Genomic DNA, 57671 nt, shown 5'->3' with positions numbered 1-57671 from the left:
GGCCTGCGTGAGTGGTTCTTTGGCGACTTTGAGGCCGAGCGCGTGATGCTCATGCCCGAGCGCCCGTGGCGCGACTTCTATTGCCAGTTTGGCGGCGAGGGCCAGATGCAAGTGCGCGAGCGCATGGTGGCGACGTTGACCGAGCTTATGCAGCATCCGGACCATACGTGCGTGCTCGCGGTGAGCCACGGCTCGGCTATCAAGGAGTTTATGGATCACGTGAAGGGCGCGGCGGCAGACGAGCGCGACCGCGTGCCGGGCAACTGCTCGGTGCTGCACTTCGTGTTTGATGATGCGACCGATACGTTTGACCTGGTTGAGATCTTTACGCAGGAAGACTACGCGCGCGAGTTGGGGCTAGAGCCGCTCGTGGCGGCAGCGGGTCCGCAGCGTGGATAATGCTGGTGTTGCGGCGCGGTTTGCCGGCGTAATTGTTTGATGCGAAAGGGGCGGAGATGCATGCATTTGCTGCATCTCCGCCCCTTGTTTGTTTGGATGCCGGGTTTTTCAGCTTCGCGTTTGAGTCCGCTAGAACCGCGAGATCTGGTGAGTGAGCAGGCCCGTCGGGACCTGCGGTGCGCCGCCGGCGACCTGCGCGGCGGGGAATAACGCAGCCACGGTAAAGTTGAACGGCTCCTTGCCGGTGTACGTTCCGGCAGCACGGGCCTCATCGGTTAGCAGCTGCGACGCCCCGGTCAGAGCGGCGGCGTAGGCGGGGTCGTCGGCCAGTGCCGGCTCCGGTGCTTGGTCGAGCATAGCGCGGATGGCCCCGACGGCGTCCTCGCGCTTGACCTCCCACACACGGTGCGTAATGCCGGCGGGGTCGGTGACGGCATAGAGCGAAGCGCCCTCTTTGGCGGCGCCGAGGATGATATCCATGACGGGCGAGGCTTCGTAGGCGAGCGACACGGGGCGCGGCTGCACCTTGAGCTCGGCGATCGCGTGCGCAGCGGCGAGTGCGTCGACGTTCTCGGCGACAGCCGCGTCGCTGCCCGTCAGCACGTTAACCGGGCAAATCGCCACGACACCCGTCACGTGACCCGGCTCGCCCGAGCATTCGTACACGTAATACGCCGCGCCTGGATCCTTGAGCATCAGGCCGTCGGCGATGGCGCCGCGTAGGGCGTCGTTGCCGCTCAGGATACCGCCCATCTGCGGCAGCGCATCGAGCACGCGGTCCTGAGCCGGTCGGATGCAGGGAAACGGAAGTGCTTTCATGGACGGTCCTAACGCGCGAATCGGTTTGTTCGCGGCTTATTATGCCTCAACTTGGCCGTTTACGTCCCAGAGCGTGTTGTCGGCAAGCGCGATGAGCACGTTTTGGCAGCGAACGATATCGGCGTGGAGCACATATTCGTTGGGCTTGTGCGCGAGCGCGAGCGACCCGGGGCCGTAGCTCATACAGTTGCGGTTACCCGTCTTGCCGGCAATGACGGCGGTGTCGGTGTAGCCGGTAAAGAAGCCGACGGTCGTGTCCACGTCCGTCACGCTGTCGGCGGCATGTTTGAGTGCCGCCAGAAGGGGAGAGCCCGGGTCGCGCTCGATGGCGGGGCGGTCGCCTGTCACGACGTAGCTGCCGCGGCAACCGGGAACGGCGGCTTCGGCGACGGCGATGGCCTGCTCTACCATGCGCGTCGCGGCGGCCGTTTCGGTTGGCGGGGTCAGGCGCATGTCGACCCAGACCTTGGCGTGGTCGGGCACGACATAGGGACGGTAGCCACCCTCGATCTGTCCAAACGTGATGGTCGATGGCCCCAACTCATCATGCACGGGCAGCGCGGCAAACGCGCGGCGAAGCGAACACACGACCTCTGCCATGGCGGCGACGGCATCCGCGCCCTTCCAAGGCTGGCTCGCGTGTGCCGTGACGCCGGTCATCTCAATCTCGAACCATGCGCGTCCCTTGTGCGCCACCTGAATTTGTCCATCGGTGGGCTCGGTGTCCAGCACCCATTCGCGCGAGCCGATCCAGCCGGCATCGATGGCCGCCTCGGAGCCGCGCATAAAGTCCTCCTCGTCGACCGAGCAGATGAGCGAAAAGCCGCGGCGGGGCAGCGCGCCATCCGCCGCTACGCGCTCGAGCGTGTGGACCAGTGCGGCAATGGCGCAGGCCAGGCCACCCTTCATATCGCAAGCACCGCGGCCATAGAGTTTATCGTCATGCACGATTGCTCCGAGCGGCGGAATGCCTGCGTCCCAGCCGTCGCCCAAGGTGACGGTATCCATGTGGCAGATGTAGACGAGCCGTGGCTCGTCGCTCAAACCGGGCACGGTGACCATAAGGTTGCGGCGTCCGGGGAGTACTTCGAGCTCCTCAATCTGCACGGCATGGAGCGCCGGATGACTCAACCGCTCCAGCTGAGCCTCAACCAGCGTTTTGATATACCGCTCAATTTCATCCTCATACGCGCCCGGGTCTGAGCTGTCGATCCGCACAAGCTCCTGCGCAAGCCGCCAGGCAAAGTCCTCATCAACCATATGCAACCTCACAATCAGTCTGCTTTCCAAACCGATTGTAAGCCTCCCGAGAGATCCGTGACGTGCGCGCAGCAGCATTTGCCGTTCGCAGGCCGAGCCGGTGCGTTTGCCGTCCGAGCAGGTTCACAAACGGCGCAGTGGGTACGTTGCCGTTATGGACGACATGCTGTGCGACATATCTGCCTTTCGGTATCACCGTATACCTCCACAGGTCTTGGCGATAATGCCGGACCTGCCCGATTCTGCGGACGATCCGCGCAGGGAGCGCCTTTGCGAGCATCCACTCGTCACGCATTTCCTGGGCGCTCCGTTGCATGTTTTGGCACAGGGCAGCTGCGGACGTAAGGGCGATCGCATTGTCAGGCATGTTTGGAACGGGGAGAGGCCGTTTGGCTCCGTGCAGCAGACAGAGTTTGGCCTCGATGTCGCGTCTCCGCTCTTTACTCTGCTGACCCTGGCTTCCTCGGTCTCAAACGAGCGCCTAATCATGTGCATGTATGAGATGTGCGGCACCTTTGCCGTGTGCAAGATTGCGCCTCAGGTAAAGTCGGCACTTGTGCAGGCATATGGGGGCCAGTGGGGCGATGCACGGTTGGGCTGGGAAAACGTAAAGGATGTCTCGGGGAATCCAACGGACTTGTGGAAACGACCGCCCTTGATCGAGCTCTCTGAGCTTACAGAGTACGTCGATAAGATCCGGGGGCTCCGCGGCGCTAAATCGTTCATACGAGCCGCGAAGTGCATTACGGGGGTGGCGGCATCGCCGCTCGAGGTCCAGGCTTCGATGCTGTTTGGTCTTTCGAGGTTGCGCGGCGGCGAAGGGCTGCGCCTTACCAATAACGTTGAGATTCGTATGACGCGCAGCGCCCGCCTGATTTCGGGACTTGATAGGCGCTATGCCGATATCCTGCTGGCAAATAAGGACGGCAGCCGAGAGTGCCTTGTTGAATGCCAAGGTAAAGCTATTCACGGATCCATAGAATCCAAGATCGCGGACTCCGATCGAACGACTGCCCTGCAAGCGATGGGATATCCCGTCGTTCTGATGACTTATGGTCAGCTGGCCGACTCCGATGCCTTCCGCGTGGTGATGGAGCTCATCATGTCCTATCTAGATGTGCCGTTGAAAGACAAGACGCCGCGGCAGCAGGAGCTCGCACGGCGGCTTCGTGAGGAGATTTTTATCGATTGGGCGGGAATGTAGTCGTGCGGGTGGAAAACGGTCGCGCGAGCTAGAGTTTTGGGCGCGAAAAAAGCTTCAGTTTCGCCTTGGAAGGGCATTAAAAATGCTATCCGGAACAAGTTGTTTCGGAAAATAGACAGTCAACTCGGATGTGGTATATAGAGATCGATTTTTACTTACTAAAACCCCTGATAAAGCTGTTTATCAAAGCAGGTGCGCTCAGTGATTTGGGCATGACTGTCGATTATCCGAAAAAACTTGTTCTTGGTAGCATTTACAAAACCAGCCGGAGCAACGAATTCGGCCCCCGTTTCGTGAAAACGGGGGCCGAATGGGCTTCGTGGCCTGTCTGGCAGGCTTGGCGCCGGCGCTATTTAATCACGCGCACGCGATACATCGACGGAATCTGCTTGAGCGCCTCGATGGTGCTGCTGTTCAGGTGCTCGTCGGTGTCGAACATGGTGTAAGCGTTCTCGCCAGCGGACTCGTTGGTCATACGCTGCACGTTGGCGTTGTCCTTGGCCAGGATTGCCGTGATCTGGCCGATCATGTTGGGCACGTTGGCGTGCAGGCAGGCGATGCGGCTCGCGGCGCGCGCCTTGCCCATGCTGCAGGCGGGGTAGTTGACGCTGTGCGCGATGTTGCCGTTCTCCAGGTAATCCTTGAGCTCGCTGATGGCCATATCGGCGCAGTTGGCCTCGGCCTCGCCGGTGCCGGCGCCCGAGTGTGTGGTGATAAACGTATTGGGCATCTTGACGGTCTTGGGCGTGGCAAAGTCGCAGCTAAACCAGCTCAGCTTACCCTCGCGCAGGGCGGCGTCAACGGCGTCCTCGTCAATGATGGTCTCGCGTGCGTAGTTGATCAGCACGGCGTCCGGGGCCAGCAGGTTGATCTGCTCGGTGCTGATCATGCCGATGGTGTCGGCCTTGCTGGGCACGTGTACGGTGAGGTAGTCGCAGCCGCGGCAGAGATCCTCGAGCGTGCCCACGCGCTGCACCTCGCGGCTCAGCACCCACGCGTGTTCAACGGAAATGAACGGGTCGTAGCCGTAGACATCCATGCCCAGGTCGACGCAGGCGTTGGCGACCTTGGAGCCCACGTTGCCCAGGCCGATGACGCCGATGCGCTTGCCCTTGAGCTCGCGGCCCACAAAGGCCTTCTTGGCTTTCTCGGCATCGACCTGGATCTCGGGGTCGTCGGCGTTGTCGCGCACCCAGTTCATCGATTGCACCACGCCGCGGCTCGAGAGCACCAGCATGCCTAGGACGAGCTCCTTGACGGCGTTGCTGTTGGCGCCGGGGGAGTTAAAGACGACGACGCCCTTCTTGGCGTACTCCTCGACGGGGATGTTGTTGACGCCGGCGCCGCAGCGGGCGATGGCGCGGATGCCCTCGGGCAGCTCGTAGCCGTGCAGGTCGGTCGAGCGCATCAGAATGGCGTCGGCCTCTTCGGCGGTGCTCACAAACTCGTAGCCCTCACCAAACTCGACCTTGCCGTCCTTGGTAATGTCATCGATGGTTTTAATCTTGCGCATGGAAAACTCCTTAGCAGGTTTTGATCTATACAGGGTGGTCTGAGATGGCTGATCGGCCCGCGCGTTGCGGGCTAGTTAGATCGCGGGCTCTAACTAAGCTGCGCTTCGAAGTCCTTCATGTACGTGGCCAGCGCCTGTACGTCCTCCATGGTGACTGCGTTGTACACGCTGGCGCGCATGCCGCCGACGAGGCGATGGCCCTTGACGTTTTGGATCTGGTGCTCTGCCGCGCCCGCAACAAAGGCGGCGTCGAGGTCGGCGTCGCCGGTGCGGAACGTGACGTTGGCGATGGAGCGACTGTCTGTCTGCGCGGTGCCGTGGAATAGTTTGCTGTTCTCGAGCAAGTCGTAGAGCAGGTTGGCCTTGGCCCAGTTGCGCTCGGCCATGGCGGCAAGTCCGCCGGTCTGCTCCACCCAACGGAACACCTTGCCGCACACGTAGATGCCAAAGGTGTTGGGCGTGTTGAGCATGGAACCCTTGGCGGCCTGGGTCTTAAGGTCCAGGTACTGCGGCGTCTGCGCAAAGGCGGGGCCATCTGCGATGAGGTCGTCGCGCACGATGACCACGGTCACACCCGCGGCGCCGGCGTTTTTCTGCGCGCCGGCGTAGATGAGGCCGTAGCGCTCGACGTCGAGCGGCTGCGACAGAAAACAGCTCGAGACATCGGCGACCAGCGGCACGTCGCCGCAAGCGGGCAGCTCGTGGTACATGGTGCCAAAGATGGTGTTGTTCTGGCAGATGTAGACGTAGTCGAGCCCGTCGCCTGCGGCCTCGGCGGCAATGCGCGCGTTGATGTCGGCCATGGTGGGTATGCGGTCGAAATTGGTGCCCTCGGAGCTCGCGAGCAGCACGGCCTCGCCGTACTTGGCGGCCTCCTTGTACGCCTTGTTGGCGAAGTTGCCGGTCACGATGTAGCCGGCGCGGCCGCGGCGCATGAGGTTCATGGGGATGCCCGCAAACTGCAGCGTGGCGCCGCCCTGCAAAAACAGGACACGGTAGTTGTCGGGGATACTTAGCAGGCGGCGCAGGGTTGCCTCAGCGTCGTCGATGATCTGCTGGTACATGCTCGATCGATGGCTCATCTCGAGCACGGACATGCCGCAACCGCGGTAGTCCATCATCTCGTCGGCGATCTCGGCGAGCACGCTTGTAGGCAGTGCGGCCGGGCCAGCTGAGAAGTTGTGCACACGTGCCATCTTCTAGTCTCCCTCGTAGTCGTTTGAACGTTCGGGATACTTTAGCACAGTGGAGCGCCAGGCGCGACCGCATCACGGTAAAACTCGACTGCGCCGCTATGATTTACAAGATGGTTACATGGGGGAGGGGTGACCTTACCTGATGGCTCGCATCCGATTTGCCTCTGCCTTCGCTTGTTTCCAGGGGCGCACACGACCGTTGGTGAGGTCATCGTAACCATGAGCGATGGTACGTTGAATGTGATCTTCGCGTTCCTGAATGGTGGTTAGTGCGCGCGTCTGATCAGAAATAGGCTTTACGACAGGCATATGAAACTCCTTACATAGAATCATATGTATAACTCTATGTTGAGTGTAGCGGAGGGTGGCGTTGGGCGTGTGCGTGCCTGCATTCGTAAGCGCGGTTGTCTGGCAAGTGTGATTTGGGGCGACCTCGTTAAAGTTTCTAAGCTGCGAAAATGACCGTTAACCGGATTAAATTTTGTTGCTCAACATTTGACACTCTGGGCGTGGTAACTTTTTTACCAACAGGTATGATTATTGTCATGTGCGCCGCGCCTGCCTGCCGGGTTGCGGCGCACTTATGACAGCCTTTGACACCCTTGGAGCGTGTACTGTGGATGTAACCACAAAAAGCGTTCGGGGGGGGGGGGGTGCTCACCCGCGAGCAATTCCTCCCGCATGAGATGCACATCGTCGCTGCCCTTCGTATGCAGGGCGCAAGCGACGAGCAGGTCATTGTACGCGTAAAGAGCGAGAACCTCTTTCAATATCCCACGGAGCGCATGGTCGCCAACCGCGCAACCGTGTGCCTTCGCCGCCTCGACGCCATGGTGCCCACGGACGCCGTATGCGCCGCGCGCGGCATCGACGCCAATACCGCCGTCGAGGCTGCGTCATCCCTAACCAGCCTCATGGCATCCGGCGCCCCCACGCAGGCGGACCAGGCCATCTTCTACAGTATGATCTGTCGCTACGACATTGTGCGCGAGCTCGTGCTCGTCGAGGTGGGGGAGCGCCTTCAAAACTTTGATTATGCCTTTACGGCGGTTGACCTCAACGCCTTTATGACACGCTTTACCACGGAGTATCCGGACGCGGCCCGCTGGACTGAGGCCACGGTCAAGCGCATCAAGGGCTCGCTCCGCCAGACGCTCCGCCATGCCGGCCTTATCGGCGAGGGCCAGGGCCCGGAGTCCGAGCGCCTGTCACCACTCTTCCTCGATTCCGATGTCGAGCGAGCCTTGGTTCAGCTGGGCGAGCAGTCGCTTATCGCGGCCCTTACCGGCAGGGCGATGATGTAACGTGGCTCCCGTCAAAAGCGCCGTCGACCTTGTTATCACCCCGGCGACCGATCTCACCACCAATATCGGCATCCATTCCCGCAAGAGCGTCGTGGCGGCGCATGCCCGCTCCGAGCGCGCCTGTCAGGAATTTGAGCGCCGTGCGCAGCTTCTGCGCGAGTGCCTGTGCAGCGAGGACTTCTTGGCCAACAAGGGCATAGGCAATGAGATCGGCTTCCATACTTTTTGCTATGACCCCGCGCTGGAGTTTGAGGCGCGTGCATTATTTGACACTCTTTCACGCGATGCCGAGGCCGACAAGCTTCCGTGCACGCTCAAGGTCGTGAACCTTTACGACGCCGTGCTGGCAATTCTCGAAAAGCGCCGTGTCCTCAATGCTATCCCGCACCAAGAGGAGCGCCGCGGCACCCAGCGCGTACTCGAGGACGTGGCCAAGTTCGCCTCGCCCGAGAAAGTCGCCGCGTACATCCTTGAGCAGACCGAGCCGCACGCGCCTGGAGACGTCGTTCTCCTCACCGGCGCGGGCGAGGTTTTCCCGTTCTTTCGCATGCACACGCTTCTCCATTGCATGCTTGCGGATTTTGATGAGGTGCCTGTGGTCGCCGCCTACCCGGGCAGTTTCAACGGCTCTTCTTTCCATCTCTTTAACCGTCTGCCGGCCGACAACTACTACCGCGCCATCGATATCTCGTAAGCACGGCTCCCCGCAGGCAAGTCCCTGCCGCCGGTAACAACCCTTTGCCATAACGTTCCCAAACCCAAAGGAGCACCCATGGACAACACGATCATTCGCGACCTCTTTGCAAAAGACATCAACCGCTCCATCAACGGCGTGGTCAAGGTCCAGGATTCAAAAGATGGGTCCATCCGCCAGGAGCTTGACGAGTACGTGGTGACGCGCGAGTTGCAGAGGCACTTTGCCACGTTCTTCAAGGCCTACGGCGATGCCATCGATGCGCGCACCGACAAGATCGGCGTGTGGATCAGTGGTTTCTTCGGTTCCGGTAAATCGCACTTCCTCAAGATGCTGAGCTACCTGCTCGAGAATCGCCAGATCGGCGGCAAGAGCGCCATCCGCTACTTTGACGGCAAGATCGTCGACCCCATGGTCGCGGCTGCCATGGAGCGCGCCTGCTCGGTGCCCACGCAGGCCATCCTCTTTAACATCGATAGCAAGGCGGGCCAGTGGAAGCAGGGCGATACGGCTCCCACGGCGCTGCTTCGCGGCTTTGAGCGCATGTTCTACGAGGCGCGCGGCTTCTACGGCGAGGACCTCAAGCTTGCAAAGCTCGAGGACTACATCGATTCTCTGGGCAAGACCCAGGAGTTCCGCGAGGCCTTTGAGCGCGTCAACGGCGAGTCCTGGCTCCAGGCCCGCGACACCTACAGCTACTTTGAGGACGACGTCGTCGAGGTGCTGCAGAGCGTGCTCGGCATGAGCGAAAAGGCCGCATGGAACTGGCTCGAGGGTTCTGAGGACGAGGTTTTGGCCCCCGATGTCTTTGCCAAAAAGGTCAAGGATTACGTGGACGCTCAGGCAGCGGTCCACGGTGGCAACTTCCGTTTGCTCTTTATGGTCGACGAGGTGGGTCAGTTTATTACAAACGACCAGGACCCAAGCCTTATGCTGAGCCTTCAGACCATCGTCGAGGAGCTGGGTGCCGCCTGCGGTGGCCGTGTGTGGGTGATGGTTACGAGCCAGGAGGCCATCGACAACCTGAGCCTGCCCGTGGGCAACGACTTTTCAAAGATCCAGGGCCGTTTCAATACCCGCCTTTCGCTCTCCAGCTCCAGCGTGGACGAGGTCATCCAGCGCCGTGTGCTCGAGAAGACCGCGCCGGCGGCCGATATGCTTGCACAGGTCTACGAGCAAGACGCCGCCGTCCTCAAAAACAACTTTACCTTTGATGGTGGCTCGCGCTCCGACCTTACCGGCTTCGCCAGCTCCAAGGATTTTGTGGCCAGCTACCCGTTTGTGGGCTACCAGTTTAAGCTTCTGCCCGACGTGATGACCGAGGTACGCAAGCACGGTGTTAAGGCCAAGCACATGTCCACGGGCGAGCGCTCCATGCTGAGCGCGTTTCAGGAGAGCGCTCAGGCCATCCAGCATGACCAGACTGGTGCACTCGTGCCGTTCTGGCGCTTCTTCGACACAATCTCCAAGGATTTGGAGCACGGCATCATTCAGGTCGTCGTCTGTGCGGAGCGCGCGGCTGAAAACGCAGAGGGTCTTGAGAGCTACGATGTCCGGGTGCTTAAGCTCCTGTACTTGATCCGCTACATCGGCTACGTCAAGGCCACGGTCGAGAACATCTCCATCCTTATGATCGATAGCCTGGACGTGGACAAGCGCGCCCTTAAGGACCGCGTCAAGGAATCTCTCGCCCGCTTGGAACGCGAGAGCTACGTGGCACGCCAGGGCGATACCTATAGCTTCCTCACCGACGAGGAGCAGGAGATAGCGCAGGAGATCGCACGCACCCCGATCGACAACGCGAAGGTGATTGAGTACATCAAGAAGCGCCTGTTCGAAAGCATCTACACTGCGCGCAAACTCAACCGCGGGGCCAACGACTTTCCGTTTGACCGCTATGTGGACGGCTCAATCCACGGTACCAGCATGGGCGGCATGGAACTTTCCGTGGTGACCATGGCCAGCGATCTGGGCCGTTCGGACGATACCGAGCTGGCGTTGAAATCCGTGGATAAGGCCATCGTGGCCTTGAGCGACGAGGTGGATTATTGGGCCCCACTCGTCAACGCCGCTAAGATTCGCATGTACGCCCAGACGCGCAATCTGCAGGAGCTACCGCCGAGTACCCGCCAGATTGTCGAGGCCAAAATGCGCGAGAAGGACTTTAACGAGAAAGAGGCTGACGCCCTTTTGGCTGAGGCAGTGCTCCATGCACGATGCGCCGTCAACGGGCGCATGATTGAGATCCGTGCTGCCAAACCCGCTCAGGTCTTTGAGCAGGTGCTGGCGCAGCTGTGCGATGTGGTCTTTGAAAAGGCCGACTATATCGGCGCGCCGGTCACGAGCGATTCCGATATTCGCTCTACTCTGGTGGGCAACGTTCAAGTGGGGCTCGCTGGCATGGATGCAGGTAACACGCGTGCGCTCAAAGAGGTCGAGGACTACCTCAAAGTGCAGCACCAGCGCCACCTGGATACCGCTATGGGCGATATCCAGCGCCAGTACCAGCAAAGGCCCTTTGGCTGGCGCGAGGTCGACATCGCAAATGTGGTGGCGCAGCTTGTGGTGGAGCAGCGCGCGCAGGTGCTGTTTGGCGGTCAGACGGTTCAAGCTAACGACAGCCGCATGGTGGCGCTCCTGCGCAAGGATGCTGATAAGGCCCAGGTGCGCTTGCGCATGCGCATGAGCGACCGGTTGCTGCGCGCCACGGACGAACTCATGTGTGACCTGTTTGATCTCAAGACCGTGCCCTCCAACGAGGATAGGCTCGTGGTCGAGCTCAAGGAGCGCCTTGAGGACTTGCGCGAGTCGTGCCTCGCCATAGCACGCGACTACTATACGGGCATCAAACCGCTCTATCCGTATCCCGGTGAGGACGAGTGCGAGAAGATGCGCTCGGAGGTGGCCGACGTCCTTAAGGACCAGAACGAGGCCGAGGCGTTCTTGACCACGTTCACCAAGCATGAGGAGCGTTTGCTCGATGCCAAGGAAGACTTTGACAAGGTGGTTGAGTTTTTCGAGTCCAATCAACGAACAGCGTTTGACCACGCCAGGGATTTCTTGAACCGCACCGAGGGTATCGAGTATGCCTCCGATGACATTCCCGGTGCGGTGGAGAACGTGGCAACGGTTCGTGAGATCCTCAAAGATCCCAAGCCCTACGGCCGTATTAAAGACTTGCAGCCGCTTATGGATCCCGTCGAGGATGACATGAAAAAGCTGTTGGGCATCCGCCGCAATGAGTTTTTGTGTCGCATCGAGAGCGATCTGCAAGACCTGCGGGCGCAGGCCGAGAGTCAAAAGGGCTTTGTCAATCAGGCCAAGGATGCCATAGCAGACGCCGGCACCAAATACGAGTCGTTCAAAAACCGTGCCCACAGCGCTCAAAGTCTCAACGAACTGAGCGTTGTTGCAACTAACTGGGGCGACTGGCTCAGTGCGGCGGCCAACGAGATGTACGACGCTGTGGATGAGGCCCGCGTGCGTATGGACAACGAGCGCCGCACCACCGAGGTCATGAGTACGGGCGAAGTGGTCAAGAAGGTCTCCAACAAGGGCGCCGCATCGTCTGCTCCCGTGCCCGCGCCCAAGCCCCAGCGCAAGATCAAGACTGTGCGCCGCGCCGATCTGGCCAAGCCGAGTCGTCTCTTGTCTGCAGAGGACGTGGAGCGCTACGTGGACGACCTGCGCTCCCGCCTTATGCAGGCGCTCGCTGCAAACGACGAGATCCGTATCAACTAACCCGCGGAGCCACCGGTGCCAAAGCGCGCACCGGTGGCTTATGGCGTTTAGAAAGGCTCATCAACCATGAACGATTCTGCTCTTAAGAGCTTCTGCACCTGGGCCCGTACGGAGCTCATCAAAGGCGTGGAGGCGCAGATGGTGCGCTACGGCATCACCGAACCTGCACCCACGCCCGTTGGGTCCGAGACCGTCAACGGCCTGCCCCTAAGTCCTGCTGAGGTTGAGCAGCGCGATGAACTGCTGCGCATGCAGGCAGAGGTGGGTCACGAGGCACTGCGCGACCGTGCGGCCTACACCTGGTTCAACCGCATCGTGGCCATTCGCTTCATGGATGCATGCGGATGGCTTCCCAGCCGTATGCGCATGCTAAGTCGTGCGGACGGCAGCCATGGCAGCGAGGCCGTGGAGAACGCACTGGACGTGGAAATAACGATGGCCGATACCGATCGCATAGCCGAGCTCAAGATGGCGGGCTTGGATGAACCGTTGTGGCGCTACTTGTTTGTTGCTCAGTGCGAGGAGCTTGCCGATTGCCTGCCGGGCGTCTTTGAACGCGTGGGCGGAGCCATGGAGCTGCTGTTGCCCCAGGGCCTCATGATGGCTGACAGTGTGGTGGGCAAACTCAATGCCGTCCTCGCTGACGAGGACTGGCGCGAGGGCGTGACCGTTCTGGGCTGGATGTATCAGTACTACAATGCCGACGTTAAAGACGAGTTCTTCAAGTCCAAGCGCAAGGCAGCGGCGGCGGACATCGCGCCCGCTACGCAGCTCTTCACCCCCGAGTGGATCGTGCGCTATATGGTCGAGAACTCGCTCGGCCGTCTGTGGATGCTCAACAATCCGGGGAGTTCGCTACGCGAGCGCATGGAGTATTACATCGAGCCCGATGCTGAGCACGAGGACTTCATTCGCATTTCGAGTCCCGAGGAGATAACCCTCTGCGACCCCGCATGCGGCTCGGGCCATATCTTGGTCTATGCGTTTGAGCTGCTCTTCCATATGTACGAGGAGCGCGGCTATCGTGAGCGCGAGATTCCCGAGCTCATTCTTACTAAAAACCTTGCAGGTATGGAAATCGATTCCCGCGCGGCACAGATCGCGGAGCTGGCGCTTGCCATGTGCGCCCGCGAGCACGACCGTCGCTTCTTTAGGCGTGGCGTTCGCGCCGACGTTACCGTGCTCTCGAGCATCCCGCTAGGGGAGGACGAGCTGCCGGGTAACAAGAAGCTCGCCGAGGAGCTGAGTCATTTGGGCGAGATCGGTTCGCTGCTCAATCCCTCAGAGGACGAGATCGACGAGCTCAAGGCTGCCGCCGCGAGTTGTTCCGATGACCTTTTTGCCGCTACGGCCAAAACTAAGCTCGAAAGCGCTGCCGCCATCTGCGAGAAGCTGTCCCGTCGTTTTACCTGCACTGTGGCGAATCCTCCGTATATGGGCAGCAGCAGCTTTAATCCATTCATGAGCAAGTGGATCAAGAAGAACTACCCCGACGTGAAGAGCGACCTGTTCTCTTCGTTCATCGTGCGTATTATGGACTTTGCCGGCGAGCACGGCGAAGTTGGAATGATGACCCCGTTCGTTTGGATGTTTATCGGTAGCTACGAGAAGCTTCGAAATAGGCTTATCGATGACAAGACTCTAACCACGCTCATTCAGCTCGAGTATTCTGGCTTTGCAGGGGCAACTGTGCCTATCTGCACATTTACCTATCACAATTCGCATATCGATGACTATAAGGGCGGATACGTTCGTCTTGCCGATTTTACTGGTCCCGCGGTTCAGGCTCCCAAGGCGCTGGAGGCCATCCATAATCCTAACTGCGGCTGGTTCTACCGTCGCGACGCCGACACCTTCAAGAAGATCCCCGGCACTCCCATAGCCTACTGGGCCAGCGATGCCCTTCTGGATGCGTTTACGAATAAGGAAAAGCTTGGCTTGTTTGCCAAGCCGCAGGTCGGTTTGCAGACAAGTGATAACGATCGTTTTTTGCGCTATTGGTTTGAATGCTCTCTTGGGGACATGAGCGTCGCTTGTAACTCTGCCGAATCCAGCTTGAGCCTAGATGCAAAATGGTATCCGCACAATAAGGGTGGCTCCTTTAGGAAATGGTATGGCAACAGGGATCACGTTATTGAATATGCCAAGAATGGCCGCTCTCTTTCCGCGGCACCTGGCGCATCCAGGATAAAGGATTCAATTGCCTTCTTATCGTGCATCACGTATTCAAGAATTACGTCTGGGCAGATTGCATTTAGAATGCAGCCTTCCGGGTCTTTGTTTGACTCTGCGGCCGTGGCTATGTTTCCTCCTGTCTGCGATATGAAGTACTTGCTTGGGTTGCTTAACTCATCCGTTGTTGCAACGGCAACGTCCTTCCTTGTTCCCACGCTAAACGCCCAACCCGGTGATATTGCCAAGCTTCCCATCGCTATTGAGCCTGCTGAGCATGGGGCGGTTGATGGTTTGGTGGATTATTGTCTGGGCATTTCAAGGCTAGATTGCGACTCGTTTGAAACCTCTTGGGATTTCAAACGTCATCCGCTGTTGTAGGTGAGCGTTGTGGCTAAATCCTACAAACTTGTCGAAGAGACGAAACGAACTACAGCGGAGTGTGCTGAAAAGTGGAACGCCGATAAACGAGATGTTTCTGCCTGGTGTAGGGCTGATTTGATTTCTGGTGCGGTAAAAGAAACCTCTTTCCCATTCAGGTGGATCATCCCCTGCGGTGCGAAGCGTCCTATAGATGCATGCATCATTAGGGAGCTGCTGTGGCAGATTATCGAGCTTGAAAACGAGCGCATTTCCGAAATCGACGTTTCTGCTTGGGGTATTCCGACAGTTGATGTTGCTGGGTGCATAAAGTCGTTGAAAGATGCCGATTATTTGGCGCTTTCACAAGAAGGCGTTGGCTTGCAAATAACGAAAAAGGGCCTTGCTTTGATTGGCCGCGGTCAGCATGGCAAGCCTCTAGAAGAAACGCCTACGGCACTGAAGTGGACGGCCGATGCCGTGGGTATTATTGCCGGAAGCGCAATAGATCAAATTATCCAAAGATAAGTGCTTCCGCAAGGACGTTGTAGTTTCGAAAGGTAATAACCATGTCTGATTGTTGTATTTATGAACCTCAAAATTACGACCGACAGGAGGTTGATCGTTTTCTCCGTGGTGAGACTAGAGAAATATGCATTGAGCTGAAGTGCGTTGAGCAGGAAAAGTCAGGGGACTTTGCGATAACGGATGCGGTTTTGCAGCTCGATTTAATAATGTGCGGGGAGCCGCACATGTGCAACGTTTCCGCTCATGGTACCCCTTATTTTGATCCGTCTGGTTTAGCAACGCTTCCATTTTTGATTACCGAGAAGACAGTCGGTTCGCAAGATTACCATGCGATTTGTCGCTGTGGGAACGCTCGCGATCTATTGGGGGGATCTCGATTGCTCCTTGTAATTTCGGAAAGGAGCGAATCTCGAGAATGCGCATTTGAGTTTAGTCCAGCATCGGGAGTGTTTGGCAGATACGTGTGGCATGAAGTCGATTTGAAAGCTTCCATTGGATAGGAGAGCGATTTCATATCGCGCAATTAAGACGAATCAGCTGCTTTCGAGCAAGAGATACGCGGGTGTCGCGCGGCGCATAGGGCTGAGCTCCGAGCCTGATTCCTTTACGGTGACCGATTAATTGCAAGACCATGGAAACGGAAGGCAGCACAATGGCAACGCTTTTGGCCGATAAATATGAGGCTCGCAAGGCCGAGGTCAATGCTCGCTTCGAGCAGCTTCGCACTAACGAGGAAGAGCTCAACCGAATCTTTGCCAAGATCTACAACATGGAGGGTGAGGTGCCCATTGAGGTCGAGGATAAGTACGTTTCGGTGGCGCGCATTTTCAATACCGCCGACGAGATTCCCGAGAGCTACAAGGGCAACAAATACGTGCGCACCAAGCGAGACGAGATCACCTCGCTCATAAGCTATGCCGTGGGCTGCATGTTTGGCCGCTATTCGCTGGATGTGGACGGGCTGGTCCTGGCCGATCAGGGCACCACAGTCGATGACTATCTGGCCAAGATGCCCAACTCTGATCATGTGACCTTTATGCCCGATAGCGATAACGTGCTGCCCATTACCGATGACGAGTACTTTGACGACGACATCGTGCGCTACTTTATCGACTTTGTGCGCACCGTGTATGGCGAGGAGACGCTTGAGCAGAATCTGGCCTTTATTTCCGAGGCACTCGGCGGCAAGGGTACCTCGCGCGAGGTCATCCGCACCTACTTTTTGAAGGACTTCTTTAAGGACCACTGCCAGACCTATAAGAAGCGCCCCATCTACTGGCTGTTCGACAGCGGCAAGAAGAACGGCTTCAAGTGCCTTGTTTACATGCATCGCTACCAGCCTGACCTGTTGGCTCGCATCCGCACCGACTATGTGCATGAGCAGCAGGAGCGCTACCGTGCCCAGATCGGGTATGCCAACGATGCCCTTGTCAGTGCCGAGCGCGGCGAGCGCGTGCGCTTGGATAAGCGCATCAAAAAGCTCAACGACCAGCTCAAAGAGACCATTGCCTACGAGGAGAAACTGCACCACTTGGCAGACCAGATGATTAAGGTCGACCTGGACGACGGCGTCAAGGTCAACTACGCCAAGTTTCAGGATGTGCTGGCGAAGATTAAGTAACTGCAGATACGGTAAGGATATTCATGCCCAAGATCGATGTAGAAGAACAGCTCAAGCTGCGATTTTTGCAGCCGTTGTCCTCATGCGCGCCGCGCCGTGTGGTGGTTTGGCACGATGCGGACGGCGAGTTTGCTCCTGAGTTTGAGCGATTGGCTGCCGAGGGTTTCGACGGCGCAGGGGCCGATGCCGGCGTAATGCCTGCTCACGGTGACTTTGAGCGCCCGGTGCGCTTTGTTGAGGCCTGCGAGGGCCGTATGTTTGCCGTCAAGAAGCTCATCAACCGCGATGACCTTGCGAGCGATATCTTGCTGTATCGCCGTTGCCCGCGCGGCAGGCTTGAGGGTGATTGGCTTGCCGATGTTGAGCTGTATGCCGATCAGTTCCAGGCTGACTATCTTTCGCTTTTGGCCGATCAGCTGGGCATCGAGAATATCGACGCCGTGCGCGAGAGTCTGCGCGAGCACAAGACGTTCTTTGATGCCAAGACCCGCTGCGCTAAGTTTGCCGCGTGTGTTCCGCATGCCTCGGGCGCATCCGATATCGAACTCGGCATCCTTACGGTGATTTTTGGCGGTAAAGAGCTTGGTGACGCGCGCCCCGCATTTGTGCTGCGTGGCTGTATGACCATGCTGCTGCACGAGGGTCCCGAGGCGCTGGCCGAGTTGATGGACAAGTACTGCGTGCGCGATGTGCTCTCTGCCTTTATGCTTCGCTGCTATGGGTTTGAGGGACCGCTGTATGAGCGCGACTCATTGCTTATGCTTTCATCCCATGTGCTCCTTACAGCGGCGTCTACCGCGCTTCCCGAGGGAGCGCTCAAGGGACTCGAAAGCTATGTGGCTCCCGCCTACGGCCCCTATTGCCTTGAGGCGGTGCGTACGTGGGACCAGACCGCCGATACCCAGGCATCGAGCGAGGACCTATTTGAGATTTGCCGTTTGGTTGAGGACGCCCGCGGACTCTTTGCACGGTTCGAGACCTTGCCGATCGATGTGCTGACCTCGCTTGATGTGTTTCCGTGCGTCAATGAGGCCGTGCTCTCGCAGCTGTTTTGCTCGTTTGCCCAGGGCGCGGACCGTGTTGAGGATGCGCGCGCCTTTGCGGCGCGTCGCTGCGACCTAAGCTGGTACCGTCGTGTCGAGAGCTACTTTGACCTGCTTGCCGCTGTGGCCGATATGTGCGCGTTTAGGCAGGCGCACGCGGGCGGCTTCCATCTGGCGCAGCCCCAGCAGGTGTGGGATGCCTACACGACCGATTGGTATTCCATGGATACTGCCTATCGCCATATGTGCACCGCTTATCTGCGGGCGCGCTCCGTCGAGTGCGATGCGCTCGAGGAGCCTGCCCGCGCTGTGGCGGACTGGGCGGAGAATCTCTACAGTAACTGGTTCTTGGCCGATGCCAATGCCTGCTGGACATCCGCTGCGCAAGGGGAGTGGGCCGATTGCGGCTACATCGAGGGTCCCGAACGGCAGGATGAGTTCTACTGGCATGTGCTGCCCACCTTTGTGGGCTCTGCTAAAACGACGGTTGTTATCGTGAGCGACGCGCTGCGCTATGAGGTGGCCTGCGACGTCGCGGCGCTGCTCGAGCGCGAGCGCGGCGGCAACGTCAAGGTTTCTAGCATGCAGGCGGTCTTTCCCTCCATTACAGAGGTGGGCATGCCCGCGCTGCTGCCGCATCAGGCGCTTGGGCTTGCAGCGGATGGTTCGTTTGTGCTGGCTGACGGCAAGCCCACCGCAACGACTCCGCAACGCGAGGCCGTGCTTACCCATGTTGAGCCTACGGCCCGCGCTTTACGCTCGAGCGCATACCTCAACATGGCGGGAACCGAGCGTAAGGCGCTGCTCAAGGACTCAAGACTTGTTTACCTCTACCACAACAAGATCGATGCCACGGGCGAGAAGGCCGCTACGCAGGATGACGTCTTCGGTGCCTGTGCGGACACCGTGGAGGAACTTGCTGCGTTGGCGCGTCGCGTGTGCACCGACGCCCCGGGCGCGCGTGTTGTTATAACGGCGGACCACGGCTTTATCTACACGCGTCGGGAGCTCAGCGAGTGCCAGATGCTTGGCAAACCGGACCTTCCCGTCCTTGACGCTCCCGTCATGCACGGCAAGCGTCATCTGGTGGTGCCCAATGAGGCCGTGGCCAAACTATCGGACGAGGCACGCGGGGTGTTTGTTACTGTTGACATGGGACGTTTGGGTGCCGGCTTTGAGGGGTTTGCCCTGCGCGAGAACGTGCACTTTAGGCGTCCCGGCGGTACTAACAACTATGTCCACGGCGGCATGAGCTTGCAGGAGCTGTGCGTGCCCGTTGTCGGATTTTGGCGTGCGCGCTCGGGTTCCAAGGATTTTGTCGACACGCGCGTGGCGACGCTGCGCGTGCTAAGTGAGGGGCGCCGAGTGACCAACTCGCTTTTCTCGGTTAACTTGATTCAGGAGGAACCCGCCCAAGGCAAGGTCTTGCCGTGCGAGTACGAGCTGGTGTTTACCGACGCAAGCGGCAACGAGGTGAGCGATACGGTCAAGGCGCATGCCAACAAGACTTCTGCTAACTCGCAGGAGCGCGTAGTGCATGTCAAGTTTGCGCTGCATGCGGCGGATGGATTCTCGGCCAAGGGTCCGTACTATCTGGTCTGCCGCGAGCGCGAGACGGGCAAGATCGTTTGGCGCGAGACGTATACCATCGCTGTTTCGTTTGCCCCTGTTGCTGACTTTGGTTTTTAGGAGTGTGCCCTATGTTTGATAGCAATGACGACAATCTGTGGGAAGTTCCCTCGATTGATGTGAATGCGCCGGTGCGGGCTGCGGTGTCTGCAGAGGAGGCCGTGACTGCCACGTCCGCTCTGGAGCCGGTGGAGACTACTGCTCCTGTTGAGGTTGCGGTGCCCGTCGAGGACGAATCCTCGACTGATGGCTATGGTCAGGCCGCAGCCGAGGCTCCCGAGGATGAGGGCTACGACATGGACGGGCTGGACGGTAAGCTGCTCGAGCACTTTGGCGGCAAGATCGTACGCAAGGACCTGACGGCCTTTATGAAGCGCGGCGCCAACGTGCCCACCTTTGTGTTGGAGTATCTGCTGGGCATGTACTGCTCAACCGATGACGAGGAAGCCGTGGCAGAGGGCCTGGATCGCATCCGCAGGATCCTCACCGACAACTACGTGCGTCCCGACGAGTCCGAGCGCATTAAGTCCAAGATTCGTGAGCTGGGCCGCTTTACCATCATCGATAAGGTGACGGCCAAGCTCGACGAGTACAAAGACATCTACGTGGCATCGTTTGCCAATCTGACCATCGAGCCGTTTGTAATGCCGGCCGAGTACGTGCGCGACTATTCCAAGATTCTGCAGGGCGGCATTTGGTGCATTATGAGCATCGAGTATCGTCACCCCTTGGATGAGGAAGACGAGTTTGGCATGGAGGTCTTTGGCGACGATGCGCCGCGCCGCGCCAAGGCCAAGCGCAAAAAGCGCGGGCCCGAGGACTCTCCGTTTAGCGTGGCGTCGCTCACGCCCATCCAGATGCCCAACCTGGACCTGGACGCCATGATCGAGGAGCGTCAGTATTTCTCGCGCGACGAATGGCTCAACATGCTGCTGCGCTCTGCCGGCTATGAGCCCAGCGAGCTTTCGGAGAAGGAGCGCCTGCACTTTATCGAGCGCATGGTGCCGCTGATCGAGCGCAACTACAATCTGTGCGAGCTTGGTCCCCGCGGCACCGGCAAGAGCCATATCTACAAAGAGGTCTCGCCTTACGCCATCTTGCTTTCGGGCGGCCAGACCACCACGGCCAACCTGTTCGGCCGCATGAACTCCATGCGCGCCGATCGCGTGGGCTTGGTGGGCCATTGGGATTGCGTGACGTTCGACGAGGTCGCCGGCATGCGCTTTAAGGACACCAACGCCGTGCAGATCATGAAGGACTATATGGCGAGCGGCAGCTACGCGCGCGGCCGCGACCAGATTAACGCCGATGCCTCCATGGTCTTTGAGGGCAACATCAACGACACCGTGCAAAACGTTCTTAAGACCACGCACCTGTTTGACCCGTTCCCGCCGGAGTTCAACAACGATTCGGCCTTCTTCGACCGTATCCACTATTACCTGCCGGGCTGGGAGATTCCCAAGATGCGGTCGAGCCTGCTGACCGGGCATTATGGCCTGATCACCGACTGCCTGTCGGAGTTTTGCAAGGAGATGCGCCGCAAGGACTTTACGCACCATATCGACCGGTATTTCCGCTTTAACAGTGACTTTAACAAGCGTGACGAGATCGCCGTGCGCAAGACCTTTAGCGGCCTTGCCAAGCTGCTGTTCCCCGACGAGGCCATGGACAAGGACGACGTGCGCTGGCTGTTGGATTACGCCATCGAGGGCCGTCGCCGCGTAAAGGAGCAGCTCAAGATTATGGCGGGCGTCGAGTTTATCGACGTTAACCTGGGCTATATGGACGCCGACAACCCGCAGGATGTGCATGTGGTGCGCGTGCCCGAGCAGAGCGAGGACACGCTGATTCCCGACGGGCCGCTGCTGTCCGGCCACGTGTTTGGCGTGGGCAGGTCGCAGGGCGGCGAGGTTGCCGTGTACAAGCTGGAGAATAAGGCCGTTGCCGGCGAGTGCAAGTTTAAGCACGAGGGCGTGGCCTTTAACAAACCGGTGCGCGATACGCTGGAAGCCGCGTTCGACAACTTTGTGAACCTGGCGAACCGCGTGGCGCCGGGCATGCACATTGGCTCCAAGGATTATCTGCTGTTCTACAACGACCTGCAGAGCAAGGGTCTGTCCGAGGAAGTTTCGCTCGCCGAGTTTGTAGGCCTTTGCTCTGCGGCGTGTAACCGCCCGGTGATGCCCGCGCTGGCGATTCCGGGTATCTTGCGCATGTCGGGTTCTATGGACGAGATCTGCGGGCTCGAGGACATTATGCGCGTGGCCAAAAACGCCGGCGCCAAGCGCGTGATTTTGCCGCTGAGTGCCATCGCGGGCCTGCAGAGTGTTTCGTCCGAGATTATCTCGGGCCTGAGCCCGGTGTTCTACATGGATGGCGACCCGGTCGACGCCGCGAAGAAGGCACTAGATTTGTAGGAGTGCGGGCGTGCGGGGCGTCCGGTGTTCGGGCACCCCGCGGGCATGTTGGTGCGTAGTGCGTGAGGAGGCCTGCCGTGGCAGACGAGCGTTCTGTTGGTGAGCTGCTCGACGAGCTGTTTGGCTTTGAGTCGGTGGCCAAGCGTCAGACGGCGCTTGAGCAGTACGATCGCGGGGAGTTGGTGCGCAAGGCGCGCTCCCGCGAGCTGCTGGGCGTGCTTAGGGGCGTCGAGGCTGCTGAGCACACTGCGCGCGACTCTGCCGTGCGGGCTGTTGACGGGTATGTTCGCCGTGTTGAGGGCGCTGCGCTTGCACGCGCTCGCAAGCAGGCGGGCATTGTTGGTCCGCTGCGGATGGAGCGTCGCTATGCTGCCTTTTTGCGCATGGAGGACAAGGCCGAGCTGCTGGCCCGTTTGGAGCAGACGCTTGCGTTTATCGAGGTAAGGCTACGTGCGAATACGGCGGACAAGGTGCGCGCGGCGTACGATGCTGCGGGGGCTATGGTGCTGCAGGACGTGGCGCGCCTGAGTGACGTGCGCGTTGTGGATGCCGCGCCCCTGGATGCCGACCTGCTGTGCACGCAGCTGGAGCAGTTGCGTTGTGCCGCCGACGCGACGGACCTTGCGGGTATGATCACGGCGACGTTCGAGTCCGAGCTGAGCGCGACGGGGCCGCAGCACGCTGACGGGCTTGTGAACGACGTGGCCGGTGATGCTGCTGGCGACGTGGCGCTGGAGCGTGAACTTACCAACGTGCGCGGTGCTGCGCAGCGGGCACGCTTGGCGGCGCAGGCGTATCGGGCCGAGCGCGCCGCCCGCGTTGCGGGGAGCACGGTGGAGCCGGTATCGTTGCCTGAGTCTGCGTGCGTTGCGTGCGAGACGGCGTGCGATGCCGAGGAGCTTTCCGAGTTGCTCGCTCAGGTTAAGAAGTCGTTTGAGACCTACCGTCGAGTTGTTGCCGACGGCGGGTTATTCTGCGCGTTTGGCTCTGGCTCGCCGCATGGGGTTTGTAGGGGCTCGAGCTATTTCGACTATGATTCTCGACTTGACGAAGACGTGTTGGTGGGCGAGTACGATGGCGCTACCAGACACGATGTTCGACGTGAGGTTCCGATTCCCGAGCTTGTTGATGAGGCTTTGGCCGAGGGCGGCGACTCGCTCGAGGTTGCCGTGGCGCGCATGCGCGAGTTTAACGGGCGCCGCTACGATGGCGTGCTGGACGAGGACCCCGCGCGCCATGTAAATGCGTTTTGGTATGGACTCAAAAAGCTCAGCCAGTATTGCGAGGCCGCCGTGCGTGTGGACGAGCGTGCTTGGGATTGCTTTATCGATAAGGTTCAGTTCGCCTACGATGAGCCCGTGGGGCGTTTGGCTGCGCAGATGGACGACAAGCAGGTTGCGGCTTTTGTTGCTGCTGTGGATGTGCTTGGCGCTGGTGAGTAGGGTCCTGGTCTGGTAGGAGGTTTCACCATGAAGATCGAAGTTGATGTAGACCGGCTACGCGAGAACCTGCTCGATCGCGCTGGGAGCGCGGCGGGCGTGGGCTTTCCCGCTGCCATGCTCGACGTAGTGGATATCGAGGACGAGTCGCCCCAAGAGCTCCTGGCCCGAGCCGAGCGCGAAGGCCTCGACCTCCGCGACTTTGCCGTTGACGATGACACTGAATGATGGCTGCCTTGGCTATTGACGAACATATGTTTGTATTTTATACTCATGCTTGAACATACGTCTAACTTCATGGTATAAATTAGGTGGTCATCTCTTAAGAGAGGGCTTCCAAGTGCCGGGGACGTTTTCCCCGGCTTTTTTATTAAGGATTGCCCATGCGAGAGCTGAGTATCTTTATTGATGAATCTGGAAGCGATGATCTTCGTGAAAGATACTATCTGGTGGCCTTTGTTTTTCATGAACAAGATATTCCCATCGCTGAGGGAATAAAGAAATATGAAAGGGCGGTAGCCGAAAGTGGATTGCCGCTTCTTCCGTTCCATGCTTCTCCTCTCATGAATGGAAAAGATCAGTTCAAGGACTTGGACATCAGTGAGAGAAAAAGGCTGTTTTCACTATTTCGAGTTATGTTTCGACATTTGCCCATCTCGTACAAGGTGTTTGTGTTCAAGACGCATCGGTACCGAACTCTTAAACAGATTGCCGATGCGATGCGGCGTGAAATCATCGATTTCATATTCGACAATCTGAGTTGGTTTCAGCAGTATGATGCTGTAAAGATTTACTACGACGGAGGACAGGGTTCGGTTTCGAGTGCGCTTCACAAGGCAATCGATTACGCTTTGGCTAAAAATGCAGTTATCTATAAGCCGACAACTTCATCTGATTACTATTTGGCTCAGGCTGCGGACTATATCTGTACCATTGAGTTCACGAGTCTGAAATATCAGGCAAATAAGCAGACTAATACTGACCAGAAGTTTTTTGGTGGTAGTACTGCGTTTAAAAAAGGCTTGCTAAAAGAAATTAGAAAGAAGGCCGTCCCAAATTAGCTACCCCCTGGCCGCTACGATGCCAGCGTGGCGATGACGGCTTCGTCGCCGGCGTATATGAGGGTGTTGCCGTCGGGGATGATGGTTTGGCCGTCGCGTTTGAGCATCACCACGATAAAGGGGTGCTTGCCCTGCGGCACGTCGCGCAGGCGCTGGCCGGCCAGACGCCCGTGGGGTGTCACGGTGACCTCGCGCAGCGTAACCTCGGCACGCTCTTCAAACGTCGGCGCGGCCATAACCAGAAGGTCGCCTTCTTCAATTACGGTATCGCCGTTGGGCAGCACCGGGTGCGCACCGTCGCGCAGCACCAAGACCACCAGCATGTCCGTGGCGCTGCCAATATCGGCGAGCGAGCGTCCGGCAAACGGGTGTCCCGCGCCCACCTTGAGCTTGACAAACGACATGCCGTCCTCGTCGCGGTAATCGTTAAACGTACGGCGCACGTCGCCTTCCGCGTCGATCATGTCGAGCTTCTTTGCCACCGCCGGTAACAGCGAGCCCTGTACCACAATGCTCGACACGGCAATCACAAACACCAGGTCAAATAGGTCGTGACCGCCGGGAACACCAGCCACCACGGCAAAGAGGCTAAATACGACCGAAGCCGCACCGCGCAGACCCGCCCAGCTTACGAGCGCAACCTGGCGGAGGCTGGTCTTAAAGGGTGCCAACAGCAGACCGACGGCGATGGGGCGGCTTACAAAGAGCATAAACGCCATGAGCGCCAGGCCCGGTAGCAGCATTTGCGGCAGGCGCGCGGGTGTCACGAGCAAGCCGAGCAAAAAGAAAATCGTCATCTCGGCCATCTCGGTAAGGGTGTCAAAGAAGTGCGCCAGCTCGACCTTGCCGGTGATGTCGCTCGCGCCCAGCACAATGCCTGCCAGGTATACGGCCAAAAAGCCGTTGCCGCCCAGATAGCTCGGCAGCGCGTAGGCGACGATCGCCACGGCAAACAAAAAGATAGTCTGCGCGCCCTCGGCCGTTGCGTGTGCGCGTTCAATCAAGCGGCTGGATGTCCAGCCGATGGCAAGGCCCAGCCCCACGCCAAGGATGACCTGCTTGGCCAGTAAGACGGGAATGTCGATGTTGCCGCCCGCCGCGAGGGTCGCGAGCACCGCGGTGAGCATGTAGGCGACGGGGTCGTTGGAGCCCGATTCGACCTCGAGCAGCGAGTCGGTGCCGTCCCTCAGAGACAGGTTGTGCTCGCGCAGCACGCTAAAGACGCTCGCCGCATCGGTTGACGCCACGACCGAGCCCAGCAGCAGACCGCCGATCCAGTCGAAGCCCAGCGCGAAATGTGCGAAAGCGCCCGTGATACCGGCGGTAATGACGACGCCGAGCGTGCTCAGCAGCACTGCGGGCACAGCGACGGGCTTGGCGCGGTCGATGTTGGTGTTAAAGCCGCCGTAGAACATGATGAACAGCAGCGCCGTGCTGCAGACGGCTTCGGTGAGTGCGTAGTCGCTAAAGTCGATATGCGTCGGGCCGTTGACGCCCAACAACATGCCCAGCGCGATAAAGATGAGCAGGGTGGGGAAGGGGAGTTTTTTGCCGACGGGTTTGATGGTCAGGCACAAAATGATGACGAGGCCGATAAAAAGAAGGATCTGGTTCATGGATGGTGTCCGCTCCTGGGTGGTTGGCGTGGCACGGTCAGTTGTCTGCGGTTATTTGTACCCAAAGATGGTGGGTTTATGGGGTTGGATTGCGGGCGTGCGCGATATCGTCATAGACGGCCGCCGTCTTTGCCTCTGCTCGGAAACCCTTTCCAGCTTTATTGCAACGGAGTACAATGGGTAACGTTTAAGTTCAACTTGAAGTTTTAGTTGCGGCGCCGGGCTTCGGCCGCAATGCAAGGAGAGGCGTACCATGGCGATCTATGTGACATCTGATGCTCACGGGCACGTGCGTGCGCTTGACGAGGCCCTGTCTAAGATCTCTTTGACGTCCGACGACACGCTGTACGTGCTGGGCGACATGATCGATCGCGGGCCCGATCCGGTTGGCGTTATTAAGCTCGTGCGCTCGCTGCCCAACGCCCACGTGCTCAAGGGTAATCACGAGCAGATCATGCTCGATGCCATCATTGGTCAGGATCCGCTCGATGCCGAGACCTGGGATATCAACGGTGGCTGGACGACGCGCGAGCAGCTCAACGACATGGAATTTGAGGCATACGAGGAGCTCGTGCGATGGATGGCCGCGCTGCCGCTCTACGCGGTGGTCGAGACCGAGGAGCGCCCGTATCTGCTGGTACATGCTGGAATCGAGATGAAGGCGGCGCGCGCGTTTTTGCTTGAGCATGGTGTCGATTGTGCCGATGGCGTCGGAGCGGTGGGTGCCGATCGCGAGCTGCTGCAGCAGATGCTCGCAGTGCAGTCGTCCGATGACCTGCTGTGGATTCGTCACGGCTATTGGGATGTGTCGACCGGGCTGCTTTCTGCCGAGGGCAAGGGTCCGGTCGTGGTGAGCGGTCACACGCCAACGGTGTCGCTCGGGCGTTATTGCGAGGTCGGTGGTCTTGCGGGGCTCGATGAGGAGTCGGGCCGCGGGCAGATCGTGCGCCTGGGCGGCGAGGATGCCGCCGGTGTGCCCGATCGCATCGACATCGACTGCGCTGCCGCCACCGGCTCCGAGTTCGGTCGCGTGGGCATCCTGCGCCTGGACGACGGGGCGGAGTTCTACGCGAACATCAACCCGGGCGAATAATCGGTGCAAGGGGTAGCTAATTTGGGACGGGGCTTTTTTGACTACTTTTGCCCTTCTGCCCGCTAATTGATTTCTCTGGGACGGGGATTAAATAATCATTTGGCTGCCCGCTGGCTAAGTGAGTAGACTTTTTTGGAAATGCCGAGCACCCAACATATTTGCCTCAATAAAACCGCAGGTCACAGACTTGTGCTTTGTCGGTGTGGTCCGGGATTCGGTAAAAGTCTACTCACTTAGTTTTGCGTGTCCGCAACGAGACTCCAGCCGGGGTGATTCCACCGCAAATTAGCTTCTCCCATCGCCGCAATTAGGCGCCGTACGGATTCCGGTCCCTCTCTATGCGTTGGCGGATATGGGCGTACTCGATAATCAACAGTACCAGCAGTAGGGCCATGATGGCTAGGTAGCTCACGACGGCGCCCATCAGGCCGAGCAGATTGATCAGAATCACCGGGAGCACCACGCTCACGGCAAAGCAGATCAGGTAGATCTTGGTGACGTCGCCGGCATGGCGCAGCACCGTGATGATGGCGTAGATAAAGTCGATGGCCGCGGTGACGCCGCCGGCGACGACCATCAGCAGCGCCAATGTGCGGTAGCGCTCAAAGTTGAGGCCGTACATATAGCTCATGAGGGGAATACCGGGACCTGCCATAAATGCGGCGCACACGCCGGTGATGACCACGATCAGCGCCATAACGGCAACAATAATCAGGTCAAAGCGACGACGCTTGCGAGGATTAGCCCAAATGCTCGACAAGCGCAGGAGCTGCGGTTTATAGACAAATCCAATGCTCAACAGAATAGCCTGAGCTGGAAAAAACAGGGCATTAAAGTACAACTGGTATTTGTAGGCCAGTGTTCCTTCCATCACAAACTTGGGCATGCTCTCGATAAGATTGAACAGGAATAGCGCGCCAAAGAGTGGGGCGCACTGGACAAACAGGTGGCCGACCTCGCGCAGGCTTACGCGGCGCGATTTTTCGGTCTCGAGCAGGGCGAGCGGCGCGGTGACCAGCACGAGCGAGGCGATCGCGGCGATGCCCATGGCCATGGCCGCGATGGGCATGCTACGCGTGAAGAACAGCGCCACGCTGAAGACCGCGATGACGCCGACGGAGCGTAGCGTTTGACTCATTCCAGCCAAGTAGAGCTTGTCGGCCTGCTGCAGGCGGCCTTCGTACACGTCGGCGACGCCGTCGATGACCTTATACAGGTAGACGCCCAGGCCGATCGTCGCCATCTGCGCGTCATAGCCGCGGGCGCTGCTATACATGAGGCCGCAGCCTAGGGCGAGCGCTCCGCAGATCCAACGATTGAGCTGGTAGGAGGCGAAGGACGTCTTTTCGTCGATGTCCGAGACCTGGAAATTGCGCACGCCGTAGTTGCATGCGATCATGATGAGCGTGCCGGTGACAAAGGCGATGGAGAACTTGCCGGCTTCTTCGGCGCCCACGAGCTGTGTGGACACGATGGTGAGCAGCGGAAACGCCAAGCCCCACACGGCGGTGCCGAGAGCGTTCCAAAGGTAATCGCGGCGGGTGGCGTGCTCCTCGTATTCCGCTTCCTGCATGGAGAAGCCGCCGCCGTAGACGGCACCGAGCAGACGGTTCCACCAAGCGTTGACCATGCGGCGGACGGGGCCGGGCTTGCGATCGCGTTCGCGCCGGCGACGTGTGGCTTGGCTGCTATCGGGCCCGCCGGCGTTGCGCTGACTCAGCTCTTGGATGCGTGCGAGTTCCTCGGCAGTGTGCGAGGCAGGGAAGAGGCCGTTCTCGATGCGGCCGCCCTGGGCCTTCGCGGCGCCGTCTCTCGATGCAGCGGGGTTGGAGACGCCGTTGCGGCGGGCGATGGCGCGGCGAATGCTATCGAGGGGCGTGATGCTCAAAGCGGAGTCCTTTCTATTGCTGCGCTTTAGTATAGACGCGACGGTGTTCGTTCGTGTTTTTGAACGGATTGTTCAATAATTTCGGCGGGCGGCTGTAATTTGTCGGTAAACGTGCGGTATCCTGTTGAAGTTTTGTGACACCCCCGATGCCGCCCACGCGGTACCAAGGAGCTTCTACCTATGGACGTCGCCGCATTCTTACTGGCTCTTGTGCCGATTATTTGGCTGGTCGTGATGCTGCTGTGCTTTAAATGGCCAGCTTGGAAGGCCGCTATCGGATCGTTTGTCCTTTCGTGCTTGCTTGCCTTCGCATGGTGGCACCTGCCGGCAGCGCAGATCGCGACCGCCTCGCTCGAAGGTTTTTTGATGGCTCTGTGGCCCATCGTCCTGGTGATCATCGCCGCGGTGTTCACGTATAACCTTTGCGTTCGTACGGGCGCCATGGACGTGATCGGCAGCATGATCACCTCCATCAGCAGCGACCGCCGTCTGCTGGCGCTGCTCGTGGCTTGGTGCTTCGGTGGCTTTATGGAGGGCATGGCCGGCTTCGGTACCGCTGTCGCCATTCCCGCCGGCATGCTCGCGGGCCTGGGCTTTGAGGCCGTGCCTGCCGTGCTCATCTGCCTGCTGGCCAACGGCGTGCCCACGCCCTACGGCTCCATCGGCATCCCCACGGTGTCCGTTGCCGACCTGGTGGGTTTGGATTCCCTTCACCTAGCGACCGTTCAGCTGGTGCAGCTCGCACCGTTCTTTGTGGTGATGCCGCTATTTATTGTGCTGGTTGCGGGCCGTGTTGCCGATGACCAGGGCAATGCCGCGAGTGTGGGCGAGCGCCTGCACGGTGTTGCCGGCGTGGCGTTGCTCTCCGGCGTGTCGTTTGTCGGCGCGGCTCTGGTCGTTGCCATGTTTGTGGGCCCCGAGCTGGCCGTGGTCGTAGGATCCATCGTTTCGCTCGCGCTGACAGCTGCGCTTGCCATGCGTGCCGAGAAGTCGGGGCATCTGGACGCACGCTTTCACATGAATATCGAGGCGGGGGAGAAGCTCACCGTTAAGTCGGCGCTTTCGGCCTGGTCGTGCTTCATCCTGATCTTTGTGTTGCTGCTGGGCACGTCTAATCTGGTGCCCGCTGTACATGCTGCGCTCGCGCCGTTTGCGAGCCATGTGCAGGTGTATTGCGGTGAGAATCCCGGTATGCTTACGTTTTCGTGGATCAACACGCCAGGCGTCTGGATTTTCCTGGCGGCGTTTGTCGGCGGTGCCATTCAGGGCGCTTCGCCGCGCATGATGGGCGAGGTGCTGGCCGCGACTGTGAAGCAGATGACGCCGACGGTGATCACGATGCTTTCGGTACTGGGCTGCGCCAAGGTGATGGGCTATGCCGGCATGATTTCGTCGATCAGTGCGTTTTGCATTGCGGTCGCCGGCGGTCTCTACCCGATTCTGGCTCCGTGGATCGGCGCAGTCGGTGCGTTCGTGACCGGCTCGGGCACGTCCTCGGGCATGCTGTTTGGTCCCATTCAGAGCCAGGCCGCCACTGCGCTGGGTGTGAGCGACTACTGGATGGTCGCATTGAACGCCCTGGGCGTCGCCGCTGGTAAGATGATCTCGCCGCAGACCCTCGCCATTGGTCTTGCCGCCGTGCACGTGCGCGGTAAGGATGCCGAACTCCTGGGCGCGGTGCTGCCCTACGCTGCCGGCATGCTGGTCCTGATGAGCGCCATAGCCATGCTCGGCCAAGGCCTGCCGCTGTAGTCGGCACTTAGGGACGTTCCTTATGTGCCGGCACTTTGGGAACGTCCCTAAGTGCCGGCATCCGGGGGCGCTCCTTGAATGTTGCCTGTTCAAGAGTGTTCCCAATGACTAGGCGTTTAAAAACGTCCCCAATGACTAGGCCGCTTGCCTGCGATTTTTGACCGTTGGGCGGGCTTGCCGCCCTTGCCGCAAAAACGTTTTTGCATATCGGGTACAACGGGCTTTACGTGAGTAAAGTGCGCGTCGCGTCCACGTGTCGCGTTTTTAAAGGAGGCCCCATGCCTGGTGTTACCCCTGCAGAAGTTCTGTCCAACTTTGGTATTACGCTCGTTGAAGATCCCGCCGAGAATCAACCCCGTCTGCTGGTGGACCTGCCGGCGGCAGAGCTTGTCGAGCACGCTATTCGTCGCAAAGAGGGCCGTATGGCTTCTAATGGCGCGCTCGTGATCGAGACGGGGGAGCGCACTGGTCGTTCGCCCAACGATCGTTTTATCGTTGACACCCCCGATGTTCACGACAAGATCGCCTGGGGTGCGGTCAACCGCCCACTGTCCGTCGAGAGCTATGAGGCCATCAAGGCCGGCATCGTCGACTATCTCAACGAGCGCGACGTGTTCGTCACGCGCGGCATGGCGGGCGCTGACCGCAACCACACGCGTCGCCTGCTTGTTGCCTGCGAGCGTGCCAGCCAGGCACTCTTCATTAAGCAAATGCTCGCCCGTCCGCTCGCCCGCGAAATCGCGCGCACCGGCGAGCCCGACTTCTGCGTGCTCGCAGCGCCCGGTTACCAGTGCGATCCTGCCATCAAGGGCCTCAACTCCAGCGCCGCCGTGGTCATCAACTTCCAGGAACGCGTGATTCTGGTCGCCGGCACCGGCTACTCCGGCGAGATTAAAAAGTCGATCTTTAGCGTCATGAACTATCTGCTGCCCGTCGAGGATGACGTGCTGCCCATGCACTGCTCGGCCAGCATGGATCCCGTCACGCACGAGACTGCCGTGTTCTTTGGCCTGTCCGGCACGGGCAAGACCACGCTTTCTGCCAACCCCACGCGCCTGCTGATCGGCGACGACGAGCACGGCTGGTCCGACATGGGCATCTTCAACATCGAGGGTGGCTGCTACGCAAAATGCGAGGGCCTGGACGCCTTCCACGAGCCCGAGATCTTCAACGCCGTCCGTTTTGGCGCCATTTGCGAAAACGTGGTGCTCGACGAGAACCGCAAGCCCAACTACGACGACATCTCGATCACGCACAACACGCGCGTGGCCTATCCCGTGGAGCACATTCCTAACGCGTGGACTAAGGGCATGGGCACCACTCCGAGTGTCGTGCTGTTCCTGACTTGCGACGCTTTTGGCGTGCTGCCGCCCATCTCACGCCTGACGGCTGATGCCGCCATGTACCACTTTGTGACGGGCTTTACGGCTAAGATTCCCGGCACCGAGGTCGGCGTCACCGAGCCCACGCCCACGTTCTCTTCGCTGTTCGGCGAGCCGTTTATGCCGCTCGACCCCATGGTTTACGCCAAGATGCTTGGCGAGCGCATTGCCGACGGCCGCACACGCGTGTACCTGGTCAACACCGGCTGGATTGGCGGCGGCTACGGCGTGGGTCATCGCATCGAGCTGGCCTACACGCGCTCGCTGGTCGCACGCGCCCTCGACGGCACCATCGAGGATAGCGAGTTCGTGCACGACGACATCTTTAACGTCGACATTCCCACGACGTGCCACGGCGTGCCCGATGGCATCCTGGTGCCGCGCCAATACTGGCAGAGCACCGCGCGCTACGACGAGGCCGCGCACAACCTGGCGGTGATGTTCGAGGAGAACTTCGAGAAGAAGTACTCGCACCTGCCCGAGTCCGTCAAAGCCGCCGGCCCGCACGCCCAGGTGTCCGCCGAGGCCCGTCATCGCGGCCGCGGCCTGCTGGGACTTCGCCACTAGCTTCGCCGTGAGTCCATATCCACCACAAAGGGGACAGGCGCCTTTATGGTGGTTTTGCTCGCGTGGATGACTCGGGTTACAATACGCTTGACATATCGTCCCCTTCTCCGGATGGGGACAGCGTAAGCGCTCTTGTGGCGGCACCGTAGGACTTTGAAGGTGGCCGCTGTGAGGGCGCTTTTTGTTTAGGCGCCCTCGCTCGGGCGTACGCTATGAAGGGAGAGCATATGAAGAGTTTCGTTGCCGAGGATTCGTTTTGGGAGCTGTTTCCGCAGGCGGCGGTCGGCGTCGTAGTCGTAAAGGGCATGAAGCCCGCGGCCCAGATTCCCCAGGAGGACGTGGATGCGATCGCCACGTTGCTCAATCGCGCCAATATCGATGCGGAGCGTCACCTGACAAGCGATACCATCAGCGAGAACGCGCCGGTTAAGGCATGGCGCGAGGCGTATCGCCTGTTCAAGACCAAGAAGGGCGCGCGTTGCTCAGTTGAGAACCTGCTCAAGCGCGTGCTCAAAGGCAAGCCGGTCGGCCACATCACACCGGTGGTGGATATCTACAACACGATTTCGTTGACTTATGCGCTGCCCGTTGGCGGCGAGGACCTGCATGCGATTGAGGGAGATCTTCGCTTGAAGGTGACCGATGGTGGCGATGCGTTCTTGCCGCTTGGCGAGGAGGCGGACGATCCGACGCTGCCCGGCGAGCTCGCCTACATCGACGATGCGGGCGCTGTGTGCCGCTGCTGGAACTGGCGCGACGGCGTTCGCACGGCGCTGTCCGATGATTCGGCCGATGCGTTCCTGGCGATTGAGTGCGTGGAGCCCGAGCGGATGGGGGATTGCCAGGCCGCGATCGATCGCTTAGCCGAGCTGCTCGAGCGCTATCTGGGAGCGACGGTTGTCGTTAAGACGCTTGTGACCCGCGACAATCCCTGCGTGGAGCTGTAGCGACGCCTGCGGATCATGTTCGCCGGTCAAAACCACCACAAAGGTGCCTGTCCCCTTTGTGGTGGTTTTTATGTTGATGGGTTAACAAATGGGGTATTTGGGTACGGGTGTCGCCTTATGCGACTAAGATGTTTACCCGTAAGCATTATGCAAGCGAAAGGCGGTCGTCTCCCATGCAGCAGAACGACGAGACACGTTTCGAGGACTTTGTCGGACTGATCAGCGGGCTCTACAAGGAGATTCAGCGCATTAAGACATCCGAGGGCGCAAGGCTGGGCCTCAAGGGCTCCGACGTTATGTGCCTTTACTATCTTGAGCGCAGCAAGGACGGCCTGACTGGCGCTGACCTGGCTCGCATGGCAGGCGTGACCCGCGCCGCCGTCTCGCGTACGCTCGCGCATCTGGAGGAGGGTGGCTACGTCGAGGTCGATGATTCGGGCGATGCCGCCGTTAAGTACCGTGCTCCGGTGCGCCTGACCGCTCTGGGCGGCGAGAGCATGAGCGAGGCGGACCGCATCATTCGCGAGGTGCTCGATACCACCGGTAAGGCTATGGGTGTGGAGCAGCGCGAGCAGATGTATGCGTCGCTGCGCACGATTCTCAACACCCTGCGCGAGATGTAGAGCCGCGCTGGTACTTGCTTCTAATCAACAACTGCACAGTTCCTATTTGAGCGTGCGTGTCGTGCTGGGATCTTGCTGTCAAAATTCCCTGCGCGTGGTCCGCGCAAGAAAGGATTCGCTATGTCCGTCCGTATCATTACCGACTCCGCGAGCGATATGTCGCCTGCGGAGCATCCGGCACTATCCGTCCTGCCACTATCCGTCACCTTTGGCACCGATGTGTACATGGATGGCGTCGACATCGATCACCAGCGCTTTTACGAGATGCTGGTCGAGCGCGACGAGCTGCCCAAGACCGGTCAGGTCAACCCGTACGCCTTTTCGCAGGCGATTGCCGAAGCACGTGAGGCCGGCGACGAAGCCGTGATTATTACCGTGGGCGCTAAGCTTTCGGGCACCAACCAAAGTGCCCGCACCGCACTTGCCGAGGCGCCGGGCGGCGATGTGTATGTGGTGGATAGCAATAACGTTACCCTGGGCGAGCGCGTGCTGGTTGAGTACGCGCTGCGTTTGGTGGACGAGGGCCAAGGCGCGGCTCAGATCGCGGCGGCTGTCGAGGCCGTGCGCGACCGTGTTGTCGTCATCGGCCTGCTCGAGACGCTTGAGTACCTCGTTCGCGGCGGTCGCCTGTCTGCTGCGGCTGGTGCTGTGGGTACGCTGCTCAACGTGAAGCCCGTGGTGGCAGCGGAGGACGGTCTGATCGTGCAGCTGGGCAAGGCACGCGGCTCCAAGAACGGCCGCAACCTGTTGAACCAGAAGGTTGAGCAGGCGGGCGGCGTCGACTTTTCTATGCCGCTGGCGCTCGGCTACACGGGCCTTTCGGACGCGGTGCTCAAGAAGTATATCGAGGACAGTGCCGCGTTGTGGGCCGGCCATGCCGAGGGTGAGCTGCCCATCCACACTATCGGCGCCACCATCGGCACCCACGTGGGCCCCGGCGCTGTAGCCGTAGCCTTCTTCCGCCCCGCCAACTAGCTTTCCGGTCAAAACCACCACAAAGGGGACAGGTACCTTTGTGGTGGTTTATGCTGGGTTCGGTTGAAAGGAGCACGCGATGGCGTCTGAGGGCTTTTTTGAACGGGTGTACGAGGTGGTCGAGCAGATCCCCGAGGGGATGGTCGCCACGTATGGTCAGGTGGCGCTGCTTGCCGGTCGACCACGAAGTGCGCGGTATGTGGGGTATGCCCTGCATAGCAATCCGCGCCCCGGCGAGATTCCCTGTCACCGCGTGGTGTTTGCCGACGGGCGCATATGCGAGGGTTTTGCTTTTGGCGGTCCCGATGCTCAACGTGAGCTTTTGCTAGGGGAGGGTGTGGCGTTTAAGGACGACATGCACGTCGACCTGGCCGTCTGTCGTTGGCCTGCCGGACTCTAACAGCTCTGCCGTGGCCAGAACCACCACAAAGGTGCCTGTCCCCTTTGTGGTGGTTTTCTGTTGCAGGTTTACCGGGGCTAACTTATGGAGAAGCTATGGCGGGCGATATTGATGCTGCAAAGTAAACCACGGTGAACTATATTGTATTCAGCAACGGAGCAGGCAATAGGCGATGAAAAAGCCTGCCCTGTTGAGTTTGATTCGCATTCCTCCCCTCTGTGCGATTCAACGGTGTACTTCGGGAACAGGCCCGCTGGCAACTAACTGCCGGCGGGCCTGTTCCTGTTTGTCGGGGGAGTGCGATGGGCGGAGCCGAAGCAGTCCGGCTCCGAAAAAGGCGGACGTTGTAGCGCCCGCCCTAAAGCAATCGAAAGCTCAAGCCAGCAAATCGGTCTAGTACACCATGCCCATGGCGTCCTGAACCTCTGCCAGGGTCTGATCGGCGATCTCGTTGGCGCGACGGTTGCCCTCGTGAAGGACGTCCTTCACATAGTCCAGATCGTTCTCGTAGCGCTGGCGACGCTCGCGGATCGGTGCGAAGTACTCGTTGACGGCCTCGGTCACGTACTTCTTGAGCTGGCCGGAGCCGCCCATGCCAATCTCCTCGGCAATCTCGACCTCGGAACGGCCGGTGCAGATGGCGGCCGTCGAAAGCAGGCCGGACACGCCGGGGCGGTTCTCGGGATCGAACGTGATCATGCGCTCGGAGTCGGTCTGGCTCTTCTTGATGCGCTTGGCCGTCTCCTCGGCGGTCATCGAGATGTTGATGGCGTTGCCGTAGCTCTTGCTCATCTTGCGACCGTCCAGGCCGGGCAGCAGCGGGGTCTCGGACAGCAGCGCGTCGACCTCGGGGAACACCTTGCCGTAGCGGTTGTTAAAGCGGCGGGCGATGGTGCGGGTGAGCTCGATGTGCGGCAGCTGGTCGCGGCCGACGGGCACCACATTGCCCTTGCAGAACAGGATGTCGCAGGCCTGGTGCACCGGGTAGGTGAGCAGAAGGCCGGTGAGCTCGTGCCCCGAGGCCTCCATCTCGGCCTTGACCGTGGGGTTGCGCGCCAGCTCGGCCTCGGACACCAGCGACAGGAACGGCAGCATGAGCTGGTTGGCGGCGGGCACGGCGGAGTGCGCGTAGATCATGGTCTTGTCGGGGTCGATGCCGCAGGCAAGGTAGTCCATGACCATGTTGTACACGTTGTCCTGGATGTGCTCGGTGGTGTCGCGGTCGGTGATGACCTGGTAGTCGGCGATGAGTACGTTGGTCCTGGCGCCCATGTTCTGCAGCTCCACGCGGCCCTTGAGGGTGCCAAAGTAGTGACCCAGGTGCAGACGGCCGGTGGGGCGGTCGCCGGTAAGCATGGTGAACTTCTCGGGCGTCTTGGCCAGGCCCTCGCGAATGGCGTTGCTCTTTTGCAGCGCGACTTCGTAGCTGTTCTCGTTTGGCATGATTGCTCCTAACGTATGTTCATGGGTCAAGATGATAACGCGTTTATTGGAGGGGCGGGGCGTAAGTAGGCGAGGGGCGGGAGAGGGGTGGCTTGTGCGATGGGCGCGGCGCGGCCGCGCTTGGCCAACGGTGCCTTGGCACATCCTCGGCAGCTTGCCCTAGAGCTTGTGGTGGCGCTCTTCCTTACGTTCCTCAGCTGCCTGCTCCTCCTGCTTAAAGGCGGGGTCGTCGGGGGTGACGAGCTCGTCCTCGTGCGTGCGCTTGTTGTAATGGTGGCGCAGCACGGGCTCAAACAGATGCAGATGCTTGGCGAAGGCAGCCGAGCCAATGGCGAGCACGGTAAAAATGAGCACGCGCATGGGCACCTCGACCTGATTGATGGCGGCGGCGCCGGCCGAAAGCATGATGCACCAGGCATAGATGAGCAGCACGGCCTGTTTTTGGTTGTAGCCTTCTTGGATCAGGCGGTGGTGGATGTGGCCCTTGTCGGCCTGTCCGATGCTAATGTGGGCGCGCTTGCGGCGCACAATGGCGCTAAACGTGTCGATGATGGGCACGCCGGCAACGATGAGCGGGATGATAAGCGAGGTGAGTGCGGCGGTGCGGCTCACGTTGAGCAGCGAGATGGAGCCCAGCGCAAAGCCCAGAAGCAGCGACCCCGAGTCGCCCAAGAAGATGCTTGCGGGGTTGAAGTTGTAGTGCAAAAAGGCCAGACAGGCGCCAAAGAGCGCAATAGAGAGCGCGGCGGCGTCGATGCGGCCCGAGAGCACGGCCATCGAAAACATGGTGAACGACGCGATGCCGCAGATGCCCGTGGCCAAGCCGTCGAGGCCGTCGATGAGGTTAATGATGTTGGTGAATGCCACCAGATAGATTACGGTGATGGGGTAGGCGAGCCATCCGAGCATGATCTCGCCGGGGACAAACGGGTTGACGATGACGCCGATTTTTAGGCCGCCGATACAGGCGATAAGCGCGGCGAGGACTTGTCCGGCCAGCTTTTGCTTGGGCGTGAGCTGGAAGACGTCGTCGATAGCGCCGGTCGCAAAGATGACGGTAAAGGAGAGCGCCAGCATGGGGTAGCTGATGTGCAGACGGGGGTGGGGCACCAAAACGGGCGGCCAACCCAGGTACCAGGTGCCTAGGATTTGCACAGTGCAGGCGACGACCAGGCCCAAAAACACCGCCGTTCCGCCCAAACGCGGGATGGGCTTGGTGTTGATGCGGCGCTTAGAAGGATAGTCGACGGCATCGAGCTTAATTGCCAAGCGCTTGACCAGGGGCACCGCGAGGAAGGTCGTGATAAAGGCCGCCGCTGCCACGCATAGGTACGGTATGTAGCTCGGGGATGAAGCCATGAATCTAAAAACCGCCAAGCGTCGAAGGAAAAGGTCAGAAGAACGCCATGCGCAAAGGGCATAGCCGAACCATAATACTCGACCAAGGGGGGTACATGGAATTGCACGCAGCGATAATCACGCGCTTACCAGATATTGGGATGTTGTCGATGGCTTGTCGGGATGCCGGCGGGGATCCATATGGACTGTAATGGTGATTTTCGGCAAAAGAAAACCACCCCCCACGTTACGAAAATGAACCCACCTAAAACAGGTGGGTGCCCTCATCGACTGTTCCAGCGTCCTTAACAACGAAGGATACCTGTACTAGGTACGACTGTGTGGGCTCCCTAAATAAACGCGACGGTTCACCCAGTTGCTCCGCGGGGGGCGGAATACCTACATCATAAAGCGGCACTTTATCGATTCCAGTCTTGACATTACAAAAATCGTGTCGGACGATTACGGCGCCTTGGGCTCGAGCCGTCTGTGGGGTTGATCCCTTTACGTTTGAGCTGCTGAATCGTTGTTTTGGAGCATGGTTTTATGCCGACGTCGTTGACCGAACTTTTTTCGCCCGCCTGCCATTTGTGTCCGCGCCGTTGCGGTGCGGCGCGCGATGAGGGCGCGCACGGCGTCTGCGGTGCTAACGACACGCTCAAGGTGGCCCGCGCCGCGCTTCATATGTGGGAGGAGCCGCCTATCTCGGGCGAGGCCGGTTCGGGCACGATCTTCTTTAGCGGCTGCTCGCTCAAATGTATCTACTGCCAGAACCACGAGATCTCGACCGGCAATTTTGGCCTTGAGATTTCGCCTGAGCGCCTGGTCGAGATTATGCTGGAACTGCAGGACCAGGGTGCCAACAACATCAATTTGGTGACGGCGACGCACTATGCGCACCTGTTGCCTGCCGCGATTGCCGCGGCACGGGCGCGCGGACTGGTTATCCCAATCGTCTACAACACGAGTGGTTACGAGCGCGCGAGTGCCGTGGCGGCGCTGGGCGACCTGGTCGATGTGTGGCTCACCGACTTTAAATATGCCGATGCCGGGCTTGCGCAGTCGCTCTCCCATATAAAGGATTACCCGCGTGTGGCCGTGTCGGGTCTGGCCCAGATGGCGCGCGAGATCGAGCGCCGCGGGGGAGAGTTGGTGGACGAGGACGGGCTTATGAAGCGTGGCATGATCGTGCGTCACCTGGTGCTTCCGGGGCATGCAGACGATTCGTGTCGCGTGCTGGACCTGGTGTGGCAGACGGTGGGCGACGTGCCGATCTCGGTTATGAACCAGTACACGCCCAATGCGCTCATGCGCGAGCAGGGCGGCGACCTGGCGCGCGCTGTGACGCGTGAGGAGTACGAGCAGGTGCTCGACCATGCCGACGACCTGGGTTTTACGACGATGTTCTGGCAAGAGGGCGGCGCGGTAGACGAGAGCTTCACCCCGGCCTTCGACACCACCGGTGTTCTTACCAGCGCAAAGTAGTGCGTTCGTCGATGATTTTTCTGGGACGGGGATAAAAAATCATCGAGAGGATCGCCTGTTCGAAAAGTTGCCAAAATAGCCGCGCCCCAAAAAGACTGGTTATTGGGCGTTGACAGTTGGCGAGCCGTAGGTAAAATATCGACTTGTCCTGGGGACGTAGCTCAGTTGGGAGAGCGCTGCCGTCGCATGGCAGAGGCCGAGGGTTCGACTCCCTTCGTCTCCACCCTTGGATTTGATAAGCCGCTGACATTGTGTCGGCGGCTTTTTTTAAAAGAAAGGGCTATACCATGGCCGAGCTTGAGTCCCAACCATTGTCCGACGAGGAGCGCGCTGAGTTGGAAGAGCTCCGCGCTGAGAAGGCCCGCCGCGAGGCTCGGGAAGAGGCCCGTCGCGAGCGCGAGGAGCTGGCTGCCCTGCGTGCCGAGCGTGCGAAGGCCGAGGAGGTCGCCTCGAACGCCGCATCCGAGCGCAAGCTCGCGCCCGCACCCAAGCCCGCTGCAGCGAAGCCTGCACCTGCCGCGCCCAAACCTCAGCCTAAAAAGGCCGCTCGTCCCAAGTCCGTCGAGTCCAAGCCGAGCCGTGACGAGATGACCTTTGCCCAGCGCATGGTTACCTCCAAGGAACCTACGGGCGAGAACGAGATTCCTGGCATGGCGCCGGCTCAAAAAATCATCATTGTCCTTGCCCTCATCGCGTTTGTCATCTTTATGGGCTACACGATCCTGACCAGCATGGGCCTGCTCTAACCGATTTGCATCGGGCGTCATGTCCGCATGCTCTGCTCTCGTCCAACCCTCAAATTCTGCACCACACATCCGAAAGGTCGCCCCATGGCTTTGACCGATATCTCTCATCCCACCGACATCGCAATGCTCACCGATCTGTACGAACTCACTATGGCCCAGGGCCTGTGGGAGAGCGGCAAGGCCAATGAGCAGGGTTGTTTTACCGCGTTTTACCGCGACCATCCCTTTGGCAGCGCCTATGCCGTCATGTGCGGCACCGCCGAGCTGCCCGAGCTGGTCGAGAATCTGCGCTTTACGCCCGAGGATATCGACTACCTCGCCTCGCTCCAGGCCCCGGCCGGCGGCGCGATGTTCAAGTCCGCATTCCTCGACTACCTGCGCGATTTTCGTGCGCATGTAAATATCGACGCCGTCCCCGAGGGCGAGCTCGTCTTTCCGCGCGAGCCCATGGTGCGCGTCACCGGTCCTGCGCTCGAGTGCCAGCTGCTTGAGACGGCGCTGCTCAACATCGTCGGGTTCCAGACACTTGTCGCCACCAAGACGGCGCGAGTGGTGCTGGCGGCGGACGGCCGTCCCGTGGCCGAGTTTGGCCTGCGCCGAGCCCAGGGTCCCGATGGCGGCCTGGCCGTTGCGCGCGCGAGCTACGTCGCCGGCTGCTCCTCTACGTCCAATGTGCTCGCCGGCCGCCGCTACGGTATTCCCGTCTTTGGCACGCATGCGCACAGCTGGGTGATGAGCTTCGATTCCGAGCTCGAGGCCTTCCGCGCCTTTGCCAAGTCGAGCCCCAAGAACTGCACGCTGCTCATCGACACCTACGATGTGCGCGAGGGCTGCGAGCATGCCATTACGGTTGCCAAGGAGATGGAGGCGGCGGGCGAGCGCCTGTCGGCTATTCGCATTGACTCGGGCGACCTCGCCAAGCTCTCCAAGTATGTCCGCGGTCGTTTCGATGCCGAGGGCCTGCCCTATGTGGGGATCTCGGTTTCTAACGATCTGGATGAGTACACGATTCAGTCGCTGCTCGACCAGGGCGCGCCCATCGATAGCTTTGGCGTGGGCACCAAGCTCGCGACCTGCTACGACCAGCCGGCGCTGGGCGGCGTGTACAAGCTTTCCGCCCGCCGTGCGAGCGAGGCCGACCCGTGGACGCCGGTGGTCAAGCTCTCCGAGCAGCCCTACAAGCGCACGATCCCGGGCGTGCAGCGCGTGCGCCGTTATTACGACGGCTTTGGCGGCCCGGTCTGCGACATGATCTACGACGAGGACCATCTGGTGGGGGAGGGCGCCGCGCGCGGCAATACCCTCGTGGCCGTGAATGATGCCGCCCTGGTGACCGACGTGTCGGAGCTTGAGTATCGCGAGCTGCTGGTGCCGATCGTGCGCGATGGCAGCGCAGTGGCTCCGCGTGAGAGCATCCAGGACGCGCGCGAGCGCTGTGTTTGGGCGCTCGATCATCTGGACGCAGCTTTTAAGCGCTTCCTGTACCCGCAGACCTATGTGGTGGGCATGGAGCAGGGCCTGGCTCAGGTGCGCGACGAGCTCGTGCGCAAGAACATGGCCGCGGCCTCGGCTTTCCCCTGGGCAAAATGATCAGCATGCGACGGAAGATAACGGATCATTTTCTCTCTTGCCCGTTCGCCCGTTCGCTGAACAGTTGATTGGTTTGACGTATGACGACTTCTTATAAAACGATGGTGGTAAAGATCGGTTCGTCCACGGTGGTGGGCGCCGATGGCAAGGTCAACCGCGCCTTTATCGGCGGACTTGCCGATCAAGCCGCAGCGCTGCGCAAGCTCGGCTGGCGTCTAGTCGTGGTGAGCTCGGGCGCTATCGCCTGTGGCTATCCCGTGTTGGGCTTCGACCGCAAGCCGGTCGGCGACCTTCCGAGCCTGCAGGCCTGCGCCTCGGCTGGTCAGTGCATCATCTCGTCGGCCTACGACGAGGAGTTCCATGCGCGCGACCTGCTCACCTCGCTCGTGCTGCTCACGCGTCACGACACGGCGCGTCGCACGTCCTACCTGCACGCGCGCGACGCCCTGCTGCGTCTGGTGGAGCTGGGCGTGGTGCCGGTCGTCAACGAGAACGACACCGTTACCGTCGACGAGATCAAGTTTGGCGACAACGACACGCTGGCGGCGCTCGTGAGCTGCCTGGTTTCCGCCGACCTGTGCGTGACGCTGTCCGATATCGACGGCCTCTACACCGCCAATCCGCACGAGGATCCGACGGCCGAGTTTGTCCCGGTCGTGCATAAGATCGATGCCAAGATCATTGCCTCGGCGGGTGATTCTTGGACCTCGGTGGGTACGGGCGGCATGATCACCAAGATTCGCGCGAGCCGCATCCTGATGACGGCGGGCATTCAGAGCGTGATTTGCTCGGGCGAGGAGCCCGATGCCCTCGTGCGTCTCGCCCGCGGCGAGAGCGTGGGAACCCTGTTCGATCCGCCGGCGGAGCGCCTGGACATCGCACCCCGCAAACTGTGGATCGCGCTGGGCGACAAGGCCCACGGCTCGGTGACGGTTGATGACGGTGCTGCGAAGGCGCTGGTCAGCCGTGGCTCTTCCCTGCTTGCGGTGGGTATTCGCGAGGTCGATGGCCAGTTTGCCGAGGGCGATGTGCTCGATGTGTGCGATCCGAGCGGTATGGTCGTCGCCCGCGGTATCGCCGAGGCCGATTCGGACGTGCTGGAGCTTGCAGCCGGCCGTCGCCAGGACCAGATCGCCAGCAACCGCCTGCTCGCTAACCTGGCCGAGAAGCCGGCGATACACAGGGATAACCTAATCGTCTTCGCTTAACCAATTGACGCTGCAAACGCCCCTAAGCGGCAATCTGACGTTCAATCGTCGGGCATGACCAAAAGGTCAATGCCCTCCTCTTTCACGTCACCTTGCTCGCTTAGGGGCGTTTTCGCTTTCCGTCCTCTTTCTGCAATGACTTCATTAACCTGGTACTTGGGGACGTTCCTTTTGTGACGGCAGGTGGGGACACTCCTTTGTTAGAAGATCCGGCGCAGGTCTCCGCGGTTGAACGCTTCGTCGAAGAGGTGCTTGAACACCACGCTGCCGTGCAGGCCGTCGTGCTCGAACTCGTTGGTCACCCAGGCATGCGAGTTGCCCACGCGGCTGAGCGTATCGAGCTGCATGCCCGAATCGACGTACATATCGTCGAAATACACCGCGGCCTGTAGTGGCACCTCGTTGCAGGCTAGGCGCTGCGGGTCGTAGATCTTGTCCCAGCTGGTGTCTTCCATCAGCAGGTCCATGGCGGGCTTAAACGGCATAAGCTCGGGCATCTGCTCAAACATCCACGGGAACATGGCCTCGCCGGTAAACATGAGCGGGCGCGCGAGTGTGTCGAACTCGGCACGATGGGCCTTCTCCTCTGCTGCGGCCCAGCGAATGGGCATGGTGTCGCCGTCGGCGTAGATAAACTCCTGCAGCGTCCAGTACAGCGGGTTTGTACGCGTGTTGGTGCGCTCGAAGGTGCGCATCAAAAAGCTGTCGGATACCGAGGAGCCGCAGCTAAGCGTACCGTCGCCAGTAACAAACGCGTGATCGATAATCCAATGCATGCGCTCAAAGCTCGGCTTCATGCCAAAGTCGCTGCCCATGAGCTGTAGGCGCTCGACCGTCATCGGCGAGCCGTCAGGCAGCACGGGCTTCTGAGCCTCGAGCGCATCGGCCAGGGCTGCCACGCGCTCGACGTCAGCGGGATAGCGGTCATAATACTGCTGCGTCTTGGCGGCCATGCGCGGGAAGGTGTGCTCGTAGACCTCGCTGGCGCTCGCCGGCACGTGGGGGATGCCGCCGCAGGTAAAGCTCGCCGCCACGCCCTCGGGGAAGAGCGACAGATAACTCAGCGTCAAAAAGCCGCCGTAGCTTTGGCCGAGCGTGACCCACGGCTTGCCGCCAAAGCCCACTAGGCGCAGGTACTCAAAATCGCGCACGATGGAGCTGGCGAGGTGGCGCTTGAGGAAATCAGCCTGCGAGCGTGCGGCATCGGAGCCGGCCGCCGTCGCGCGCTCGCCCAGTGCGGCAATCGTGCGCCCGTCTACACAGCTGCTGCGCCCGGTGCCGCGCTGGTCGGGAAGGACCACGCGGAAGTGCTTGACAGCCTCCTCGATCCAGCCGTCGCTTGTGGGCGACAACGGACGCGGGCTCTCGCCGCCGGGGCCGCCCTGCAAAAACAGGAGCAGTGGCAGATCGTCGTTGATGCGGTCGGGCGCGCAAACCACGCGGTAGAAGAGCTTGATGCTCTCGGGCGCGCCGGCGATGGGTGCCGGCATAGCGCCGCGGCGCATGGTGCTGCCGACGGCCAGGAGCATCGGCTCCAGGCCGCGCCAGTCAAGGGGGACGTCGATGCTGTGGTCCTCGACATAAAGGCTGGGGACGTGGTACGAAGTGATGAGGGCCATGTGAGTCTTCCGTTCGTTGCGGTGTTTCGGGTTGACCAATTCTACCGCCGCGGGCGAGGCCATGCGCAAATCGGCTACCATGGTTGCAAACTTCTAGGAGAAAGGGCCGCCCATGTCGGTCGATATAGCCACGTATGTCCACGATCTTGCCGTTGCCGCCAAGGCAGCGTCGGCCTCGCTTGCCACGGCGAGCGATGAGCAGCGTCAGGAGGCCGTGCGCGCCATGGCCGCAGCACTGCGCAACGGTGTCGACTCCATCGTCGCCGCCAACGAGCTCGATATGTCCGCCGCGCGCGATGCGGGCACTTCGGCCGGTCTGCTCGACCGTCTGCTGCTGACGCCTGAGCGCGTCGAGGGCATGGCCGCCGGTTTGGAGAAGCTCGCCGAGCTGCCCGATCCCGTCGGCCGCGTGCTCGACCACCGCGTGCTTGCGAGCGGTGTGGACCTGACCCGCGTGAGCGTGCCGTTGGGCCTGGTCGCCATGGTCTACGAGGCGCGCCCCAACGTGACGGCCGACGCCGCAGGCATCTGCATCCGTACCGGCAACGCCTGCATTCTACGCGGCGGCTCGCTGGCCTATCACTCGTGTGCCATGATCGCCGAGCTGCTGGCCGATGCGCTCGAGGCCAAGGGCTTCCCGCGCGAGGCCGTGTCGATGATCGAGTCCACCGACCGCGAAGCTACTGGCGAGCTCATGAAGCTCCGCGGTATCGTCGACGTACTCATTCCGCGCGGCGGTGCAGGCCTGATCCAGCGCTGCGTGCGCGAGTCGCTTGTGCCGGTGATCGAGACGGGCACGGGCAACTGCCACATCTACGTGCATGAATCCGCCGACTTTGATAAGGCGCTCAACATTATCGTCAATGCCAAGACCCAGCGCGTAGGCGTGTGCAATGCCGCCGAGTCGCTGTTGGTCGACCGTGCTGTGGCCGATGCGTTTTTGCCCGCGGTCGTGACCGTGCTGCATGACCACGGCGTGCTCATTCACGGCGACGAGGCAACCTGCGCCGCATGCGCCGATGCCGGGCTTGCCGAGGGTGATGACTACGTTGCCGCGACTGAGGAGGACTGGGGTCGCGAGTATCTGGCGCTCGAGATGAGCGTGAAGGTCGTGGCGAGCGAGGACGAGGCCATCGCACACATCAACCGCTACGGCACGATGCACTCCGAGGCCATCGTTGCCGAGGACACGGATGCTTGCGAGCGCTTCCTCGATGCGGTCGATGCCTCGGCCGTGTACGCCAACGCCAGCACGCGCTTCACCGACGGCGGCGAGTTTGGCCTGGGCGCCGAGATCGGCATCTCGACCCAAAAACTCCACGCCCGTGGCCCCTTTGCCGCCGAGGCCCTCACCACCTACAAATACAAGCTCCGCGGCACCGGCCAGGTCCGCCCCTAACGCCCGTGCAAACAAAAACCACCACAAAGGTGCCTGTCCCCTTTGTGGTGGTTTTAGGTGGCGTGGGCGGTTAGGCCTGGAAGGTATCGCGGTCGGGGGCGAAGGACTGCATGGCCGCGATGGTGCGGTCAAAGAGCTCGGGGAGCTCCCAGCCCAACATCTCGGCGCCCTGCGAAATCACGTCGCGCGAGCAGCCGGCGGCAAAGCGCTTGTCCTTGAACTTCTTCTTGAGCGACTTGGTCGTAAAGTCCATAACGCTCTTGCTCGGGCGCATGATGACTGCAGCGCCGATCAGGCCGGTGAGCTCATCGCAGGCAAACAGGATCTTTTCCATCTGCAGCTCGGGCTTGGGCAGCGAGGTGTTGAAGTCGGACGTGTGCGTCTGGATGGCGCGAATGAGCTCGGGAGACGCACCTTCACCCTCAAGAATCTCGGCAGCATAGATGGTGTGGTTCATGGGGTCGTCCTCATGCTCCTCCCAATCCAGGTCGTGCAGCAGACCGACGATGCCCCAAAACTCCTCGTTCTCGGGGTCGAACTCGCGCGCAAAGTAGCGCATAGTGCCCTCGACCGTCTCGCCGTGGATGATGTGGAACGGATCTTTGTTGTGCTCGTTGAGCAGTTCGAACGCACGGTCGCGGGTGATTCCGGCGGTAAGCGGCTCTGCCATAAGAGACTCCTTGTGCTCGTGGGTATCGATAAGAATGAATACTACTAGAACAAGAAAACCACCACAAAGGTGCCTGTCCCCTTTGTGGTGGTTTTTGGCGCGGATGGGTTAGTTGAGGGCGGCTTGGGCTAGGCGAGCTTCGGCGTCCTCCTCGGTGACGCCCAGGGCCACGGCGAACTCCTCGATGGAGCGGCGCTTGGCTTCCTTGAGTACGCGCATGTAGTAGGAGCTGGGCTTTTTATCTGCTTCCTCGGCCTGGCGAATACGGTGCATCATGGTTTTTGCCACGCGAACCGTCTCGGGCGCGCCCAGCTTGAGCTGCTGCTTAAAGTGCGTCTCCTCAAGTGAGCTGTTGCGCTCGGTAAAGGTGTCGCACTCCAGCTCGTCATAGTGGCTCAGCAGGTGCTCGGCATCTTGCTGCGAGATGGCGGCGTGCAAACGGTCGGCCTGCGCCACGGGGTACATGAGGATCGTCTGCGCATGTCCCTGCTTGGTCTCGAGCAGTAGCATGGGCTGCGGTGTATCGTCCCTAAAACCGACGACGGTGCAGACTCCCTGACCCGGATGAATGACGTGTTGACCGATTGAGAACATGCTACCTCCAACTTATACGAATTTACGTATGTCTAGAATAACACGCTGACGTGCGCAAACCCGTACTTTATGCAGGAAAAGCACACAACTCTGATAGGTAAGAGTATTCGATAACAGACGCAGCTCATTCACGCCTTTATGCATTTTCAACGCCTGCATAATCTGCAGGCAGACCGGCATCTTTGAGTGACTCCATACAAGCTGTAGTCATTTTTGTGCATATGCAATATCTATTAGCTTTACCCTGCGACAGTGCCCGTCGCTTGTGATAGAGTGCTACAAACTCTGGCTTTTGCCCTACGAGTGACCAAGAGCTCGGGGGCTTTAACACAAGGAGGATCTATGCCCGAGAAGATTGAAGAGCTGGTACGCGCTGCGCTTGCTGCGGCCCAGGAGGCCGGCGACCTTTCCGCATTTGAACTTGACGATTGCGCTATCGAGCGACCGGCTGACACTTCTCATGGCGAGTGGACCTCTACCATGGCCCTGAAGTCCGCCAAGCTGGCCCACTGCGCCCCGCGCAAGATCGCCGAGGCCATCGTTGCCCATATGCCCGAGGACCCCGCGATCGAGAAGGTCGAGATCGCAGGCCCCGGCTTCATCAACTTCTACCTCTCCGTTGCCGTCAAGAATGCCATCTTTGGCGAGGCTCGCGAGAAGGGTATAGACTTCGCTAAGTCCAACGTCGGTGGTGGCCTGAAGACCCAGGTCGAGTTCGTTTCCGCCAACCCCGTCGGCCCCATGCACATCGGCCACGGCCGCTGGGCCGCGCTGGGCGACTCGCTCTGCCGCGTTATGGATCACGCCGGTTACGACATCCAGCGTGAGTTCTACATCAACGACCACGGCTCTCAGATGAACACCTTCGGCAACTCCATCAGCACGCGCTATATGCAGCTTGCCGACATCATCGCCAAGCAGGGCGTGGATATCGACGAGGCTCACAAGCTGCTGATCGCCGACCGCGACGCCTTTGTTGCCGACGAGAGCGACGAGCATCCCGAGACCCATCCGTATCAGGACAACTTTGCCGAGACCCTAGGCAAGGACTCCTACGGCGGCGACTACATCATCGACGAGGCCGCCGAGTTCTGGCGCACCGACGGCGATAAGTGGGTCAACGCCGATCCGCAGGAGCGCATGGAGAGCTTCCGCGAGCGCGGCTATGTAAAGATGGTCGACAACATGCGCGACCTTTGCCATGCCGTCAACTGCGACTTCGATCGTTGGTTCTCCGAGCGCTCGCTGTATGTGAAGGACACCGAGGGCGAGACCGCCGGCACCTCCGCCGTCGACCGCGCTTTTGAGAAGCTCGACAAGATGGGCTACCTCTACACCAAGGACGGCGCCCTGTGGTTCCGCTCCACCGACCTGGGCGATGACAAGGACCGCGTTCTGATCAAGTCCGATGGCGAGTACACCTACTTCGCCTCCGACGTTGCCTATCACTGGGATAAGTTCCAGCGCGTCGACCACGTCATCGACATCTGGGGCGCCGACCACCACGGCTACATCGAGCGCGTCCGCTGCGTCTGCGATGCCTTGGGTTACCCCGGCAAGTTTGAGGTTCTGCTGGGCCAGCTCGTCAACCTGCTGCGCAACGGCAAGCCCGTCCGTATGTCCAAGCGTAAGGGCACCATGGTGACCCTGCAGGAGCTCGTCGACGAGGTCGGCTCCGACGCTGCCCGTTACACCCTCATCTCCAAGAGCTCCAACCAGATGGTCGACTTCGATATTGAGGCCGTCAAGAAGCGCGACAACTCCAACCCGGTGTACTACGTGCAGTACGCTCACGCCCGCGTGTGCTCCATCCTGCGCCGTGCCGCTGACGTTACGCCCGAGCAGGCTGACGAGATGGGCATGAAGGCCGTCGCCGCCAAGGCCATCGGTGAGAACGTCGATTACTCGCTGCTGACCGACCCGACCGAGCTCGCCCTTTCGCGCAAGCTCAACGAGCTCACCGACCTCATCGCCAGCTGCGCTCGCGACCGCGCCCCGTTCCGTCTGACGCACTTTGCTGAGGAACTCGCCGGCGACTTCCACAGCTTCTACGCTGCCTGTCAGGTGCTGCCGAGCGAGGGCCGTCCCGTCGACCCCGAGCTTTCGCGTGCCCGTCTGGCCGCTTGCGATGCCGTCCGTGTGACGCTCGCCCTGGTGCTCACCCTCGTTGGCGTTTCCGCGCCCGAGCAGATGTAAGCTACGGGTCATTTGACCGTACAGACTTGGTTTAACTAAGCCTTGAAAGCCCGATCTCCCACGGAGGTCGGGCTTTTTGCAAACGCCGACGTATTGACGAATTTGGAACTGCTGGAAATACGAAACTATGCCGGTTTACTACGATGAAATGAGAAATTCCAACTACGCCGGCTTTTCGCAAAAAAGTGCAAGGCATCTACCTGCGGTTTTAGTTCAACAAGTTTCGGAGTGATCGCGGTTGAGCGATTCATCGTAGTAAACCGCCACAGTTTTGGCGGAGGCAGTCAGATTTGTGGGTGTTAAACCAAAGATTGTCCCTTTTGACTAGTCGTTTAAGAACGTCCTCAATGACTAAGTTGCAGGTGGTTGCGGTTGTGTTACACTAACGCAGCGTATATGACGCAAATATCTCGATACAGATCAATGATGTCCGTCGGTATTTGACGGAGCTAGACTGTTTAGCCGCCCTGAAGGTTTATGCAGGGAGCATGTGATCACAGGGCTTGAAAAGAAAGTTGAGCAAACACTGTGTCTGATCAACAGCAAGAAAACGAAATAACGACGACGCAAGCCGCTCCCGCTGCACCGGTTGCGTTGGACCAGGTCGCGGCGCCCGCGCAAGCCTCGGCTCCTGAGACGCCTAAGGCTGCTTCGACGCCTACGCCTTCAGCGGCTGAGAAGGCCGTGCCTGCAACTGGTGAGGAGGCTGCTTCGGCAAAGCCCAAGCGTACGCGCCGCACGGCCAAGTCTGCTGCTGACGGCGAGGAGGTCACCAAGCCCAAGCGCCGTACCACGCGCACGACGCGCGTCAAGCGCACCGTTGCAGCTGACTCCTCGGCGCCGATTTCCGATGAGGTCGCGCAGGCACGTGCGTTGGCGCAGATTAGCGAGGCTCAGGTGGTGCGCGCCCGCCGTCGTGCTGCCGAGCGCGAGGCCGCGGCTCTGACCGAGCTTGCAGCTCCGTCTGTGCCCGAGACGCCTGCCGCCACCGAGACCCCTGTCGCCGACCAGCCGACCGAGAAGCCGGTACCGCGCACACGCCGTCGCACGGCTGCTAAGGCCGAGCAGGTTGCCGATCAGGTAACCCCCGAGCTCACTGAGGCTTCGGTCCGTTCCGCGGCAGGGGAGGGCACATCGCCTGTTGAGCCCGCTGCGCCTGTCGAGGCCAGCGAAGTTCCCGTTGTCGATCCGGCTTTGCGCCCGCACCGTCGCGGTCGCAAGCCCAAGGCCTTCGTCGAGGCCGAGAAGGCCGCAGCCGCAGCCGCCGCCGCTCGGGATGCTGCGGCGATCGCCGAGTCTGCAACCGCTGCCGACGCGCCCGTCCAGGATGCTACGACTTCCGAGGCCGTTTCTGCCGATGCCGAGCCCGCCGACGTCCGTCCCGGTCGCAGCCGTCGTACTGCTGCTAAGCGCACGTCCAAGGCCAAGGCTGCCAAGAAGGGTGCGTCCGAGGATTCCGCCGAGACGACCGTCGATGCATCGACTGATGCCGCCGAGCCCCAGGACGTCGAACAGCCTGCGTCTGAGAAGCCCAAGCGCGGTCGTAAGAAGTCCGCTAAGGCCAGGGCGTCCGAGCAGCAGGCCGAGGCCGAGCTGCAGGGCGATTCCAAGGCCGAGACCAGCGATGATACTGCGGCTAACGCCGATGCCGCCGCAACCGATGGCGCCGCGCCCGCCGAGGCCGAAGACGGCGCTCGCCCCAACCGTCGCCAGCATAAGCGTAACGACGAGCGCAACGAGCGCAAGGACGAGCGCAACAACGACCGCCGCAACCGTCAGCGCGATCGCAAGCAGCGCAACAAGGAGCGTAATGCCGCTCCCACCGAGCCCACGCTTTCGCGCGAGGAGCTCGCGGCCATGAAGGTCGCCGAGCTGCGCGAGAAGGCCAAGGAGTTCGAGATCGAGACGACCGGCAAGAAGAAAGCCGAGCTCGTCGAGGAGATCTACGTCACCGCCGCGAAGGCCGAGGGCTTCCGCGACATCAAGGGCATCCTGCAGATTCGTCCGGACAGCTCCGGTATCATCCATGCCCATGGCTACATGAAGTCCAACGACGACGCCTTCGTGCCCGCCTACCTCATCCGCTCCGCGCGTCTGCGCACGGGCGACGTCATCGAGGGCTCGCTGCGTCCTTCGCGCGGCGGCGACAAGCGCGCCGGCCTCGCCAAAATCACGACCGTCAACGGTCTAGACCCCGAGCAGATTCGCAACCGTCCCAAGTTTGGTGACCTCACCCCGGTCTATCCCAACGAGCCGCTGCGCATGGAGCACGGCAAGGACTCCATTACCGGTCGCGCCATCGACATCGTGTCGCCGATTGGCAAGGGTCAGCGTGGCCTGATCGTGTCCCCGCCCAAGGCCGGCAAGACCACGATCCTCAAGAAGATCTGCCAGTCTATCTCGATTAACAACCCCGAGGTGCACCTCATCTGCCTGCTCGTCGACGAGCGCCCCGAAGAGGTTACCGATATGCAGCGTTCCATCAAGGGCGAGGTTGTGGCGTCGACCTTCGATATGCCCGCCGACAACCACACTCGTGTGGCAGAGCTCGTCATCGAGCGCGCCAAGCGCATCGTGGAGCTGGGCGGCGATGTCGTGGTGGTGCTCGACTCCATCACGCGTCTTGCCCGCGCCTACAACTTGGCGGCGCCCGCCTCAGGCCGCATCCTTTCGGGCGGCGTCGATTCGGCGGCACTATATCCGCCCAAGCGCTTCCTGGGCGCAGCCCGCAATATCGAGAACGGTGGCTCGCTCACCATCCTGGCCTCTGCCCTCATCGACACCGGCTCCAAGATGGACGAGGTCATCTTTGAGGAGTTCAAGGGCACCGGCAACATGGAGCTCAAGCTCGACCGCGACCTGGCCGACCGCCGCATCTTCCCGGCTATCGACCCCGTTGCCTCCGGTACGCGTAACGAGGACCTGTTGGTTGACGAGCAGATGCGTCCGTTTGTCTTTGGCCTGCGTCGCATTCTTGCCGGCATGAACAACACCGAGCGCGCAGCTGCGTCGTTTATCAAGGGTCTTAAGGGCACCAACACCAACCAGGAGTTCCTGGTGCGTTCGGCCAAAAAGCACAGCGACTACGAGCAGACGTTCTAGGTTGTCATCCACACGCAGCGATAGTCATCAATGCAATAAAGGGTCGGGGCTTTGAGCCTCGGCCCTTTTCTATATCGCCGCTCCGCGCTTATTTTTGACCATAAGACTGGCAAGCAGCAGGTTTCCCGTTTCAATCCGACATCGTCGCTTGCAATCGACAGGGCGGTTTCGCATAATAGCTTTTAAGCTTCGCGACGGATAACGCAGATGAAACGAACCATATACCGTTGCTTTGGGGCATAGCCCCGCTTCATCTTCTCTCGCGCAGCCAACTGAATGATGCGATTTGGGTGCTGGAAGATGGGGAGAGCTCATGGCTTCTTCTGATGCAACACAACGAGCAGTCCTTGCCGGACTTTCGTGCGGGATCGGCCTTGCCGCTCCCGTGGTTATGTATGCCGCGACGCTGCCGTTTTCGTCTGTGAACGAGACAGTCGTGGCGGGTGCGGTTCCCTTCGCCGTGGGCGCGGTGGCGGGCGTGGGCATCTATGCCGCCTCGCTGGGTATCTCCGAGTATCGTGCGCAGCGTGAAGAGCGTCTGTTCCAGCCCGATGCCATGGGCGGTGCCGCCAATCTCAATCAGCATCAAAGCGAGTTCAAGACCGCCTCGATTCCAGCTCAGCAGCAGGATGCGACTCCTTACGCTGCGGCTTCCGCTTCTCAGGCTCAGGCGGAGCAGTCTACCTCGGCATTCCTTTCCGGCCTGACTGGTGCGTTCCAGCGCCGTCATGCCGATGATGGTGTCCCCACCATCGCTCGAGCCGCAGATGCTATGGACGAGGACGAGGCTTGGTCCATGATCGACAGTATGCTCGACGACGATTCGCCGGTGAGCTGCGACCCTGCACACTCGCGCGACGTCTATCAAGTCGCCATCGACGAGCTCACCAACGGCGGGCAGACCGGCTCCTTCAATCGCGACGACATCGCCGCCGCGGCACGCGCCGTGTCTGGCTCCCAGGCCGCCCCTGCGGGCAGCACGGCGGCTTTCGTGGCGCTCGTCGCCAACGCGGCAGCCAATAACGCCTACAGCGCTACCTCGGCGGACGCGAACGCTTCTGCCGACAATTCGTACGTTGATGAAGCCATGGCCGCGGACGAGGAGGCCGTTGCCGCCCGCCGTGCCGCCGAAAGCTCGCTTTGGGGCGCTCCTGCCCAGCAGCAGGCGGCTGAGGCTGCGCCGTACAACGCAAACCTCGCCAGCATGCCTATCATCTCCGGTGCCGCGGACATCGATCTCGATGACCTCGATGAGCCTGCAGCCATCACCGCATCGATTGATGCCCAAGATCGCATCGACACCGGCGACCTTCCGGACGCCTCGCTCGAGGTTGATGTCCCCATGGCTGATTACTCGGGCCACGAGGACATGTGGGCCGCCGCCACCGCGATTCTGGATGAGATTGACGAGCCTGCTCCTGTTGCAGCCCCCGCTCCCGTCGCTGCCCCTCAGCCTGCTGCCCCCGCCTATGTCGGCCGTCACAGCGCTGTGTTCCCCGAGGATACTGCCCGTATCTCGCGCGAGAGCATCGAGCGGGCCGAGGCTATTGCCGCCGGCATTATGGAAAACCGTCGTCACGAGCGCGTCAATCAGATCCTCGAGGAGGAGATCGAGCGCCTGCAGTCCTCTACCGCCAAGCGTACGGGCCGTGCCTACCTGAGCGTTATCGAGGGCGGTACCGCCAGCTTCGCGCCGCTCCGCGCGGAGGCATAACTTCTGCATGGTTAAGATCAATCGAAAATGGGCGGTCGTGACCTGCCTGATGGCGCTCTTGATCTGGGGCAATTCGCTGGTTCCCGGCTCGGGGTCGGGCTCGCTGAGCCTAACGGTCATGGAAGCTATCCGCGGTTTCCTGTACGGCGTGGGACTTCCATATGAATGGGTGACCAACTTTGTTGTTCGCAAGTGCGCGCATTTTACCGAGTATATGGTGCTCGGCATCTTGGCAACGCACGCCTTTGATTTTGAGGGCCGGCGCACCTTTGACGTGCTGCTGCCCACGGCGGTGTTCCTGCTGCTGATTCCTTCGATCGACGAGACGATTCAGCTCTTTGTGCCGGGACGCGCCGGCATGATCACCGATGTGATGATCGACTGCTGTGGAGCGGCAACGGGCGTTGTGCTCCGATATCTACTACGATCGCTCATATGTGCCAAAAAGGCCGCCTAGGACGTATGCTTGGTGCTAGGCGGCCTTTTTTATTAGAGGGCTTATATAGGGCGTGGTGGCGTCGTTCCGTAGGTTGGATTTGCCGGGCGCGCCACGCCCTGTGGGTGCGTCTGTTACTGAAGCGCCTGCGCGCCCAGGGCCAGGCAGCCCATGATGCCCTGCTTGCCCTCAAGGCTGTTGTTGACAATATAGGTATCGATGTCGTTGACCTCGGGCGTGACGATATAACCGTTGAGCATCTCGGCGCACTTCTTGCGCGCGAGCGGCACGATGGGGGTGTGGTCGGCCACGCCGCCACCGATGATGATCTTTTGCGGCGCGTAGCACAGCGTGTAGGTCATGAGCGCCTGTGCCAGATAGCCTGCGAGCAGGTCCATGGCCTCCGGGTCATCGGCCATGTCTCCGGCGCTCTTGCCATCCCAGCGCTTTTTAACGCCGGGGCCGGCGATGAGACCCTCGAGGCAATTGTCGTGGAAGGGGCAGGCGCTGTGCTCGCCAATGGTGTCGCGCGGGTCGCGCGTGACCAGGATGTGGCCGGCCTCGGGATGCATCATGCCGTGTACGAGCTTACCGCCCGAGAGCACGCCGGCGCCCACGCCGGTGCCGATGGTCAGATACACAACGTCAGTGAGGCCCTGGGCGCAACCAAAGGTGACCTCGCCCAGGCAGGCGACGTTGACGTCGGTGTCGTAGCCGCAGGGGATATTGAGCTCGTTTTGGATAGTGCCCAGCAGGTCAAAGTAGCGCCATGCCGTTTTGGGCGTCTCCAGGATCTTGCCGTATTGGGGCGAGGCAGGGTTGACTGCGGTGGGGCCAAAGGCGCCGATGCCCAGCGCGGCGATGCCCTTGTCGGCAAACCATGCATTGACGGCCTCAACGGTCTCCTGCGGGGTCGTGGTCGCGATCTGCTCACGCTCCAGGACCGTACCGTCTGCATAGCCCGTGGCGCAGACCATCTTGGTGCCGCCGGCCTCGAGCGCTCCGATAAGCTGCTGTTCTGCCATAGTATTCCTCTCTCTGGGACGAGTTGCTCCGTGACTAAAGTATAGGGCTCTAAACCATTTAAGAAAGCGCTATAAATAGAAGCCTCGCAACGTGGCGGGCGGTGCGGGGCTTCTTTGGTTGCTTTAGTTGCCGGGCCGTCCTTACCCGCGCGGCTTGATTTTATCACGTAGCGACTTGAGGTTCTCCAGTGCCGCGTTAAGCGTCTCGTCCCGCTTGGCAAAGTGGAAACGAATCAGATGGTTGACGGGCTCGCGGAAGAAGCTCGAGCCGGGCACGGCGCCCACGCCCACCTTGGATGCGAGGTCCTCGCAGAATTCGAGGTCGCTGTCATAGCCAAACTCAGAGATGTCCATCATGACGTAGTAGGCGCCCTGCGGCACGTTATGCTCAAGACCGATGCTATCGAGCCCCTGGCAGAACAAGTCGCGTTTGGCGGTGTAGAGGTCGAGGACCTCATCGTAATAGCTGTCGTCGAAGTTGAGGGCGGTGACAACGGCTTCCTGCAGGGGAGCGGCGGCACCCACGGTGAGAAAGTCGTGGACCTTCTTGATGCGCTCGGTGATCTGGGCCGGGGCGATGGTGTAGCCCAGACGCCAGCCGGTGATGGAGTACGTCTTAGACAGCGAGCTGCAGCTGATGGTTCGCTCGAACATGCCGGGCAGCGTGGCCATGTAGACGTGCTCATGGGGCGCGTAGACGATGTGCTCGTAGACTTCGTCGGTGATGCAGTACGCGTCGTACTTTTTGCACAGGTCGGCGATAAAGGTGAGCTCTTCGCGCGTAAAGACCTTGCCGCAGGGGTTGGAGGGGTTGCACAGGACGATGGCCTTGGGGTCGTTGTCGCGGAAGGCAGCCTCGAGCGCCTCGCGGTCAAAGTCGAATGTGGGCGGGTTGAGCGGCACATAGATGGGCTCGGCACCCGAAAGGATCGTGTCGGCGCCGTAGTTCTCGTAGAATGGCGAGAAGATGACGACCTTGTCGCCGGGGTTCGTGACCGTCATCATGGCGGCCATCATGGCCTCGGTGGAGCCGCAGGTGACCACGATATTCTGGTTGGGGTCGATCGGCATGCCCATAAAGTGCTCCTGTTTGGCGGCGAGCGCCTCGCGCATGGCCTGGGAGCCCCAGGTGATGGAGTACTGGTGATAGAGCGGCTTGGGGTCGGCGGCGATGGTGCTCAGGCTGTTGAGCAGCTGCGCCGGAGGATCGAAGTCGGGGAAGCCCTGCGACAGGTTGACGGCATCGTACTTATTGGAGATGCGTGTCATGCGGCGGATGACCGAATCGGTAAATGTTGCCGTGCGGTTGGAGAGTTCTTTCATGCCGGTCCTTTCGAGGATTTGCAGTGGGGCAAGTTTACTCCTATGGAACCGGTGGGAATTGCTCGAAACGCGCTCGAAAAACTCTTTGGTTGATTTTCAATCTCAACGCAACAGCCTGAACGGACCCCGCGTTTCCGCAG

The 57671-nt window shown here is 60.4% G+C and carries 43 protein-coding genes and 1 tRNA gene (1 of these 44 running past the window's edge); 30 read left to right on the top strand and 14 right to left on the bottom strand.

All coding sequences use genetic code 11. The features are described 5' to 3' along the window. Nucleotides 1–399: the 3' portion of a histidine phosphatase family protein gene (locus JMJ97_RS05585; RefSeq protein WP_260699446.1), read on the top strand. The gene continues 237 nt to the left of window position 1, outside the view; 399 of the gene's 636 nt are visible here — the last part of the coding sequence; the start codon falls outside the window, past its left edge; it ends in the stop codon at nt 397–399. A gap of 129 nt (nt 400–528) precedes the next feature. Here JMJ97_RS05585 and JMJ97_RS05580 read toward each other — a convergent pair whose 3' ends face one another. Further along, complete coding sequence (locus JMJ97_RS05580) at nt 529–1218, bottom strand: DUF1015 domain-containing protein (protein ID WP_260699444.1); 690 nt, start codon at nt 1216–1218, stop codon at nt 529–531. A gap of 39 nt (nt 1219–1257) precedes the next feature. Next, on the bottom strand, nt 1258–2478 hold the full coding sequence (locus JMJ97_RS05575) for a M20 family metallopeptidase (RefSeq protein WP_260699443.1): 1221 nt from the start codon (nt 2476–2478) through the stop codon (nt 1258–1260). 223 nt (nt 2479–2701) lie between these two features. Between JMJ97_RS05575 and JMJ97_RS05570 the strand changes: the two genes are divergently transcribed. Further along, nucleotides 2702–3682 (top strand): hypothetical protein, encoded by a 981-nt coding sequence (locus JMJ97_RS05570; protein WP_260699441.1) that lies wholly within the window; start codon nt 2702–2704, stop codon nt 3680–3682. Nucleotides 3683–4031: 349 nt separating this feature from the next. Here JMJ97_RS05570 and JMJ97_RS05565 read toward each other — a convergent pair whose 3' ends face one another. The 3 genes from JMJ97_RS05565 to JMJ97_RS05555 form a co-directional block, all read right to left on the bottom strand. Beyond that, nucleotides 4032–5195, bottom strand: a complete 1164-nt coding sequence (locus tag JMJ97_RS05565) for a phosphoglycerate dehydrogenase (RefSeq protein ID WP_117639695.1) — start codon at nt 5193–5195, stop codon at nt 4032–4034. 89 nt (nt 5196–5284) lie between these two features. Then, nucleotides 5285–6391: a 3-phosphoserine/phosphohydroxythreonine transaminase gene (gene serC, locus JMJ97_RS05560; RefSeq protein ID WP_260699440.1), complete on the bottom strand. Its 1107-nt coding sequence runs from the start codon at nt 6389–6391 to the stop codon at nt 5285–5287. 135 nt (nt 6392–6526) lie between these two features. Further along, nucleotides 6527–6700, bottom strand: a complete 174-nt coding sequence (locus JMJ97_RS05555) for a hypothetical protein (RefSeq protein WP_260699439.1) — start codon at nt 6698–6700, stop codon at nt 6527–6529. A 344-nt stretch (nt 6701–7044) separates the two neighbouring features. On the opposite strand from JMJ97_RS05555, the gene JMJ97_RS05550 reads away from it, so the two are divergent. The 11 genes from JMJ97_RS05550 to JMJ97_RS05500 all read left to right on the top strand — a co-directional run bounded on the left by JMJ97_RS05550 (nt 7045) and on the right by JMJ97_RS05500 (nt 24400). Beyond that, nucleotides 7045–7695, top strand: coding sequence for a BrxA family protein (locus tag JMJ97_RS05550; protein ID WP_260699438.1), 651 nt, complete (start codon nt 7045–7047; stop codon nt 7693–7695). Nucleotide 7696: 1 nt separating this feature from the next. Next, complete coding sequence (locus tag JMJ97_RS05545; protein WP_260699437.1) at nt 7697–8389, top strand: DUF1788 domain-containing protein; 693 nt, start codon at nt 7697–7699, stop codon at nt 8387–8389. Between the two features lie 78 nt (nt 8390–8467). Then, on the top strand, nt 8468–12130 hold the full coding sequence (gene brxC / locus JMJ97_RS05540; RefSeq protein WP_260699436.1) for a BREX system P-loop protein BrxC: 3663 nt from the start codon (nt 8468–8470) through the stop codon (nt 12128–12130). A gap of 66 nt (nt 12131–12196) precedes the next feature. After that, a complete protein-coding gene (gene pglX, locus JMJ97_RS05535) occupies nt 12197–14683 on the top strand; it encodes a BREX-1 system adenine-specific DNA-methyltransferase PglX (protein ID WP_260699435.1) in 2487 nt (828 codons plus the stop codon). Between the two features lie 9 nt (nt 14684–14692). Next, a complete protein-coding gene (locus tag JMJ97_RS05530) occupies nt 14693–15190 on the top strand; it encodes a hypothetical protein (protein WP_260699434.1) in 498 nt (165 codons plus the stop codon). Between the two features lie 652 nt (nt 15191–15842). Continuing rightward, complete coding sequence (locus JMJ97_RS05525; protein ID WP_260699433.1) at nt 15843–16811, top strand: BREX-1 system adenine-specific DNA-methyltransferase PglX; 969 nt, start codon at nt 15843–15845, stop codon at nt 16809–16811. Nucleotides 16812–16834: 23 nt separating this feature from the next. Further along, the gene (gene pglZ, locus JMJ97_RS05520; protein WP_260699432.1) at nt 16835–19543 is read left to right on the top strand and encodes a BREX-1 system phosphatase PglZ type A; all 2709 of its coding nucleotides are present in this window, start codon (nt 16835–16837) and stop codon (nt 19541–19543) included. 11 nt (nt 19544–19554) lie between these two features. Next, the gene (gene brxL / locus JMJ97_RS05515; protein WP_260699431.1) at nt 19555–21900 is read left to right on the top strand and encodes a protease Lon-related BREX system protein BrxL; all 2346 of its coding nucleotides are present in this window, start codon (nt 19555–19557) and stop codon (nt 21898–21900) included. A 77-nt stretch (nt 21901–21977) separates the two neighbouring features. Beyond that, a complete protein-coding gene (locus JMJ97_RS05510; protein WP_260699430.1) occupies nt 21978–23342 on the top strand; it encodes a hypothetical protein in 1365 nt (454 codons plus the stop codon). 27 nt (nt 23343–23369) lie between these two features. Next, the gene (locus JMJ97_RS05505; RefSeq protein WP_260699429.1) at nt 23370–23567 is read left to right on the top strand and encodes a hypothetical protein; all 198 of its coding nucleotides are present in this window, start codon (nt 23370–23372) and stop codon (nt 23565–23567) included. Between the two features lie 155 nt (nt 23568–23722). Further along, nucleotides 23723–24400, top strand: a complete 678-nt coding sequence (locus tag JMJ97_RS05500; protein WP_260699428.1) for a DUF3800 domain-containing protein — start codon at nt 23723–23725, stop codon at nt 24398–24400. Nucleotides 24401–24414: 14 nt separating this feature from the next. On the opposite strand, the gene JMJ97_RS05495 is transcribed toward JMJ97_RS05500, so the two are convergent. Beyond that, the gene (locus JMJ97_RS05495; protein ID WP_260699427.1) at nt 24415–26016 is read right to left on the bottom strand and encodes a potassium/proton antiporter; all 1602 of its coding nucleotides are present in this window, start codon (nt 26014–26016) and stop codon (nt 24415–24417) included. Nucleotides 26017–26269: 253 nt separating this feature from the next. Between JMJ97_RS05495 and JMJ97_RS05490 the strand changes: the two genes are divergently transcribed. Further along, on the top strand, nt 26270–27109 hold the full coding sequence (locus JMJ97_RS05490) for a metallophosphoesterase family protein (RefSeq protein WP_260699426.1): 840 nt from the start codon (nt 26270–26272) through the stop codon (nt 27107–27109). A gap of 307 nt (nt 27110–27416) precedes the next feature. Here the strand turns inward: JMJ97_RS05490 and JMJ97_RS05485 are convergent, their stop codons facing one another. Further along, a complete protein-coding gene (locus JMJ97_RS05485) occupies nt 27417–28997 on the bottom strand; it encodes a lipopolysaccharide biosynthesis protein (RefSeq protein ID WP_328291091.1) in 1581 nt (526 codons plus the stop codon). A 180-nt stretch (nt 28998–29177) separates the two neighbouring features. Here JMJ97_RS05485 and JMJ97_RS05480 point away from each other — a divergent pair, with 180 nt between their 5' ends. From JMJ97_RS05480 to JMJ97_RS05455, 6 genes are all read left to right on the top strand, one after another. Beyond that, nucleotides 29178–30749 (top strand): L-lactate permease, encoded by a 1572-nt coding sequence (locus tag JMJ97_RS05480; protein ID WP_161115861.1) that lies wholly within the window; start codon nt 29178–29180, stop codon nt 30747–30749. 278 nt (nt 30750–31027) lie between these two features. Continuing rightward, nucleotides 31028–32698: a phosphoenolpyruvate carboxykinase (ATP) gene (gene pckA, locus JMJ97_RS05475; protein WP_260699425.1), complete on the top strand. Its 1671-nt coding sequence runs from the start codon at nt 31028–31030 to the stop codon at nt 32696–32698. A 227-nt stretch (nt 32699–32925) separates the two neighbouring features. After that, complete coding sequence (locus tag JMJ97_RS05470; protein ID WP_260699424.1) at nt 32926–33645, top strand: B3/B4 domain-containing protein; 720 nt, start codon at nt 32926–32928, stop codon at nt 33643–33645. Between the two features lie 173 nt (nt 33646–33818). Then, complete coding sequence (locus JMJ97_RS05465; RefSeq protein WP_260699423.1) at nt 33819–34268, top strand: MarR family winged helix-turn-helix transcriptional regulator; 450 nt, start codon at nt 33819–33821, stop codon at nt 34266–34268. 120 nt (nt 34269–34388) lie between these two features. Beyond that, a complete protein-coding gene (locus tag JMJ97_RS05460) occupies nt 34389–35243 on the top strand; it encodes a DegV family protein (RefSeq protein WP_260699422.1) in 855 nt (284 codons plus the stop codon). Nucleotides 35244–35322: 79 nt separating this feature from the next. Next, nucleotides 35323–35643 carry an MGMT family protein gene (locus tag JMJ97_RS05455; protein ID WP_217107928.1) on the top strand — a complete coding sequence of 107 codons (321 nt, stop codon included), beginning with the start codon at nt 35323–35325 and terminating at the stop codon, nt 35641–35643. 393 nt (nt 35644–36036) lie between these two features. Here the strand turns inward: JMJ97_RS05455 and trpS are convergent, their stop codons facing one another. Further along, nucleotides 36037–37086, bottom strand: coding sequence for a tryptophan--tRNA ligase (gene trpS / locus JMJ97_RS05450; protein WP_055286519.1), 1050 nt, complete (start codon nt 37084–37086; stop codon nt 36037–36039). A 159-nt stretch (nt 37087–37245) separates the two neighbouring features. Beyond that, nucleotides 37246–38445 carry an MraY family glycosyltransferase gene (locus JMJ97_RS05445; RefSeq protein WP_260699421.1) on the bottom strand — a complete coding sequence of 400 codons (1200 nt, stop codon included), beginning with the start codon at nt 38443–38445 and terminating at the stop codon, nt 37246–37248. Between the two features lie 525 nt (nt 38446–38970). On the opposite strand from JMJ97_RS05445, the gene JMJ97_RS05440 reads away from it, so the two are divergent. The 5 genes from JMJ97_RS05440 to proB all read left to right on the top strand — a co-directional run bounded on the left by JMJ97_RS05440 (nt 38971) and on the right by proB (nt 43453). Next, nucleotides 38971–39909, top strand: coding sequence for a radical SAM protein (locus JMJ97_RS05440; RefSeq protein WP_006235472.1), 939 nt, complete (start codon nt 38971–38973; stop codon nt 39907–39909). A gap of 150 nt (nt 39910–40059) precedes the next feature. After that, nucleotides 40060–40132, top strand: a tRNA-Ala gene (locus JMJ97_RS05435). A 64-nt stretch (nt 40133–40196) separates the two neighbouring features. Further along, nucleotides 40197–40655: a hypothetical protein gene (locus tag JMJ97_RS05430; protein WP_260699420.1), complete on the top strand. Its 459-nt coding sequence runs from the start codon at nt 40197–40199 to the stop codon at nt 40653–40655. A gap of 84 nt (nt 40656–40739) precedes the next feature. Continuing rightward, the gene (locus JMJ97_RS05425; RefSeq protein ID WP_260699419.1) at nt 40740–42245 is read left to right on the top strand and encodes a nicotinate phosphoribosyltransferase; all 1506 of its coding nucleotides are present in this window, start codon (nt 40740–40742) and stop codon (nt 42243–42245) included. Between the two features lie 80 nt (nt 42246–42325). After that, nucleotides 42326–43453, top strand: coding sequence for a glutamate 5-kinase (gene proB, locus JMJ97_RS05420; RefSeq protein ID WP_260699418.1), 1128 nt, complete (start codon nt 42326–42328; stop codon nt 43451–43453). Between the two features lie 200 nt (nt 43454–43653). On the opposite strand, the gene JMJ97_RS05415 is transcribed toward proB, so the two are convergent. Further along, the gene (locus tag JMJ97_RS05415; protein WP_260699417.1) at nt 43654–45072 is read right to left on the bottom strand and encodes an alpha/beta hydrolase; all 1419 of its coding nucleotides are present in this window, start codon (nt 45070–45072) and stop codon (nt 43654–43656) included. A gap of 112 nt (nt 45073–45184) precedes the next feature. Between JMJ97_RS05415 and JMJ97_RS05410 the strand changes: the two genes are divergently transcribed. Next, nucleotides 45185–46471 carry a glutamate-5-semialdehyde dehydrogenase gene (locus JMJ97_RS05410; protein WP_260699416.1) on the top strand — a complete coding sequence of 429 codons (1287 nt, stop codon included), beginning with the start codon at nt 45185–45187 and terminating at the stop codon, nt 46469–46471. Between the two features lie 70 nt (nt 46472–46541). Here the strand turns inward: JMJ97_RS05410 and JMJ97_RS05405 are convergent, their stop codons facing one another. Continuing rightward, nucleotides 46542–47141, bottom strand: a complete 600-nt coding sequence (locus tag JMJ97_RS05405; protein ID WP_260699415.1) for an HD domain-containing protein — start codon at nt 47139–47141, stop codon at nt 46542–46544. A gap of 108 nt (nt 47142–47249) precedes the next feature. Next, nucleotides 47250–47735, bottom strand: a complete 486-nt coding sequence (locus JMJ97_RS05400) for a CarD family transcriptional regulator (protein ID WP_022094807.1) — start codon at nt 47733–47735, stop codon at nt 47250–47252. 342 nt (nt 47736–48077) lie between these two features. Between JMJ97_RS05400 and argS the strand changes: the two genes are divergently transcribed. From argS to JMJ97_RS05380, 4 genes are all read left to right on the top strand, one after another. Then, nucleotides 48078–49931, top strand: a complete 1854-nt coding sequence (argS, locus tag JMJ97_RS05395) for an arginine--tRNA ligase (protein ID WP_260699414.1) — start codon at nt 48078–48080, stop codon at nt 49929–49931. Between the two features lie 528 nt (nt 49932–50459). Further along, nucleotides 50460–53033 carry a transcription termination factor Rho gene (gene rho / locus JMJ97_RS05390; RefSeq protein WP_260699413.1) on the top strand — a complete coding sequence of 858 codons (2574 nt, stop codon included), beginning with the start codon at nt 50460–50462 and terminating at the stop codon, nt 53031–53033. Nucleotides 53034–53346: 313 nt separating this feature from the next. Continuing rightward, a complete protein-coding gene (locus JMJ97_RS05385) occupies nt 53347–54747 on the top strand; it encodes a hypothetical protein (protein WP_260699412.1) in 1401 nt (466 codons plus the stop codon). Nucleotides 54748–54754: 7 nt separating this feature from the next. After that, on the top strand, nt 54755–55204 hold the full coding sequence (locus JMJ97_RS05380) for a VanZ family protein (RefSeq protein WP_260699411.1): 450 nt from the start codon (nt 54755–54757) through the stop codon (nt 55202–55204). 113 nt (nt 55205–55317) lie between these two features. Here the strand turns inward: JMJ97_RS05380 and JMJ97_RS05375 are convergent, their stop codons facing one another. Further along, nucleotides 55318–56208, bottom strand: a complete 891-nt coding sequence (locus JMJ97_RS05375) for an ROK family protein (protein WP_022094812.1) — start codon at nt 56206–56208, stop codon at nt 55318–55320. 141 nt (nt 56209–56349) lie between these two features. After that, on the bottom strand, nt 56350–57531 hold the full coding sequence (locus JMJ97_RS05370) for a pyridoxal phosphate-dependent aminotransferase (RefSeq protein ID WP_006235487.1): 1182 nt from the start codon (nt 57529–57531) through the stop codon (nt 56350–56352). Nucleotides 57532–57671: the final 140 nt, after the last annotated feature.

Source organism: Collinsella aerofaciens, assembly GCF_025289055.1.
In the GTDB taxonomy this organism is placed as follows: Bacteria; Actinomycetota; Coriobacteriia; order Coriobacteriales; family Coriobacteriaceae; genus Collinsella.
This window is presented reverse-complemented; position numbering and strand designations above follow the sequence as displayed.

Coding starts and splice junctions, on each gene's coding strand:
- JMJ97_RS05425 (WP_260699419.1), top strand. CDS start 40,740: ATGGCTTTGACCGATATCTCTCATCCCACCGACATCGCAATGCTCACC.
- JMJ97_RS05565 (WP_117639695.1), bottom strand. CDS start 5,195: ATGCGCAAGATTAAAACCATCGATGACATTACCAAGGACGGCAAGGTC.
- JMJ97_RS05410 (WP_260699416.1), top strand. CDS start 45,185: ATGTCGGTCGATATAGCCACGTATGTCCACGATCTTGCCGTTGCCGCC.
- JMJ97_RS05525 (WP_260699433.1), top strand. CDS start 15,843: ATGGCAACGCTTTTGGCCGATAAATATGAGGCTCGCAAGGCCGAGGTC.
- JMJ97_RS05445 (WP_260699421.1), bottom strand. CDS start 38,445: ATGGCTTCATCCCCGAGCTACATACCGTACCTATGCGTGGCAGCGGCG.
- JMJ97_RS05415 (WP_260699417.1), bottom strand. CDS start 45,072: ATGGCCCTCATCACTTCGTACCACGTCCCCAGCCTTTATGTCGAGGAC.
- pckA (WP_260699425.1), top strand. CDS start 31,028: ATGCCTGGTGTTACCCCTGCAGAAGTTCTGTCCAACTTTGGTATTACG.
- JMJ97_RS05385 (WP_260699412.1), top strand. CDS start 53,347: ATGGCTTCTTCTGATGCAACACAACGAGCAGTCCTTGCCGGACTTTCG.
- pglX (WP_260699435.1), top strand. CDS start 12,197: ATGAACGATTCTGCTCTTAAGAGCTTCTGCACCTGGGCCCGTACGGAG.
- JMJ97_RS05400 (WP_022094807.1), bottom strand. CDS start 47,735: ATGTTCTCAATCGGTCAACACGTCATTCATCCGGGTCAGGGAGTCTGC.
- JMJ97_RS05430 (WP_260699420.1), top strand. CDS start 40,197: ATGGCCGAGCTTGAGTCCCAACCATTGTCCGACGAGGAGCGCGCTGAG.
- brxL (WP_260699431.1), top strand. CDS start 19,555: ATGTTTGATAGCAATGACGACAATCTGTGGGAAGTTCCCTCGATTGAT.
- pglZ (WP_260699432.1), top strand. CDS start 16,835: ATGCCCAAGATCGATGTAGAAGAACAGCTCAAGCTGCGATTTTTGCAG.
- JMJ97_RS05440 (WP_006235472.1), top strand. CDS start 38,971: ATGCCGACGTCGTTGACCGAACTTTTTTCGCCCGCCTGCCATTTGTGT.
- JMJ97_RS05480 (WP_161115861.1), top strand. CDS start 29,178: ATGGACGTCGCCGCATTCTTACTGGCTCTTGTGCCGATTATTTGGCTG.
- JMJ97_RS05500 (WP_260699428.1), top strand. CDS start 23,723: ATGCGAGAGCTGAGTATCTTTATTGATGAATCTGGAAGCGATGATCTT.
- JMJ97_RS05555 (WP_260699439.1), bottom strand. CDS start 6,700: ATGCCTGTCGTAAAGCCTATTTCTGATCAGACGCGCGCACTAACCACC.
- JMJ97_RS05405 (WP_260699415.1), bottom strand. CDS start 47,141: ATGGCAGAGCCGCTTACCGCCGGAATCACCCGCGACCGTGCGTTCGAA.
- JMJ97_RS05380 (WP_260699411.1), top strand. CDS start 54,755: ATGGTTAAGATCAATCGAAAATGGGCGGTCGTGACCTGCCTGATGGCG.
- brxC (WP_260699436.1), top strand. CDS start 8,468: ATGGACAACACGATCATTCGCGACCTCTTTGCAAAAGACATCAACCGC.
- JMJ97_RS05465 (WP_260699423.1), top strand. CDS start 33,819: ATGCAGCAGAACGACGAGACACGTTTCGAGGACTTTGTCGGACTGATC.
- JMJ97_RS05455 (WP_217107928.1), top strand. CDS start 35,323: ATGGCGTCTGAGGGCTTTTTTGAACGGGTGTACGAGGTGGTCGAGCAG.
- argS (WP_260699414.1), top strand. CDS start 48,078: ATGCCCGAGAAGATTGAAGAGCTGGTACGCGCTGCGCTTGCTGCGGCC.
- trpS (WP_055286519.1), bottom strand. CDS start 37,086: ATGCCAAACGAGAACAGCTACGAAGTCGCGCTGCAAAAGAGCAACGCC.
- JMJ97_RS05460 (WP_260699422.1), top strand. CDS start 34,389: ATGTCCGTCCGTATCATTACCGACTCCGCGAGCGATATGTCGCCTGCG.
- serC (WP_260699440.1), bottom strand. CDS start 6,391: ATGGCACGTGTGCACAACTTCTCAGCTGGCCCGGCCGCACTGCCTACA.
- JMJ97_RS05570 (WP_260699441.1), top strand. CDS start 2,702: ATGCCGGACCTGCCCGATTCTGCGGACGATCCGCGCAGGGAGCGCCTT.
- JMJ97_RS05490 (WP_260699426.1), top strand. CDS start 26,270: ATGGCGATCTATGTGACATCTGATGCTCACGGGCACGTGCGTGCGCTT.
- JMJ97_RS05370 (WP_006235487.1), bottom strand. CDS start 57,531: ATGAAAGAACTCTCCAACCGCACGGCAACATTTACCGATTCGGTCATC.
- JMJ97_RS05470 (WP_260699424.1), top strand. CDS start 32,926: ATGAAGAGTTTCGTTGCCGAGGATTCGTTTTGGGAGCTGTTTCCGCAG.
- JMJ97_RS05375 (WP_022094812.1), bottom strand. CDS start 56,208: ATGGCAGAACAGCAGCTTATCGGAGCGCTCGAGGCCGGCGGCACCAAG.
- JMJ97_RS05580 (WP_260699444.1), bottom strand. CDS start 1,218: ATGAAAGCACTTCCGTTTCCCTGCATCCGACCGGCTCAGGACCGCGTG.
- JMJ97_RS05505 (WP_260699429.1), top strand. CDS start 23,370: ATGAAGATCGAAGTTGATGTAGACCGGCTACGCGAGAACCTGCTCGAT.
- proB (WP_260699418.1), top strand. CDS start 42,326: ATGACGACTTCTTATAAAACGATGGTGGTAAAGATCGGTTCGTCCACG.
- JMJ97_RS05575 (WP_260699443.1), bottom strand. CDS start 2,478: ATGGTTGATGAGGACTTTGCCTGGCGGCTTGCGCAGGAGCTTGTGCGG.
- JMJ97_RS05495 (WP_260699427.1), bottom strand. CDS start 26,016: ATGAACCAGATCCTTCTTTTTATCGGCCTCGTCATCATTTTGTGCCTG.